The organism is Streptomyces sp. NPDC058198 (genome assembly GCF_042882605.1).
Lineage (GTDB): Bacteria > Actinomycetota > Actinomycetes > Streptomycetales > Streptomycetaceae > Streptomyces.
The window spans coordinates 1-57164 of the sequence record NZ_JBHVVP010000004.1; the positions used below are offsets into that span (position 1 = coordinate 1).

Genomic DNA, 57164 nt, shown 5'->3' on the forward strand with positions numbered 1-57164 from the left:
CCTTGCGGTAGGTCGGGGTATCAACATATCTGGCGTTGACTTTTGGCACGCTGTTGAGTTCTCAAGGAACGGACGCTTCCTTTGTACTCACCCTCTCGGGCTTTCCTCCGGGCTTCCCTTCGGTCTTGCGTTTCCGACTCTATCAGACTCTTTCGTGTCCGATTCCCCGTCGGAGCGGGGTTGTTGCCTTCCAGTTCTTCGCTTTCGCGTTTCCCTTTCCGGCGATTCCGACTCTACCAGATTCATTTGGCTGTTCTGCCTCAAGAATTCTGGTGGCCTTTGGATTGGCCTTTTGTCTTTCGACGGACGCGACATTATCAGAAACATTCGTGCCGATTCACATCGGCCTTCGTCCATCTGAGTGTCGAATCGAAGGGGCTCCACAGAAACTCGATTTCCGTCGGGAGCCGCGTAGATATTTACCACCGCACTCGGAGCTTGTCCAGCTTCGAGGCAACCGTTCAAATCTACCTCCCCACGCTGGCCGTGTCAACGGTCTTTGTGGGGCGAAGAGGAGACTAACAGGTCAGAGACGCGCTACGCACATCAGGCGGCGGTGGGAAGTTCGGCGCTCCGGTCCGCTTCCTCCACATCCCCTGTCTCGCCGGTCCGCACCGCTCGGCCGCCGAGGATGTAGACGTATGCCAGGAAGACCACTTCAGCGACGACGCCGATGGCGATGCGCGCCCACGTGGGCAGGCCGGACGGGGTCACGAAGCCTTCGATCACACCTGACACAAAGAGGACCAACGCCAGGCCCAGGGCCATGCCGAGCGCGGCCCGCCCCTGCTGGGCGAGGGCGGTACGACGGCTGTACGGACCCGGGTCGATGACCGTCCAGCCGAGCTTGAGGCCGGTACCGGCGGCGACGAACACCGCGGTCAGTTCGAGCAGACCGTGCGGAAGGATCAGGCCCAGGAAGGTGTCGAGGCGGCCGGCGGACGACATCAGCCCGATGCCGACACCCAGGTTGAGCACGTTGACGAAGAGGATCCAGATCACCGGGAGACAGAGGAAAGCGCCCAGGACGAGGCACATGGCGGCGGCCTGGGCGTTGTTCGTCCAGACCTGGGCCGCGAAGGACGCTGCCGGGTGGCTCGAGTAATACGTCTCGTACTCGCCACCGGGCCGGGTCATCTGGCGCAGCTCGTCGGGGGCCGCTATCGCGGACTGGACCTCGGGATGTACTCCGATCCACCAGCCGATGACCACGGCGAGGAGCGTGGAAAGGAGCGCGGTCGGTATCCACCAGCGCCGGGACCGGTAGACGGCCGCGGGAAAGCCCGCCGTCAGAAAGCGTGCGGCGTCGCGCCAGGTGGCGCGGCGGGTGCCGGTGACCGTGGCACGGGCGCGGGCCACGAGCTGGGTGAGGCGCGTGGTGACCAGGGGGTCGGGAGCGCTGGACTGGATCAGGGAGAGATGAGTGGCCGTGCGCTGATACAGGGCAACAAGTTCGTCCGCCTCGGTGCCGCTGAGGCGGCGCCCGCGGCGCAGGAGATGATCCAGGCGGTCCCACTCGGCGCGGTGGGCTGTCACGAAGACATCGAGATCCATGGTCGGCTGCTGCTCCAGGCACTGGGTCCGTACGGTCCGTACTACTGCGGCGCGCTGCGGGCCAGCTTGGCAGACTGAGCTTTCCAGGGGCAGGGAAGGTCGGCGAAGGGTGGGCACCGGTGAATGAGCTTGTGACGGGCGATGCGGTCGTACTGGGGCTGCGCCCGGCGAAGCTGCCGAGCCGGGCGCTGGCCATGGCGATCGACCTTGTGGCGGCCTGGGCCGCCTACCTTCTGGTGTCGCTCGGGATCGTCCTGGCGACGAGCTCACTGGACGATGCGGCGGTCATGGCGCTGTCCGTCGCGACGTTCCTGCTGGTGCTGGTGGGTGGTCCGATCGCGGTGGAGACCCTCAGCCATGGCCGTTCGCTGGGGAAGCTGGCCTGTGGTCTGCGGGTCGTACGGGACGACGGCGGGCCCATCCGGTTCCGGCACGCGCTCGTGCGCGGGGCGATGGGGGTGGTGGAGATCCTGATGAGCTTCGGGGTCGTCGCCTGTGTCGCGTCGCTGGTGTCGGCGCGGGGGCGGCGGATCGGGGATGTCTTCGCGGGGACTCTGGTCGTACGGGAGAGGGTTCCTGCCACCCGCATGGCGACGGTCCCGCCGCCTCCGCCCTGGCTCGTCGGGCGATTCGCGGAGCTGGATCTTTCCGCCGTGCCGGACGAGCTGTGGCTCGCGATACGCCAGTACCTGACGCGGATGGGGCAGCTCGACACGGGCGTGAGCTGGTCGATGGCGGAGCGGCTCGCGGGCGATCTGGCTATGCGTACGGGAGCGCCGGCGCCGCAGGGGGTGCCTGCCGCCGCGTACTTGGCTGCCGTGGTGAACGAGCGGCAGGCGAGGGATGCGCGACGGGCCTTCGGCGCCTCCGCGGCCCCGGGCCCCGTCCCCACTCCCACTCCCCCTCCCATCCCCGCCTCAACTCCCCCTGCGCCCGCGGCCGGACCGGCTGTCGGGTCGGCGGAGCAGACGCCGGGCGCCGGGTCGCCGTCGGGCACGGGGTTCGCCCCGCCGGCGTAGGCGTGGTCGTCGTCAGGTCAGGGTCGAGGGCGGGGTTTCGAGGTCTTCGAGTTCGATGCCGGGGGCGGACAGCACGACGTCGCCGGCGAGGTGAATCGCATGTTGTTCACCGGTGTCCAGGGCGCTGACCTGGTACTCGTCCACGGTCAGAGGTCCGTTGTCAGTGGGGTGCGCTTCACTGTTCACCAGGGCCCAGGACTGGTCGAGGGTGCGGGGGGCGAGCACTGGGTCCGTGAAGGCGACGAGGCGGACACGAGTGGCGGGGGAATCGGGGGTGAGGCGCAGAAGCCGGGCTGTTGCCACGAGGAACGCGGGGGATGTGCCGGTGAAGGCATGGGCGCGGACGTTGCCTTCGGTGGCGTGGGTGCCGGTGGGGTCGGTACGGACCCAGGTGACGCCGTCGAGGGCGGCGCCCCGGACCTGCCAGCTCGCGGCGTTCAGCTCGAGACGGATGGGCCGGCCGAGTTCGTCGAGGGCCAGATCGACGGAGCCGGCGTGGTCGCCGGAGGGAGTGGTGATCTGGGAGACGTAGCGCCAGCCGGAGGGACCTGGCGCGCAGTGGAAGTGTTCGTCACCGAGAGGGGTGTGGTCGTGCGGATCGTGCAGCGAATAACGGCCGCGGGGCATGGGGTCCTTCTGGTCTTGCGAGCGCTCGGCGACTGACACGGGACAGGCCCCCGACACGGGGGTGCGGGGGCCTGTCCGGTACCGCGGGTACCTGTCACTGGGGGCGCGTCAGTGGCCCGTCAGCCCGTCAGTGGGCCGAGAGTGGATCAGTAGCGGTAGTGGTCGGGCTTGTACGGGCCCGCGACGTCGACACCGATGTAGGCGGCCTGCTCCGGGCGGAGCGTCGTGAGCCTCACACCGAGCGCGTCGAGGTGGAGACGGGCCACCTTCTCGTCCAGGTGCTTGGGGAGCACGTAGACCTCCGTCGGGTACTCCTCCGGCTTGGTGAAGAGCTCGATCTGGGCCAGGGTCTGGTCCGCGAACGAGTTGGACATCACGAAGGACGGGTGGCCGGTCGCGTTGCCCAGGTTCAGCAGGCGGCCCTCGGAGAGGACGATGAGCGTCTTCCCGTCGGGGAAGGTCCAGGTGTGGACCTGCGGCTTGACCTCGTCCTTGACGATGCCGTCGATCTTGGCCAGGCCGGCCATGTCGATCTCGTTGTCGAAGTGACCGATGTTGCCGACGATCGCCTGGTGCTTCATCTTGGCCATGTCCGCGGCCATGATGATGTCCTTGTTGCCGGTCGTGGTGACGAAGATGTCAGCGATGCTGACGACGTCGTCGAGCGTGGCGACCTGGTAGCCGTCCATCGCCGCCTGGAGGGCGCAGATCGGGTCGATCTCGGTGATGATCACGCGGGCGCCCTGGCCGCGCAGGGACTCCGCACAGCCCTTGCCGACGTCGCCGTAGCCGAAGACGACCGCGACCTTGCCGCCGATCAGGACGTCGGTGGCGCGGTTGATGCCGTCGATCAGGGAGTGGCGGCAGCCGTACTTGTTGTCGAACTTGGACTTGGTGACCGCGTCGTTGACGTTGATCGCCGGGAACAGCAGGGTGCCGTCGCGGTGCATCTCGTACAGACGGTGGACACCGGTGGTGGTCTCTTCGGTGACGCCGCGGATCTCGGACGCCAGGCGGGTCCACTTCTGCGGGTTCTCGGAGAGGGTGCGGTTCAGGAGCTGGAGGATGTAGGCGTACTCCTCGCTGTCCGCGGTGGCCGGGTCGGGGGCCTTGCCGGCCTTCTCGAACTCGACGCCCTTGTGGACCAGGAGGGTGGCGTCACCGCCGTCGTCCAGGATCATGTTCGGGCCGCCGGTGGGCGTGTTCGGCCAGGTCAGAGCCTGCTCCGTGCACCACCAGTACTCCTCGAGCGTCTCGCCCTTCCAGGCGAAGACCGGGACGCCCTGGGGGTCGTCCGGGGTGCCGTTGGGGCCGACCGCGATGGCGGCGGCGGCGTGGTCCTGGGTGGAGAAGATGTTGCAGGACGCCCAGCGGACGTCGGCACCGAGAGCGGTCAGGGTCTCGATGAGGACGGCGGTCTGCACCGTCATGTGCAGGGAGCCGGTGACCCGGGCACCGGCGAGCGGCTGCGACGCCGCGTACTCCTTGCGGATCGACATCAGACCGGGCATCTCGTGCTCGGCGAGATTGATCTCCTTGCGGCCGAACTCGGCGAGCGAGAGGTCGGCGACCTTGAAGTCCTGTCGGTTGGCGACAGTCGTCATATCGAGCTGCTCCTCGTAAAGGGGGTCGAGGGTGGGTACGTACGGCTGGCTCTGCGGCGGCGGGCATACGAATGCCCGGGCGCTCGCGGCGCAGTCCGTCGGAGGCCCTCTCTCCCTCGGACGGTCCGCGCGGGCGGACCGCCCGACCGCCATCAGCAGCGACGTCTGGCTCTGGGCACGAATCTACACCGATCGACCCAGCGGCCCACAGTCGATCGAGAAAAGGGATCCATGGAAAGAGAGGCCTCAGCGCCGCTTCAGTGGTCGGCGTCCGGAGTCTCGCCGCCGGGGCTCTTGGCGGGGTTGGTGCCGGACGCGGCCGCCGACTCGCTGTAGATGTCCGGCTCCAGGTAGATCACCCGGGCGATCGGGACCGCCTCGCGGATCCGTGCCTCCGCCGCGTTGATCGCGTGGGCGACTTCGGTGGCCGTGTCGTCGTGCCGCACCGCGATCTTGGCCGCGACCAGCAGCTCCTCGGGGCCGAGGTGGAGCGTACGCATGTGGATGATGCCGGTGACCACGTCGCCGTCGACGAGCGCCGCCTTGATCTTCTGCACGTCCTCCACGCCTGCGGACTCACCCAGGAGCAGGGACTTCGTCTCGGCCGCCAGAACCAGCGCGATCAGGATGAGGAGGATGCCGATGCAGAGGGTGCCGATGCCGTCCCACACGCCGTCACCGGTGGCCAGGGACACGCTCACGCCACAGAGGGCGAGCACCAGACCGACCAGCGCGCCGAGGTCCTCCAGGAGTACAACGGGGAGCTCGGGGGCCTTGGAGCGGCGGATGAACTCCGTCCAGGAGCGGGTGCCACGGGTGAGGTTGGATTCCTTGATGGCCGTACGGAACGAGATCGACTCCGCGATGATCGCGAAGACGAGCACCCCGACCGGCCAGTACCAGGCCTCGATCGCGTGCGGGTGCTTGATCTTCTCGTAGCCCTCGTAGATGGCGAACATGCCACCGACCGAGAAGAGCACGATGGAGACGAGGAAGGCGTAGATATAGCGCTCGCGGCCGTAGCCGAAGGGGTGCTCCGGGGTCGCCTCGCGCTTCGCCTTCTTGCCGCCGAGGAGCAGCAGCCCCTGGTTCCCCGAGTCGGCGAGGGAGTGCACGCTCTCCGCGAGCATCGAGGACGAACCACTGAAGAGGAACGCCACGAACTTGGCTACTGCGATCGCGAGGTTGGCGCCGAGCGCCGCCACGATCGCCTTGGTTCCGCCTGACGCGCTCATGGGTGCGTTGTGTCCCTTCATCGGTACTGCGGCCCTGGCGCCGCGGTACGGCGGCACATTGTTGCAGCCGTGTGCGTGGCCGGTTGCTCAGGCCTTCACTGTTGCCCGGAAAACGGTGCCTGTACCGGACAGTTCGGCCTTCTCTCCCGCCGGGACGAAGACGGAGGTGCCGGGGGTCAGCGCGAAGTCGTTCGCGTAGGGCGTGCCGGCCGTGCAGAGCAGGATCTGCGGCACGGGGGCCGTGAGGTCGCGCGGCGCCCCACCTGCGGCCAGGGAGTAGCGGGACAGACGGAATTCATCGACAGGGGTGTCGTAGAGCTCCTCGCCCGAGGGGGACGCCTCCGGGCGCAGGACACCCGGCTCGGTCGCTTCGAAGCGCACGACACGGAGCAGTTCGGGGACGTCGACATGCTTGGGCGTGAGGCCGCAGCGCAGGACGTTGTCCGAGTTGGCCATGATCTCGACGCCGAGGCCGTTGAGATAGGCGTGCGGGACGCCGGCGCCGAGGAAGAGCGCCTCGCCGGGCTGCAGTTGCACGTAGTTGAGCAGCATGGCGGCGATGACGCCGGGATCGCCGGGGTAGTGGTGCGCGATCGACACGTACGGCGTGTAGTCGCCGCCGAGTCGCTCCGCGGCTGCGGCGGCCTCGGTGACGGTGGCGGCCATCTCGGCCGGGTCCGCGGCGAGGACGGCGGTCAGGACCTCGCGCAGCGCGGCCTCTTCGGGGTGGGCGTGGAGGAGGTCGACGTACGGCTTGAGCGAGTCGACGTCCAGCCGCGCCAGGAACTCGGCGGCCGCGTCCGGGGCGCGGAAGCCGCACAGGCCGTCGAAGGGCGTGAGCGCGCAGATCAGTTCGGGCTTGTGGTTGGCGTCCTTGTAGTTCCGGTGCGGGGCGTCGATCGGGACGGCCCGGTGCTCCTCGTCGGCGTAACCCTCCTTCGCCTGGGCGAGGTTCGGGTGGACCTGGAGGGAGAGCGGGGATCCCGCGGCGAGGAGCTTGAGGAGGAACGGCAGGCGGGGGCCGAACTTCCGGACCGCCGCCGCGCCGAGTTCCGCCTCGGGGGCGGCGTCGATGGCGGCGGAGAGTGCCTGCTCGCCGGCGCCGCGGTCGAGGCGGGACGGCGCCCCCGGGTGGGCGCCCATCCACATCTCGGCCTGGGGTTCGCCCGTGGGGGCGGTGCCGAGCAGTTCCGGGATGAGAGTCGTGGATCCCCAGGCGTAGGGGCGCACGGTATTGGCGAGGCGGTCCATGGGGTGAGCCTTCTGGTACGTGGTGACGTGCGGGTGACGTGCGGCCGCACCACGGGTGTTGCGGCGGTGGACGTGTGGTGCCGGGGCGGGTTCAGCTCATACGGGGGCGCCCCCGGCGAGGGCCAGGTAGAGGGTGGCGAAGTCGGTGACGGCGATCAGTTCGGCGAGGGCTTCGAGTTCGCTGCCCTCTTCGGGCTCCAGCTCGCTGATGGCCACGTCATGCCCGCCCGCGAGCTCCCGGGCGGCGGGGGCCGCGGTCAGTCCGCCGGCGGGCCGGTTCCTGAGCAGCACGATCCGGGCGCGCAGGGCCTGGCGCTCCTCGACCCGGTCACGGAAGAAGTCGTCGGCGGGACCGGCGCCGCCCGCGAAGTCGCCCGCGAGCAGCGCGCCGTGGGCCATCAGGGCTTCGGGGAGCTCGGCGGCGAGCGCGGGCCGGCCGGTGAGCTCGGCCAGTACGGCGGCGAAGCGGCGCCCGGCCGGGGCGGCGGCCGTGCCCTCCGTCCAGATCAGCGGGAGGCTGTCGGCGAGCTCGGCGGCGAGGGTCTTGGCCGGGTTGCTGTACGTCGCGATGGCCGGGCCGCAGCGTTCGGCGGCGCGGTCCAGCCGGTCGGCGACGCGCTGAAGCGTCTCGGTCGGCGCGGTGAGCAGGCCGGCGCGGTCGAGCAGCGCGAGCAGGGGGATGAGCAGGGACCAGAGGGCGCCGGGGCCGGCCACCAGCGTCCCTTCCCCTTCGTACTGCTCGTTGGGAGTCGTCGCCATGGGGACGACGAGACCGTGCGTACCGTCGACCGCCTCGCTCAGCTGGGACCGGCGCGGGGCGACGGTGACGACCGTGCAACCACGGCGGTACGCCTGCTCGGCGAGGAGCGCGAGGCCGGGTTCGCTGCCCTCGGTGGTGGCGATCAGCAGCAGGTCCACGGGGCCGACCCAGCCCGGTAGCGCCCAGCGCAGCGCGCCGGCGGCCGGGGCGACGCCGGTGGGGCGGATCCGGACCACGGGCGCGGCGGCTCCGGCGAGGGCGGCGATCAGCTCGGCGACGGCGGTCGCGGCGGCGCCGGAACCCGCGATCAGTACGGCGCGGGGGCGGCCCTCGGGGGTGAGCTCGGCGACGCCGGCCTCGGCGGTGTTCCGCAGCGCGGTACGCACCCGGGCGCCTGCCTCGGCGGCCCCACGCAGCAGCCCGAGCCGGTCGGCATGGGCCAGGGCGTCGGGAGCGTCGAGCAGCGACTCGTCGAGCATGGGGCCTCCTTACCCGGGGCGCCGCGCGGTTTTGCGCGGGGCGCCGTGCCTTTACGCGGGGCGCCGCGCCTCGTCGACGAGGAGGACGGGGATGTCGTCGCGTACCGGGTAGGCCAGGCCGCAGTCCTCGCTGGTGCAGATCAGCTCGGGGGTGTCGGCGGCGGTGCGGTCGCTGAGCGGCGCGTGGCAGGCCGGGCAGGCGAGGATCTCCAGGAGGCCGGCTTCGAGCGGCATGGGGGTGGTGTCCCTTCAAACAGACGGATCGAGCCCCGTCAGGGTAACGCCGTCCGGCGGGGGTGCGGGTACGGGTTGTCGCCGGGTGCGGGGTCGCCGTCCGGCGGGGGGTGCGGGTTGTCTTGGGCGGGGGCCGGTTCTCGGGTGCGGGTTGTCGCCGGGTGCCGGGCAGGGGTGGTGTCCTGGACTGCATGATTTACGGCGCGTGCGGACCGGATCCCGGGTGACACGTTGTCGAGCGCCACAAATCACGCTCTACGTCCTGGACACCACCCCTACCCGTCCCCCTCCACCACCCGCACAGACCCCCCGGCCCCAAGGCCCACGAGCCGCTTGGCGCGGGCCCACCGGCGGGAGGGGGTCGGGGGTGCAGGAGGTGCGTGACCGGACGTAAAGCGTGATTTGTGGCGCACGACGAGCCGCACCGTTCAACCGGCCCGCACAGCGCCGTAAATCATGCAGTCCGGACACGCACCTCCGGAACCCCCGGCACCCGCACCCCAACGAACAGCCCGCACCCCCAACCCCCGCCGGACGGCGCTACGCGCGGATGAGGGACAGGACCTCGTCCCGCGCCTTCCCCATCGTCGTCTCGTCCCGCGCCTCCACGTTCAGCCGCAGCAGCGGTTCCGTGTTGGACGGCCGGAGGTTGAACCACCAGTCCGCCGCCGTCACCGTCAAGCCGTCGAGCTCGTCGATCGTGACCCCGTCACGGTTCGCGAAGGCCTCCCGGACCGCGGCCATGCGGCCCGCCTGGTCGTCGACCGTGGAGTTGATCTCCCCGGAGTCCGCGTAGCGGTCGTACGAGGAGACCAGCTCGGACAGGGGGCCGTCCTGGCCGCCCAGCGCCGCCAGGACGTGGAGCGCGGCGAGCATGCCCGTATCCGCGTTCCAGAAGTCGCGGAAGTAGTAGTGCGCGGAGTGCTCGCCGCCGAACACCGCTCCCGTATTGGCCATCTCCTGCTTGATGAAGGAGTGGCCGACGCGGGTGCGGACCGGGGTGCCGCCGTGTTCCCTGACGACCTCGGGGACCGACCAGGATGTGATCAGGTTGTGGATGACCGTGCTGCCCGGGTGCTTGGCCAGTTCGCGCGCCGCCACCAGCGCGGTGATCGCCGACGGGGAGACGCCCTCGCCGCGCTCGTCGACGACGAAGCAGCGGTCCGCGTCGCCGTCGAAGGCCAGGCCCAGATCGGCGCCTTCGGCGCGGACGCGGGCCTGAAGGTCGACGATGTTCTTCGGGTCGAGGGGGTTGGCCTCGTGGTTCGGGAACGTACCGTCCAGCTCGAAGTACATCGGCACCACGTCGAGCGGCAGTCCTTCGAACACGGTCGGGACCGTGTGCCCGCCCATGCCGTTGCCCGCGTCCACGACGACCTTCAGCGGGCGGATCGTGGACAGGTCGACCAGGGACAGCAGGTATTCGGCGTAATCGGACAGGGTGTCACGCTGCATGATGTGCCCGGGCTTCGTCACCGAGGCCGGGGGGGCGTCCGCGAGCCAGCCCTCGACCAGGGCGCGGATCTCCGCCAGGCCCGTGTCCTGACCCACCGGCGCCGCGCCGGCCCGGCACATCTTGATGCCGTTGTACCGGGCCGGGTTGTGCGACGCCGTGAACATCGCGCCGGGCAGGTTCATGTCCCCCGACGCGTAGTACAGCTGGTCGGTGGAGCAGAGCCCGATGATCGTGGCGTCCGCGCCGCGCGAGACGGCGCCCCGGGCGAAGCTCGACGCGAGGCCGGGCGAGGAGGGCCGCATGTCATGGCCGATGACGATCGCCTCGGCTTCGGTGACTTCGACGAAGGCGGCGCCGAAAAGCTCCGCGAGTTGGTCGTCCAGCTGATCGGGGTACACCCCACGCACGTCGTACGCCTTCACGATCTGCGACAAATCGGCCACGGCCAACCCTCCAGAGCTTTCTGTCACTGCGGTCACTTCAAACTACCCGTACGGGTACCCGCTCGCAGTTAAGGAAGCATCCAGCCCAGCACCATCGTGCTCTGTCCCAGCACGATCAGACACATCACCAGCAAAAGCCCCAGACTCCACGGCAGCACCTTGCGCAGCAGGTCTCCCTCCTTGCCGGCGAGCCCGACCGCCGCGCAGGCGATCGTCAGATTCTGCGGGGAGATCATCTTGCCCAGCACTCCCCCGGAGCTGTTCGCCGCGGCCAGCAGCTCCGGCGAAAGACCGGACTGCTGCGCCGCCGTCACCTGGAGCGCGCCGAAGAGCGCGTTGGCCGAGGTGTCCGAGCCCGTGACCGCGACGCCGAACCACCCCAGGATCGGCGAGAGGAAGGCCAGTCCCGCACCCGCCGCCGCGACGAAGTGACCGATGGTGGCCGCCTGTCCGGAGAGATTCATGACGTACGCGAGGGCGAGGACCGAGATGACGGTGAGGATCGCGTACCGCAGTTCGTACACGGTCGCCGCCCACTCCCGGGCCGCGTCGCGCGCGCGAACGCCGAGCACGACGGCGGTGAACAGGCCCGCGAGCAGGACGAGCGTGCCGCCCGTCGCGACGAGCGGGAGGGAGAAGACATTGGCGCCGACCGGGTTGCCCTCCGCGTCGCCGACGTTGAGGAACGGCCAGTCGAAGAGCCGCGTCGCCCTCGCGAGCAGTTCCTTGACCGGCGGGATCTGCGCGAGGGAGAAGATCACCACGATCAGGGCGTACGGGGCGTAGGCGCGCAGCACTTCGCGGCGCGGGTCCTCCCGGTCCAGGTCCTCGCTCCGTACGCCGGTGAGTACCGCGGCGCGCACCGGTTCCGCCGCGGGCCTGCGCGCCGAGGGGATCGCCACCAGCGCCGCCGCTCCCGCCAGCGCCGCGCCGATGTCGGCGAGTTGGGCGGAGACGTAGTTGGAGGCGACGAACTGCGCGACGGCGAAGGCGACTCCGCACGCCAGCGCGGGCACCCAGGTCTCGCGGAGCCCCCGCCGGCCGTCGACGAGCAGGACCAGCACCAGCGGTACGACGAGTGCGAGCAGCGGCGTCTGCCGTCCGACCACCGAGGCGACGGTGTCCAGGGGCAGCCCGGTGACCTGTGCGAGTGTCACCACCGGCGTGCCCATGGCGCCGAAGGCCACGGGCGCGGTGTTGGCGACGAGCGCGACGACGGCGGCCTTGACCGGGTCGAAGCCGAGTGCCACCAGCATCACCGAGCAGATGGCGACCGGCGCCCCGAAGCCCGCGAGCGCTTCGAGCAGCGCGCCGAAGCAGAAGGCGATGACGAGCGCCTGGATACGGGGATCGTCCGAGAGGCGCCCGAAGGAGCGCCGCAGGATGTCGAAGTGATGGGTGCGTACCGTCATCCGGTACACCCAGAGGGCGTTGACGACGATCCACATGATCGGGAAGAGGCCGAAGAGCACGCCCTGCGCGCCGGCCGAGAGGGTCTGGCCCAGGGGCATGCCGAAGGTGAGCCAGCCGACCAGCACGGCGACGGCGAGTCCGATGAGCCCGGCAAGGTGGGCTTTCATACGGACGGCGCCGAGCAGGATCAGCACGGTGGCCAGGGGCAGCGCGGCGACAAGGGCGGAGAGGGCGAGCGAGTCGGCGACGGGTTCCAGTTGCTGTACGAACACGACAGTCCTCCGGATTCCGCGATACGGAAACTGATCTCTCAGTAGGTGGGAGGAAATGGTCGTGTCCGCGCCAAGCGAAGGTCAATGGCCCGCACAGGATCCGTACCGGAAATCCCCGTCAGGGAGAGCGGCGGCGGAAGAAAGGTTTCCGCGTCCAAAGGAAGCAGCGCTTGTCGCTCAGGAGCTACGGCTCAGGAGTCGGGAGAGCGCAGCACGCGCAGATGTCCCCGGCGCCCGACCTCGGCCGGATTCGCGCCGCGCGGCCCTTTACTGCCGCCCTCCGCAGCGCGCTCCTGGGGCCGGGCGGCTTCCCGCACGGCGTTGGCGAGCGCTTCAAGATCATCACCACTCGGGCGCGCGGGAGCCGAGCCGTCCGTCAGACGGACGACCTCCCAGCCGCGCGGAGCGGTCAGCCGCTCGCTGTGTTCCGCACACAGGTCGTAGCAATGAGGCTCGGCGTAGGTGGCGAGCGGGCCGAGGACCGCGGTCGAGTCGGCATAGACGTACGTCAGTGTCGCGACAGCAGGGCGGCCGCACGCGGTGCGCGAACAGCGACGTACAGGGCTCACGACGTTGGACGGTACCGCACTCTTGAGCGGGCCGCGACGACTCTCCACCAGGTCACTCCACCGTGTCGCGCCACGACATCCGGCCCGACATGGCCGGAAGCAACTGCCCTGACCTGCGGGGGAGGAGAAGTGACCGGGCGGCGACAGCCCGTGACGCGGTCACCACTTGGGGCAAAACCCGTCATTGAAGGCGAGATCGCCGATCGCGCAGATGTATGGAATCGAGCCCAAGCTTGGCCGGAATGCTCAATATGCGACATGCCGCCCGAGGGGGCGGCGGCCACGATCGTCGGGGCCCGGGAGGGCTACCCTGCGTGAGTGATGGACAGTCCTGTACCGCCCCGCCCGACCGAGCCACGGCCACGCCGCCGCGACCGCCACGGCCGCGGGATGCGTGGGCCCGTCGCCCCGCCCCAGGTGCCGCTCTCCGCCAGCCGCTCGGAGACCTTCCGTGATCTTGTACGGGACTCCGTGGACCGCCTCGAGCGACGCTGGCCACAACTGGCCGAGGTCGAGTTCCTGGTCATGGACGTGCCCAGCACACAGGACGAGTCCGTGCCGCTCGGCAGCTCGGTCCCCGCGAGCAAGGAGCACCCGGCGCGGATCCTCGTCTACCGCCGGCCCGTGGAGATCCGTACCAAGAGCCGCGACGATCGCGCGCTGCTGGTGCACGAGATCGTGGTCGAGCAGGTCGCGGAGCTGCTCGGCCTCGCACCCGAGTCCGTCGATCCGCGGTACGGACAGGAGTGACCGGACCCTGACCTGCCGGCCCGGACCTGACCCGGAGTGGGTCAGGGCCGGGCATGGACTAGTGCCGCGACCGGGAATGTTTGCCCGTCGAGGAGCGGCGGCCGGTGCGTGCGATCGCAAGGCGGCCGGAGGCCCTTGTAGCGGAGCTACTCGGGTCTTTGGCCAACGCGGCGAGCGTGCGTGCTGGGCGTCGCGACGGGGCAAACATTCCCGGGAGGGGCACTAGCCTCGGCCGCCGAGGATCGACAGGTCTTCCTTGGCCTTCGGCACGGACACCGTCCCCCGGTCGTCCGGCAGCGTCTGCACCGTGAACATCGGGACGCCGTCCTCCGGCAGGGCGAGCGTGCGCGCCGCGTGCACCGGACCACCCGACTCCGGCTCGATCGTCAGCGCGTACGAGCCCTTCAGCCCGTCCGGCACGGGCGGCGTGACGGCCAGGGTCGTACCGGCCTTGACGACGTACGTCTTCACCACCGGCTCACCCGCCTCGCTGCCCGCCGAGGCCGTGACCTTCACCTTCGCGGTCCCGCCCGGCGCGGTCAGCGAGAGTGTCGAGCCCTTGGCGCGGTTGTCGGCCGCGGTCGCCCGCGACCCGATCGGCCCGGTCGCCGGGATGAACGCGATCTCCTGCTTGGCACCCTTGCCGCGGACCACGCGCAGCGCCGCGACCACCGGGGTCGCGCGCCCGTCCTCGGCGGGGCTGAGCAGCAGCGAACCCGCCTCGCCCTTGGTGACGTCCGCCAGGTCGAGGGCCGCGGTCATCCCCGACTTGACGTGCAGGGTCTCCTGCCCGGCCGGGGTGATCGTGCCGTCGGCGCCGGCCAGCTGCACCTTCAGGTAGGCGTCGTCCGCACCGGGTGCGAACGCCACCAGACGTACGTCGGTCGCGTCCGCCGGGATGCCGGGCATGACCACGCGGCCCGCGGGATCGGCCGCGGCGGCCAGCCAGTCGCTCCCCGTCTTGTCGTCGGCGGCGCGCACCACGGCGCCGACCCGGCCGGTCCGGGTAGTGACGTGGACAGTCACATTGGCGGCGGCCTCGGTGGTCAGGGTCGAGAGCAGCACCGGGACGCTGGACCTGGCGGGCACCGGAATGCCCTCGCCGACCTCCGACTTGAGGGCGCCGTCCTTCCCGTACAGCTCGATGTCGGCGACGGCCGCCGTGTCGTCGGGGTTGGTGAGATGGACGTAGTCCTGCCGCGATTCCTCGGTACCGGCGCCCGGGAACCAGAAGCTGGTGTCGGGCGCGGTGCAGGCCGTGCCGAGCAGGCCGCGCGCGCCGCCCACGCTGACGGTGGTGGTCTGCTGGGTGGCCCAGCCGGGGGCGAACCGGCCGGTGGCGGTGCCGACGAGGGCGGGGGCCGCGGCGCCGCTCGCCTCGGCGGTGACAGGCTTGCCCGGCTCCTTCAGGGCGACGAACGCCTTGTCCTGCGCGGGATCCTTCTTGGCGTCCTTGGCCTTGTCGTCCTTCTTGGCGTCCTCGTCCTTCACCTTCTCGTCCGCCTTCTTGTCGTCGGCGGTGCCCGGATCGGCCAAGGTGAGGGTGGATTCCTTCAGTTCCGCGGAACCTGTCGTGTCGCCGCCACCTTTACCACCCGCCGGGGTGAACGAGGTGTACGTCGTCTCCGCGATGTCCGACGCGCTCGGCGCCGGGCAGAGCAGGCTGGAGCGCTCCACGGGCAGCCGCGCCGGAGCCTGGGCCGCCGCAGCGCCGGCGCCGTCCGGCGCGGTCAGCGCGGCGATCCCGGTGATGGCGGCGAGGGCGGTGGCGGCCGCGATGAGGGAGAGAGTCGTACGGTTCACTGGTTGCTGCTCCCGTCGGGGCGCGGACGCTGCTCGTTCTCGGTGCCGTCGGCGTAGGGCTGCTGTCCGTAGCCGTACGGGTCGTACTGCGACGGGTCGTACGGCACCTGGCCCTCCTGGTACTGGCCTTCCTGATACTGGCCGGCCGGGTACTGCTGATACGGCTGCTGGTACTGCCCTTCGCCGTACTGCGCGCCCTGGTACTGCCCGTCCGGGTACTGGTTCTGGGCGTACTCCGCGCCGGCGTACGTCGTGCCGTCCCAGTCGCCGTACGGCTGCTGCTGGGGCACCTGCTGCGGAGGCACCGCCTGCTGCTGGGGCACCGCCCCGTACGCCGTCTGCTGGTCACCCTCGGCGGACTGACCGTACGGATCCGGCGCGGGAGCCGCGGCGGGCATCGGCGGTACGGCCTCCTGCCGCTCGGGCTCGTACTGGCCGGACTCGTACTGGCCGGTCTCGTACTGGCCGGTCTCGTACTGGCCCTCGGCCTCCGCCGCCGCCCGCAGCCTGCGGGCCCGGCGTCCTTCTCCCTCGACCGGCTGCGCCGGAATCTCGACGTCCTCCTCGGGCAGGTCGTCGTCGATCTCGCGGCGGCGCCCCGGCAGGGCGAGCACCAGCAGCACGACGGCGAGCGCGCCCTGCACCCAGATCCACGCGGTGTGGGTGACCGGGCTCTCGTACGTGAGGTCCAGCCGTCCGCCCTCGGCGGGCAGTTCGAAGCCCTGGGCCCAGCCGTCGACGGTCTTCTTCGTCAGCGCCTTCCCGTCGAGGGTGGCCTGCCAGCCCTCGGCGGCCCGGTCCGCGATCCGCAGCACCCGCCCCGCGGCGCCCGCCGGGAGCTCCGTGTGCGCCTCGACGGGTGAGGAGGCGACGGCCAGCGACTCGCCCTCCCCCTTGCCGTCGACGATCGTGGCCCGCGAGATCTGACGGTCCACGCGCCACAGCGCGCTGCCGTCCAGCTGGCTCAGCCGGCTCAGGCCCGGGGTGGCGTCGAGGACGCGGCTCATCTCGCGCGGCGCCCCGTCCCGTACGAGTACGTAGCGGACCGCGAAACCGCTGAGCTGGTCGGTCTGGTCGGCGCCGGATCCCGCGACCAGATTCGCGACGACCTTGTCGAGCCGGGGGTCGCTGCCGCCCGCCTCGGTCAGCTCGGCGTCACCGAGCCGGCCGCCCGAGCCGCGGACCAGGGTGTACGAGACCTCGGCGGCGGAGCTGCCGCCGAGGACCAGGGTGCGCGGCTGGTCGCGGGTGACGCTCTCCTCGGCGACGAACGCCGGGACCTGGACCGGGTCGCGGCGCTCCAGCGGTCCCGCAGCTCCGCTGATCATCCAGCCGAAGGCGGCGAGCAGCGGGGCGACGGCCGCGGCGGCGGCGATGAGCGCGGCGACGGGCTGGCGCCAGCCGAAGCTCTGGGCGGCGACGCGCTCCCGGGCGCCGTCGGCGCCGAGCACGGCGGCCGCGATCAGCGCGAGCCCGTAGACGAGGGTGGCGGGTCCGGCCCAGCCGGAGTTGTTGGAGAGGACGGCGAAGATCAGCGCGACCAGGGCGACGGCCCAGGCGGCGCGGATCGCGAACTGCCGCTCGCCGCGCAGCAGGGCGGCCAGCGCGGCCAGGACGACCCCGATCAGCAGGATGCCGCCCGCGGTCCTGGGGCCGCCGGGGCTCATGCCGAGCAGATCGATCGCGGAGGCCGATCCCGTACCGAACTCCAGGCCGGCCTCCCGCAGGAAGGCGGCGGGATCGGTCAGCAGCGAGAGCGACCAGGGGGCCAGCAGCAGGACGGGGGTGCCGACGGCGGCCAGGACGCGCGGACCGTACGCGGCTATCTCGTCACGGCGCAGCGCGAGGACACCGAGCCCGGCCAGCAGCGCGAGCGGCCATACGACCGGGGTGAAGGCCATCGCGAAGGTCAGCAGGAAGGCGTATGCCCAGGTGGCACGCCAGCTGCCGCGGCCTTCGCCGCGCATCCCGTACGCGGCGACGGCCGCGCGGGCGATCAGCGGCAGCAGGACGGCCAGCACGGCGGTGCCGAGGCGTCCGGTGGCCAGCGCGCCGGTGGCAGCGGGCAGGAAGGCGTACGCGACGCTCGCCCAGGCCCGCAGCAGCCGCGACTCGACGAGGGGCCGTGAGGCGAAGTAGGCGGTGAGTCCGGCCAGCGGCACCGAGCAGACGAGCAGCAGGGTCAGCGCGAAGCCGGTGGAGCCGAGGAACAGCGCGGAAAGGGCGGCGAGTACGGCGAGATAGGGGGGCGCGGTCTGGGTGCCGCCCGTGCCGACGGGATGCCAGCCGTCCGCGTACCGGGACCACAGGTCGGAGACGTCCGCCGGCGCGGGCAGCAGGGCGCCGCCCGCGAGCGCGCCGCCGCCGAGCAGTCCGCGGCAGGCGACGAGGGAGACGACCAGGAGGATCGCGAAGAGGACGGGGCCGGGCTTGTGCGCGAGCTTCTTCAGCCGGGCGAACTGCTCGACCTCCATGAAGTCGGCGTCGTCACCGCCGGGGCCCGACTCGACGGCGCCGTGCCGTGAGCCGCCCGCGTCGGCGTCGGAGTCGCCGCCGAGGCTTCCGGCGATCTGCTCGACCGTGGCACGGATCGTCGCGCCGGGCGGCGGGAAGAGGGGGCGCAGCTCGGCCGGCTCGACCACTCCCTTGCCGCGCTGCCGCCGGGCGCTGATGATCTGTCCCGGCCGCAACAGGGTGCCGAAGAGTCCCATGACTTCGTCGACGGCCTGGCCAGGTGCCTTGCCCACCAGATAGGCGAGGGTGCGCAGCAGGGTGCCGAGGACGAGCCGGAGCAGTACGTAGGGGAGGACGGCGGCCCGTGCGTTGACGAGCATGGTGTAGACGGCGCCGGCCTTGTCGACGCGGTGCGGGTTGACGACGGAGCGGCCCGCGCAGTCGACCGTACGACGCTCGCGCGCGGCCGCCTCGGCGTGCCGCAGGACGGCGTCGGGGGCGATGAGCACCCGGTGTCCTGCGGCGTGGGCACGCCAGCACAGGTCGACGTCGTCGCGCATCAGCGGGAGTCTGCGGTCGAAGCCGCCCAGTTCGTCCCAGACGTCGCGGCGGATGAGCATGCCGGCGCTGGAGACGGAGAGGACGGTACGGACCTGGTCGTGCTGCCCCTGGTCCTGTTCGCGCCGGTCGAGCCCGGTCCAGCGGCGTCCGCTGTTGGCGATGGAGACGCCGACTTCGAGGAGCTGCTTGCGGTCGTACCAGCCGCGCAGCTTGGGGCCGACGATGGCGGCGTACTCGTCGGAGTCGGCGACGCGCAGCAGCTCGGCGAGGGCGTCGGGGGCGGGCGCGCAGTCGTCGTGGAGGAGCCAGAGCCACTGCACCGGTTCGCCGTGGGGCAGTTCCGGCATGTCGTACGCGTCGTCCCGCCAGGTCCGGTTCACCGGATCCCAGCCGCTCGGCCGCTTCAGATACGGCAGATCGTCGGGGGTGAGCACCCCGGCGGAGCGGGCGGCCTCGTCGACGGCCGTGCCGAAGCCGGACCGGCGCGCGAGATGCAGGACGCGGTCGGCGCCGAGCGACTCGGTGAGCAGCCGGGCGGAGTCGTCGGCGCTGCCGGTGTCGGCTGCCATGACGTTCTGTACGGGGCGTTCCTGGCCGAGCAGCCCGGCAAGGGCGTCGGGCAGCCATCGCGCACCGTCGTGCGAGACGAGTACTGCGGTCACGACGTGCCGCGGAAACTCGGGGGCGGTGGCGGGAACGAACGCGGCGGTGGTGGGGGACATTGAGGTAACGGGCCCTCCGGCCGGGGGGTCGCCCCGAAGGGGCGTTGGAGCGTCTTGGATGGGGGCCCACACTAACGGCTGGCAGCAGGACGGTCCGCCGCCTGCGGGGAACGCGCAGACTGCGGACCGTTCGTTACGTACGAGTTTGTGGCGATTCGTCAGGGGGTCCGGCCGGCCCCGGCGGTCGTCGACGGGTCGGTTGCCGCAGGGCGGCCGGAGCGCGTCGGGCGGCACCCGGAGCGCGGTCGGGTCGCGGTCGGACCGGGTCCGGAGCGCGTCGGACGACGGGTCAGATCGCGGCTTTCTTGAGCCGGCGGCGCTCACGCTCGGACAGCCCGCCCCAGATACCGAATCTCTCGTCGTTGGCGAGGGCGTACTCAAGGCATTCGGAGCGGACCTCACAGGCGAGGCAGACCTTCTTCGCCTCGCGGGTGGAGCCACCCTTCTCGGGGAAGAAGGACTCGGGATCGGTCTGGGCGCACAAGGCGCGCTCCTGCCAGCCGAGTTCCTCGTCCGCGTCCTCGACCAGCAGTTGCTGGAACAGCTCGGTCATGTGCGCCCCTCGTCTGTCTTTTGCGTCCCCGTGATGTGGCCGCTGTCGATTTCCGGCCGAACGACACGAGTGAAATTACAAGTGTGTGGCTCCGGGCCAGTCAAGCCGAGATCTGCTATTGGTCCCGGTATTCACTCTGCGGAACCAAGGCTATGCGGAAAGTGTTCAAATCACCAAAAACCTGACACATGCCACTGGCCTGCCCGCATCCACCCCCTCTCACCCGGAGAGACGTCACGAACCCCGACCTTGTTGCGGATCCGGCCACGGAAGCGATCCGGATCACAGTCTGGTCACGAGGGTGCGACGGTGTTTGCGAGCGCAGTCGCTGGCCCATGTCTCCGCAGTTGAAGGGGCACAAACCTTTCTCCGATCGCAGTAACCGGATGAGGTGAAACATTACCGCCAAATCGGGCATTGAGTTGACATCGACGAACGCATTCGTCACCTTTGGTTACATGCCAGCGATCCCCGCGCACACCGCGACCCACGTCCGTGGATTCCGCAGCGCTGTCCAGGCTCGCTGTTGCTGTTCCAGCTGTTTCTGTTGCAGCTGTTGATGCCCCCGGGCTCCAGCCACTGCGGCTAGCTCTCCCGTCGCCACGCCCGCGCTCCGCGGCACCTGCCGCGTTCCCGCACCGCTCCGCGACGTTCCCTGTGAACTGCTCTGTGACCTGCTCTGCGACACCCCCGCACGTCATTTCTGCCGAGGAACCACCGCACCCATGAACAGCGACAGCGACCTCCAGATCGCCGGCGACCTCCTTGAGGTCCAGCATCTCCTCCAGCCCGCCCGGGAGCACCCGGCCACCGTGGCCGAGTTCGCCGGGCTCGCCCGTACCCTCGCCGCCGACCGCGCGCAGTGGGCCCCGCTCGTCCGGTACGACGCCGTCAGCCGCTGGTACCACCGGCTGCGCACCGGCCCCGGCTACGAGGTCTGGCTGCTCTCCTGGGTGCCGGGCCAGGGCACCGGGTCGCACGACCACGGCCGCTCCTCGGGCGTACTGACCGTGCTCGCCGGTGAACTGACGGAGCGTACGGAGCGCGGCAGCCGCGCCCTCACGCCGGGCGCGCAGCGCGTCTTCGCGCCCGGTTATGTCCACGAGGTCATCAACGACGCGATCGAACCGGCCGTGAGCCTGCACATCTATTACCCGGGTCTGACCGAGATGCCGATGCACTCCGCCCGCTGCGCCCCGGCCGCCCAGGATGTCGTACCCGCCTGACAAACTGCACAGCATGCGCATTGTGGTTCTGGCCGGCGGTATCGGCGGCGCCCGCTTCCTCCGCGGCCTCAAGCAGGCCGCGCCGGACGCGGACGTCACGGTGATCGGCAACACCGGTGACGACATCCATCTGTTCGGGCTGAAGGTCTGCCCCGACCTCGACACGGTGATGTACACCCTCGGCGGTGGCATCAATGAAGAGCAGGGCTGGGGGCGTACGGACGAGACCTTCCAGGTCAAGGCGGAGCTCGCGGCCTACGGGGTGGGGCCCGAGTGGTTCGGCCTCGGCGACCGCGACTTCGCCACCCATATCGTCCGTACGCAAATGCTCGGCGCGGGCTACTCGCTGAGCGCCGTCACGGAGGCACTCTGCGCCCGCTGGAAGCCGGGCGTGCGGCTGCTGCCGATGTCCGACGACCGCATCGAGACCCATGTCGCGGTCGATGTGGACGGCGAGCGCAAGGCGGTGCACTTCCAGGAGTACTGGGTGAAGATGCGGGCGTCCGTCGACGCCCAGGCGGTCGTCCCGGTCGGCGCCGACCAGGCCAAGCCGGCGCCGGGAGTGCTGGATGCCATCGCCTCCTGCGACGTCATCCTCTTCCCGCCGTCCAACCCGGTGGTCAGCATCGGCACGATCCTGGCCGTCCCCGGTATCCGGGAAGCCATCGCCGAGGCGGGCGTGCCGGTCGTCGGCCTCTCCCCCATCGTCGGGGACGCCCCGGTGCGCGGAATGGCCGACAAGGTGCTCGCCGCGATCGGCGTGGAGTCGACGGCCGCGGCCGTCGCCCTGCACTACGGCTCCGGGCTGCTCGACGGCTGGCTCGTCGACACCGTGGACGCGGCCTCGGTGGCCGAGATCGAGGGAGCGGGGATCCGCACCCGGGCCGTCCCGCTGCTGATGACGGACGTGGATGCCACCGCCGAGATGGCCCGTGCGGCGCTGACGCTGGCCGAGGAGGTGCGGACGTGACGTCGTACCGAGTCCGCGCGCTGCCGGGACTGCCGGAGGTCCGCCCCGGCGACGACCTCGCGAAGCTGATCGCGGCCGCCGGGCCGGAGCTGTCGGACGGTGATGTCCTGCTCGTCACCTCGAAGATCGTCTCCAAGGCCGAGGGCCGGATCATCGAGGCGGCCGACCGCGAGGCGGCCATCGACGCGGAGACCGTACGGATAGTCGCGCGGCGCGGGCCCCTTCGGATCGTCGAGAACCGGCAGGGGCTGGTGATGGCGGCGGCCGGCGTGGACGCCTCCAACACCGCGCCGGGGACCGTGCTGCTGCTGCCCGAGGACCCGGACGCCTCGGCGCGGGCGATACGGGACGGCCTGCGGGACGCGCTCGGGGTGGACATCGGAGTGATCGTCACGGACACCTTCGGGCGGCCCTGGCGCAACGGTCTCACCGATGTCGCGATCGGCGCCGCCGGGGTGCGGGTCCTGGACGATCTGCGCGGCGGGACGGACGCCCACGGCAATCCGCTGAGCGCGACGGTCGTCGCCGTCGCCGATGAGCTGGCCGCCGCGGGCGACCTGGTGAAGGGCAAGGCCGAGGGCCTGCCGGTGGCCGTGGTGACCGGCCTGTCCCATCTCGTCGGCGACGCGGATGAGGGCGCCAGGGCGATGGTGCGGGTCGCGGCCGACGACATGTTCCGGCTCGGCACGTCCGAGGCGGTACGGGAAGCGGTCACCCAGCGGCGTACGGTCCGCGACTTCACCGACGGCGCGGTCGACCCGGGCTCGGTCCGCCGCGCGGTCGCGGCGGCGGTCACGGCCCCGGCCCCGCACCACACGACGCCGTGGCGCTTCGTTCTTCTGGAGTCTCCCGAGTCCCGCACGCGTCTTCTGGACGCGATGCGCGACGCCTGGATCGCGGACCTGCGCCGCGACGGCAAGTCGGAGGACTCCATCGCCAGACGCGTCCGCCGTGGTGACGTCCTGCGCAAGGCGCCGTATCTGGTCGTGCCCTGCCTGGTGATGGACGGCTCCCACTCGTACGGCGACGCCCGGCGCGACACCGCGGAGCGCGAGATGTTCGTGGTCGCCATGGGCGCGGGCGTCCAGAACTTCCTGGTGGCGCTTGCGGGTGAGCGGCTCGGCTCCGCGTGGGTCTCGTCGACGATGTTCTGCCGGGAGGTCGTCCGCGAGGTGCTGGACCTGCCGGCGGACTGGGATCCGATGGGCGCGGTGGCGGTGGGCCACGCGGCGGGCCCCCCGAAGGACCGGCCGGCCCGGGAGGGGTCGATGTTCATCGAGGTGCGCTGAGAGCCTGCCGGGTGGCCTTCGACCGGAGAGCGGACCCTACAGCTGGGCGATGTTCCTGATCGCCATGCGCGGTGCGCGGCGGGCCGGTGTGTGCCCGCTGAGGAGGATCAGCCGGGTCGCGCGATGGCGCTGGCCGGCGTACGGGGCGAGGAGTTCCAGCATCGCCGCGTCGTCCGCGTCCCGGTCGCCCGCGAGTGCGTGGCCGACGATGCCGGGAAGGTGGTAATCGCCGACGGTGACGGCGTCGGGGGCGCCGTTCGAGCGCTGGACGACCTCCGCCGAGGTCCACGGGCCGATGCCGGGGATCAGCTCCAGCCGGGCGGCAGCCTGTTCCGGGTCCATGGCGGCGGCCTCCTCCAGCCTGCGGGCCACCCGGACGGCGCGCAGGATCGTCGAGGACCGCTTGGCGTCGACGCCGGCCTTGTGCCACTCCCAGGACGGGATCATCGCCCAGGTCCTGGCGTCGGGCATGACGTACAGCCGCTCGCCGGCTCCTGGGCCGGGCGCGGGCTCCCCGTACGTCCGCACCAGGAGGCGCCAGGCGCGGTACGCCTCGACGGTGGTGACCTTCTGTTCGAGGATGGACGGAATCAGGGATTCCAGTACGAGTCCCGTGCGGCACAGGCGCAGCCCGGGGCGGCGGCGCTGGGCCGCGACGACGAGGCGGTGGCGGGGGACGAAGGCGTCGGGGTCGTCCGACTCGCCGAGCAGGTCGGGGAGTTGTTCCAGCATCCACTCCGCGCCCGCGCCCCACGCCTCGGCCTCCACGCCGCCGCCGCGCGCCACGACCCTGAGCGTGCCGGGCCCGGCGGGGGTCAGGCTGGTCCGCCAGACCGAGCCGTCCGGGGCGGCCCGGAAGGTCGGATCGCCGGGTCCGCGCCGCAGCGGCCCGAGGACGAGCCCGAGGTCGTAAGGACCGGTCGGCGTCCACCGTCGCCGGATCCCGTCCACGGGCTGGGCGGGACGGGGCGGGGGTACGGGCACGGGCGCCGCGTGCGACGGCGGCGCGGAGCGCGGACGGGGGGCGAAGCGGCCTGCCACGGGTGGGGTCCTCGGGGGTCGGGGTCACTCACGAGGGTAGGCGGTGGCCGCGGCGGAGCGTTGTCCCCCACCCCGCCCGGAAGCCGGGACCGGCCCCGGACCCCCTGGGAAGCGAGAGCGTGTCCGCTACTCGTCCGACGAGAACCTCACCGATCCCGGCGGGAGCGTCGCGTCGCACCAGACGCGGATGCCCTCCCGCAGTTCGTTGTCCGCTCCCACCACCGCGCCGTCGCCGATCACCGCCCCCGACAGGACCGCACGCGCACCCACCCGCGCACCCGCGCCGATCAGCGAGTCCGTGATCATCGCGCCCGGTTCCACGACCGCGCCGTCCAGCACCGTGCTACCCGCGATCCGGGCTCCCCCGCCGATCACCGCGCCCGCGCCCACCACCGTGCCGCCCGTGAGCTTGGCGTCGGGCGCCACGGACGCCGTCGGCAGGACCAGCCGCTCGCCGCAGCGGCCCGGTATCGCCGGGGACGGGGCGCGGCCCAGCACCAGGTCCGCCGAGCCGCGGACGAACGCCTGAGGCGTGCCCAGGTCCAGCCAGTATGTGGAGTCGACCATGCCCTGCAGATGCGCGCCGGCGGCCAGCAGATCCGGGAAGGTCTCCCGCTCCACCGAGACGGGGCGCCCCACCGGAATGGAGTCGATCACCGAACGGCGGAACACATACGCCCCCGCGTTGATCTGGTCCGTGACGATCTCCTCCGGCGTCTGCGGCTTCTCCAGGAACGCCGTCACCCGCCCGCTCTCGTCCGTCGGGACAAGGCCGAAGGCCCGTGGATCCTCGACCCGCGTCAGATGCAGCGAGACATCCGCCCCGGACGAGGCGTGCGTCCCGACGAGCGCCCGTATGTCGAGGCCGGTGAGGATGTCGCCGTTGAAGATCAGCACCGGTTCGTCGGGCCCGGAGCGCAGCAGGGAGGCGACATTGCGGATGGCACCGCCCGTCCCGAGCGGCTCCCGCTCGGTGACGTACTCCAGACTCAGCCCGAGTGACGAGCCGTCACCGAAGTGCGGCTCGAAGACCTCGGCGAGATACGACGTCGCGAGGATGACGTGCTCGACGCCCGCCGCACGGGCGCGGGCCAGCTGATGGGTGAGAAACGGGACGCCGGCCGCCGGCATCATCGGTTTCGGAGTGTGCACCGTGAGAGGCCGCAGCCTGGTGCCCTTGCCGCCGACCAGGAGGATCGCTTCTGTCACCGTGTCGTCTCTGCTTCCTGCTGGGGCCGGCGCTTCCGTACATCTGACGAACAGCCGTACACCTGACGGACATCCGTACATCCGTACGTGCGACCGGCCAGTCTATGCAGCCTTTTCGGTACCTCCCCGGTCATACGCCCTGCGAGCCGTACATTCCCCTAGTCATGCTGCCGATCAGCGGCCCTGGTAGGTGGCCGAGGACGTCCGGATGGGGCCGAGCTTCTCGTAGAGGCGGCTTCCTGGGCAGTCGGTGGCGAATCCGTCCCGATGCCCCGAGATGGCGTTGAGCCGGACCTCCGTGCCCTTCTGGTACTTGTTGCTCCCCCCGGACGTCAGCGCGACCTTCCCGCGCGGGTCGATTCCGTGGAGCCCGAGCTTCCACGCGGTGAGCTTGGCGATGGCGGTCGTGACGGCCGCCGGCGGATCCGTGCTGCTGTACGTTCCGAGGACGGCGATGCCCACGCTGTTCACGTTGAAACCGAGCGTGTGGGCGCCCATGACGGGCTCGGCCACGCCACCGGCCCTTCCCTCGTAGATGTTTCCGCACGTGTCGATGGCGAAGTTGTAGCCGAGGTCGCGCCAGCCACTGCTCTCTACGTGGTAGCGGTAGATACCGCGCAGGACGGAGGGCGCCTCCTCGCAGCTGTAGTTGTTTCCCGTCGCGCTGTGGTGGACGAAGGCCGCCCGGACGGTCGCGGTGTAGCCGAACTCCGTCTCGCGGAGCGTCTCGTCCGCCCCCCAGCCCTTGCGCGTGACGATGCGCGGGCGCCCTCCGATGTACGGCTTCGCGGAGCCGGTGAGACCGGCCTCCGTCTCCTTCTTCGACAGGGCCGGGATCTCGGTGGCGCCCATCTTCACAAGGTCCGCGTTCACCGCCCAGCTGGCGGTCTCCTCCAGGGTCAGCGGGACGGGAGGGTCGTCATCGCCTCCGCCCGCCGGTCCCTGCCCCGGATCCACCAGATCCAGGCGCAGCCCCTGGGGAAGCCCCTGGGGCAGTGGCGCGCGGGAGCGCCCGGCCGTGGCCGCCTCGCCGGTGCCCCGTACCCGGATCGCGACGCCGTCCGAGTCGCCGACCCAGAGTGGGGCTGTGGCGCCGCGCACGGTCACCGAGCCGCGCTCCTCGCTGCCGAGGTCGGCGCCGTGCTCCTGAGGGCGCGTCTCCAGATCCCGCCAGCCGGACCAGCTGTGCGTACCGGTCGCGCGGGTGCGGACCTGGACCGTTCCGCCGAGCTCGGCGGCGGCGTCGTCCCACACGGCACCGAGCAGCGAGAAGGGTCTGACAGCACGCTGGGCCGACCCCTGTTCCGTGGTGACACCGCCCGTCCGGTCCGCGCCGCCGCCGGTCAGCGGAATCGACTGGGTGGAGCCGGGCACGGCCGCCCCGTCGCGTGGGGCGCCCGGCCGCGGCTCCGCGTGCCGGGACACGGCCTGCGGAGGCGACGCCTGTGCGGCGGCGGCCACGCCCGACGGCAGCGCCAGCGGAAGGACCAGGGCGGCGGTGCACGCGACGCCGATCGAGGGTGCAAGGGAGGCACGCATGTGCCGATCCTGTGGGCGCCAGGCCGCCGCCGCCCGTGGGACGGCTGACGGCCCGCCGGTCCAACCGGTGTACCCCGTCACCGGTACGGCGGCGGCCGCGCGGACCCGCCGCGTACCCTTTCCCGGATGAACGCCAGCGACCGCACCCCCGCCGACCTGCTGCGATCCGCTCTCACCGCGGACCCGGCCCGCCCTTTGGTCACCTTCTACGACGATGCCACCGGCGAGCGCGTCGAATTGTCCGTGGCCACCTTCGCCAATTGGGTGTCCAAGACCGCGAATCTGCTCCAGGGCGATCTGGCCGCGGCGCCGGGCGACCGGCTCGCGCTGCTGCTGCCCGCGCACTGGCAGAGCGCGGTGTGGCTGCTCGCCTGCTCCTCGGTCGGCGTGACGGTCGAGATCGGCGGCGACCCGGCCGACGCCGATCTCGTGGTCAGCGGCCCCGACACGCTGGACGCGGCGCGCGCCTGCGGCGGCGAGCGGGTGGCGCTCGCGCTGCGGCCGCTCGGCGGCCGCTTTCCGCAGCCCCCGCAGGGCTTCGCCGATTACGCGGTCGAGGTGCCGGGCCAGGGCGACCGCTTCGCCCCGTACGCCCCGGTGGACCCGGACGCACCCGCGCTCAGCGTCGGCGGTACGGAACTGACCTCGGCCCAGCTTGTCGAACGGGCCCGCGCGGACGCCGGGGAGCGCGGCCTCGCGCCCGGCTCCCGGCTGCTGTCCGGTCTGGCGTACGACAGCTGGGAGGGGCTCTCGGCCGGACTGTTCGCGCCGCTCGTGGCGGGCGGGTCCGTAGTGCTCTGCCGCAACCTCGCGCAGCTGTCGCCGGAAGGGCTCACCAAGCGTGCCGAGAGCGAACGCGTGACCCACACCGCGGTTTGACGAGCGCCTGGCAGGCAACACGACCATCCGCCGAGACGCAGGTGTCCGGCGCACGGCGGGCAGGGCTCGCGGGGCCGGACGACAACCGCCTGCATGATCGGCGATAGGTGCCGTCCGGAGCACAACCAAGCACGGGGTTCGTCCGTCTACCCCAGCAACCGGCGGCCCAGTGCGCCGCCGACGCCTTGAAGGATGGACGCAGACGTGACCGACAGTGCTGGCACGCCGGCCGAGCAGGACAACCCGTCCGAGAACGAGCGGCCGGCCGACGCGCCCGGGGCTGACGACGACGGTGCGGCGGACGCCACGTCCGCGGGCTCGGACGAGCCCGCGGACGAACCGGCGAAGCCGGATGCCGAGCGGAACGGATCCGGGGAGACAACACCCGGATCCGAGGAGATACCGGACCCGCCCGAGACAACAGCAGCCGGGTCCGAGGAGATACCGGACCCGCCCGAAACGACCGCAGCCGAGTCCGAGGAGACAGCCGACCCGCCCGGGACAACAGCGGCCGACGGCCCGGAGGCCGCCGCCCCGGTCACGGCCCACGCGGACGCCGCCGCCGATGGCGCCGCCCCGCGCCCCCACCACAAGCGCCGCTGGCTGCGGTGGACCGCCCTCGGCACCTCCGTCGTCGTGCTCGCCGCCGCCGGAGCCGGCTGGTGGTTCTACAAGAAGCTCGACGGCAACATCACCACCGACACCACCGCCGCCGCCGAGCTGCGGACGTACGAGAAGGAACGCCCCACCCCCATCGCGCTCGACGCGAAGAACATCCTGCTGCTCGGCTCCGACAGCCGCTCCGGCGACAACGGCAAGTACGGCCGCGACGACGGCGGATCGCAGCGCTCCGACACCACGATCCTGCTGCATCTCGCGGCCGACCGGCAGAGCGCGACGGCCATCTCCATCCCGCGTGACCTGATGGTGGACATCCCCAGCTGCCTCAAGTCGGACGGCACCCGCAGCGGGGCACAGTTCGCGCAGTTCAACTGGGCCTTCGAGTTCGGCGGCGCCGCCTGCACGATCCGTACGATCGAGAAGCTCACCGGGATCCGGGTCGACCACCACATGGTGATCGACTTCAGTGGGTTCAAGGACATGGTGAACGCGGTGGACGGCGTCGAGGTCTGCCTCAAGGAGCCGGTCGACGACGAGCAGGCGCATCTCGAGCTGCCCGCGGGACGCACGAATCTCAACGGGGAGCAGGCCCTCGGGTTCGTACGCGCCCGCCACGGCATCGGTGACGGCAGCGACACCCAGCGCATGGACCGGCAGCAACGTTTCCTCGGCGCCCTGTTCAAGAAGGTGCAGAGCGACGGGGTGCTGCTCAACCCGACCCGGCTGTATCCGGTGCTGGACGCGGCGACGAAGTCCCTCACCACCGACCCGGGGCTGAGCTCCCTCAAAGATCTTTACGATCTGGCGCGTTCCATGCGGAGCGTACCGATAGAAAAGGTGCAATTCCTCACTGTGCCCCGGCAGCCGTACACCGCGGACCCGAATCGCGATGAACTCGTGCAGCCCGCGGCGAAGAACCTCTTCAAGAGGCTGAGCGAAGATGATCCCGTCACGGTCTCGCCGTCCGGTAAGTCCGAAAAGAGCGCGGACTCCGGGAAAAGTTCTGGCGACAAGGCCGGGGACGACAGCTCTTCGACCGAAGAGAAGTCGGGCGATTCGGACCAGAAGGGCCCCAGCCCGACCCCCACATTCACGGGCTCGAATGCCGCGGCGGGCATGTGCGAGTAAAGCAATACCCAAAGAGAACCCGGCAGTCTATGAAGATTGGGCGGATTGCCCGCTTGTAAGGAACGTGGAATGTGTCACGCGCGTCGCTAGACGCTGAACTGGGCGGATAGTGTGACGCGATCCGGTGCGTCCGGCCGCGAGGTCGCGCACTGCTGGATCGAAAGACCGAGCGCCTTCGGGGGAAGGCGCCTCGCGTGGCACCCGACGGAGGATTCAGGCAACCGTGGATGCGCATAGCCGTAAGGCGGACGAAATCGACCCCGCCGACCAGTGGGTCCTCAACCCGCAGACCGGTAATTACGAACTGCGACTGGACCACTCCGCAGGGCAGCCGCCCTCCCCCCGCCCGCGTGGCGCAGGCGCCGGAAGAGGCGCTCCGAGAAGTGACGCCCAAAGAGCGGATACGCCGCGAAACAGCGCTCCGCAAAAGGGTTCCCCGCGACCTTCCGGCGAAACGGGAGCGGAAAGCGGATCACGGTCGGGATCCGGCCCCCGCCGCGGCGCCGCCGCCGGGGCGCCGGGCACCGACGTACCGGTGCAGCGGGGCAGCCGCCGGGCCGGGAAGGGCGCGGCCGAGGCGCCGCCCGCCGCCGCGGGCCGCCGCAAGCGCAAGCCGAAGAAGTCGGGCAAGAAGAAGGCGCTGCTGTGGACCGGCGGTGTGTCGGCGTTCGTACTCGTCGGCGCCTCCGTCGGCGGGTATCTCGTCTATGACCACTTCAACGGCAACATCGCCACGATCGACGTCCAGGGCGCGGGCAGCGGCGGCTTCAAGAAGGACCAGGCCGTCAACATATTGGTGATCGGCACGGACAAGCGGACCGGCTCCGGCAACGAGGGCTACGGCGACAAGAACAGCGTCGGCCATGCCGACACGACGTTCCTGTTCCATGTCTCCAAGGACCGTACGAACGCGACGGCGCTGTCCATCCCGCGCGACCTGATCACCGACATCCCCGACTGCGAGACCAAGACGCCGGAGGGCGACAAGGTCATCCCGGGGACACAGGAGACGCGGTTCAACGAGAGCCTCGGCCAGTCCGAGCGCGACCCGGGCTGCACCATGCGTACGGTCAAGGAGCTCACCGGCCTCACGGTCGACCACTTCATGATGGCCGACTTCAACGCGGTCAAGACGATGTCCACGGCGGTCGGCGGGGTCGAGGTCTGTCTCGCCAAGGACATAGATGACAAGGACTCGCACCTCAAGCTCTCCAAGGGCATCCACACCGTCGAGGGCGAACAGGCGCTGGCGTTCGTCCGTACCCGGCACTCGGTGGGCTTCGGCGGTGACCTGAGCCGGATCGAGATCCAGCAGCAGTTCCTCAGCTCGATGATCCGGAAGATGAAGTCGAGCGACACCCTCACCAGCCCCAGCAAGCTCTGGAAGCTGGCGGAGGCCGCGACCAACGCGCTCACGGTCGACTCCCAGATCGGGACCATAGAGAAGCTCCGCGACCTCGCTACGGAGCTCGCCAAGGTGGACCCGAAGAACATCACCTTCGCGACCGTGCCGGTGGTCGACAACACGGACGGCGCGACCGTGCTGCTCAACGAGGCCAAGGCCAAGCCGTTGTTCGCGATGATGCGGAGCGACACCTCGCTCACCGAGGTGAAGCAGAAGGAGGCGGCCGCCAAGAGCGAGCAGGCGGCGCTCCTCAAGGGCCCCAAGGCAGACCCGGCCGATGTACGGGTCGACGTGTACAACGGCGGCGGTCCGCAGGGCTCCGCGCAGGAGACCCTGGCCTGGCTGCAGAACGACGAGGGCGTGCCGAAGTCCACCAACAAGGGCAATGCCCCGGCGGACGTGGCCAAGACGACCTTGGCATACGCGCCGAACCAGGCCGATCAGGCGCGCGCCCTCGCGGCCATGATGGGCCTGCCCGCGGAAGCGATGAAGCAGGGTACGGAGGACGCCGAGGGGCTTCAGGCCATGTCGCTGACCCTCGGGGCGGACTTCAAGGGCGCGGGAGTGCCCATCACCGGACCGGCGAAGGCGCCGGAGGGTGTGCAGAAGGTGGAAGCGGACAAGCAGGTCTGCGCCAAGTGACGCCGGAGCGCCGGCTCATACGGACGGCCTGACGAGGGGGGTCTGGTGGGTCAGAGCGGTGTGAGACGGGAGGGGACGCGGCAACGCGCCCCACAGGCCCGGGAGCTGGGCTGGGACGACAGCCTGTACGAGGGTGAGGGAGCGCGGCCGGAGAGCTCGGGCGACGACCGGGACGCGGGCGGCGAGGACGGTCACGGCAGGAGTGGGCGCCGCGGCGCCGCCGGCCGGCGGCGCGGCAGGCGCGGCGCCGGGCGAATACTCCGCTGGGCCGCCGCCGTGCTGTCCCTGCTGATACTCGGAACGGCCGGCGCCGGTTATCTGTACTACCGCCATCTCAACAGCAATATCCGCAGCGGCGAGCGCAGCAACGGCGCCGGCGGCCTCGACAAGCCCCAGGCCAACGCGGCCGGCCAGACCCCGCTGAACATTCTGCTGATCGGCTCCGACAGCCGTAACAAGCCGGAGAACGTCAAGCTCGGCGGCAGCAAGGACACCGTGGGCAACAAGCCGCTCGCGGATGTGCAGATGCTGCTCCACGTCTCCGCCGACCGGAAGAACGCCTCGGTCGTGAGCATCCCCCGTGACACCCGGGTCGACATCCCGGAGTGCAAGGACGCCAAGACCGGCGAGGTCTACCAGAAGACCAACGCGATCATCAACAAAACGCTGGGGCGCGGCGGCCCCGGCTGCACCCTGAGCACCTGGGAGAGCCTGACCGGGGTCTACATCGACCACTGGATGACGATCGACTTCTCCGGTGTGGTGCGGATGGCCGACGCGATCGGCGGCGTCGACGTGTGTGTGGAGGACAACATCTGGGACCGGGGAACGCCCCTCGCCCCCGGTGGCTCCGGTCTGAAGCTGACCAAGGGCACCCACCAGATCAAGGGCAAGCAGGCGCTCCAGTGGCTGCGCACCCGGCACGCGTTCGGAAGCGACCTCGGCCGGGCCAAGGCCCAGCACATGTACATGAACTCGATGATCCGCGAGCTCAAGTCGCAGAGTGCGTTCACCGACACCGGGCGGCTGACCGATCTGGCGGAGGCCGCGACCAAGTCGCTGGAGGTCTCCAAGGAGGTCGGTACGGTCAAGAAGCTGTTCGACCTGGCCATGCAGCTGAAGGACGTGCCGACGAACCGCATCACCATGACGACGATGCCGACGGTGCAGGACCCGCAGGACCAGAACCATCTGGTCGCCCAGGAGGCGGACGCCGACAAGCTGTGGGCGATGCTCCGCGACGATGTGGCCTTCGATTCGAACGGCGACAAGTCCACCGGCAAGAAGAAGCCGGCCGAGCGCGTCTCCAAGGACCCGGCCGCGGCGCCCGCCGAGACCGGGGTGATCGTGCGCAACGGCACCGGTGGCGAGCAGAGCCCGGTGCAGCGCCGCGCCGCTGACATCGCCGAGCAGCTCAACGGCAAGGGCTACGCGCTGGCCAAGGCCGACTCCCTGCCCAGTCCGCAGGAGAAGACCACGGTCAGCTTCCCCAGCGCGGATCTGGAGGGGGACGCGCAGGGCGTGGCCAAGGCTCTCGGGATTCCGCTGAGTTCGGTCAAGCTGTCGACGGACGTCTCGGGGGTCACGCTGGTCGTGGGCGCGGACTGGCGCACCGGCCCGTCGTACCCGCAGGAAGCCGCGCCCGAGGCAGGCTCCATCCCGGACACGGCGGACGCCCTCAACGGGGCGGAGAAGGACTGCATGCCCGTGTACGCGCCGTACCGCTTCTGAGTCCGGTTTCCTTACGCTAAAAACGCCGTGCAGAAAGACGGGAGCGCCGTCCGGTGAATCACCGGACGGCGCTCCCGCTGTGCGTGACCCCTACGCCTCGACCGGCGCCGCCGCGGGGCGGCGGCTCGCGATGACCTTCTTCGCGAGCGAGCGCGGACTCGTCAGGAAGCCGTACCCCCACGACATGTGCATCGTGGCCAGCGCCACCGGGATCTGGAGCCGCGCCGTGAGCGGCAGGCCCTTGCCCGCCGGGACCGACCCCGCGGCAATCGCCGCGAGATAGCCCGCGGGGACGAGGAAGCCCCAGGGTGTGAGCACCGCGCCGACGACGATGCCCGCGGCTATGGCGCAGACGGCCGTCGGCGGCGCGAGGTAGCGCAGGTTGATCGAGCCGGAGTGGTAGCGGGCGACGACATGACGCCAGCGGCCGTAGTCCTTGTACTGCTTGGCGAGCGCCCTGACCGAGGGCCGCGGCCGGTACTGGACGCGCAGCTCGGGGGAGAACCAGATCGCGCCGCCCGCCTCGCGGATACGGAAGTTCAGCTCCCAGTCCTGGGCGCGGATGAACTCCTCGTTGTAACCGCCCTGCTGTTCCAGCGCCTCACGCCGGAAGACACCCAGATACACGGTTTCGGCGGGCCCGGCCTGGCCTCCGGTGTGGAAGGCCGCGTTGCCGACGCCGATCTTCGAGGTCATGGCGGCGGCGACCGCGTTCTCCCAGTCGTTCTCGCCCTCGGCGTGCATGACGCCGCCGACGTTCTGCGCGCCGGTCTCCTCCAGGAGTCCGACGGCGGTCGCGATGTAGTTCGGCGAGAGCATGCCGTGGCCGTCGACCCGCACCACGATGGGGTGCTTGGACGCCTTGATCGCGGCGTTCAGCGCGGCCGGGGTGCGGCCGGTCGGGTTGGGGACGGTGTGGACGCGGGCGCGGCTGTCGGACGCGGTCTCCCGTACCAGCTCCGCGGCGATCTCGTCCGTACGGTCCGTCGAAGGCCCGAGCGCGATCACCACCTCCATCTCGCCCTCGTACTCCTGCTCCAGGATGTGCCGGACGGAGTTCCTCAGATGGCGTTCCTCATTGAGCACCGGCATGATCACGGAGACCGCGGGCGGCAGGGCAGGCATGTGGTCCTTCGGGGTCCTTCGGGGCCCGGGGACCGGCCTCGGCCAGGGCTTCACACGGACCATGGCCGGCCTTCGGGAGATGGCGGTTTGACCGCCACGTTACCGCGAACGGGGGACAGCGACGCGCGCCGCCCGGTTGCCGACCGGTGTCACTGATCGTATGGGCCTACTGCTCCTACGATCCCCCTGCCACCGTGGAGGTGTTCCCCGTGCCCACGCCGCCCCGCTCAGCCCGCCGCCCCTCCCGCCCCTCCCGCTATGCCCGTCCCTCCGGCTCCTCCCCCCTCTCCTCCCCGCCTCGCCGGCCGGCCGCCCGTACCGGGAAGCGCGCCGGACGCCGGGCGGCGGGGAACAGCCGGCCGCGCTGGGGGATGCGGATGGCGACGACCTTCTCCGTACTCGTCCTGGGGGCGGGCGGGATCGGCCACGCGGTGGTGACCAGCCTCAACACGGGGATCGGCCGGGTCGACGCGTTCAAGGACATGAAGAACCGGCCAGGCGCGGGCCACGGCCTGAACTTCCTGCTCGTCGGCACGGACGGCCGCGACAAGATCACGGATGACGAGCGGCAGAAGTACCGGCTCGGTGGCGCGCCCTGCCACTGCACCGACACGATCATGCTCGTCCATCTCTCGGAGGACGGGGACCGTGCCAGCGTCGTGAGCGTGCCGCGCGACAGCTACGCCGAGCTTCCCGAACACACCGACGGAACCACGGGCGAACACCACAAGCCCCACCCGGTGAAGCTCAACGCGGCGTACGCGGAGGGCGGGCCGAACCTGACGGTCAGGACCGTGGAGCAGATGACCGGCGTGAAGATCAGCCACTATCTGGAGGTCGACTTCGCCAGCTTCATGAAGACGGTGGACGCGCTGGGCGGGGTGGAGATCTGTACGCCCCGGGTGCTGCGGGACTCGTACACCGGCCTCGATCTGACGGCCGGCACCCACCAGCTGAACGGCGGCCAGGCGCTCCAGTACGTACGGTCCCGGCATCTCGACGGCGGCGCCGACCTCGGCAGGATGCAGCGCCAGCAGCGCTTCCTGGCCGCCCTGATCAGCCGGGCCACCAGCAGCGGAGTCCTGCTGAACCCGGTGAAGGTCAGGGACGTCACCTCGACCATGCTCAAGTCGGTCCGGGCCGACGCGGGCTTCGGTACGGAGCAGATGCTCGCCATGAACGAGGCGATGCGCGGCTTCTCCCCCTCCTCGTCGGAGTTCACGTCGGTGCCGGTCTCCGGTGACGGCAAACAGGTCGACGGGATCGGCGCCACGGTGAGGTGGGATCCGGTGAAGTCGAAGAAGCTCTTCCAGGCGCTGCGCGAGGACAAGCCGCTGACACCGGAGCGGCCGGCCGGCGCCCGGCCACCGCAGCAGCCGCAGAACGCGCGGGGCCCGGAGCCGGAGACGCGGAAGAAGGCCACACTGGTCGAGGTGAAGCCGCAGCAGATCCGGGTGCAGGTCTTCAACGGGACGCGTACGGACGGGCTCGGCAAGCGGGTCGACGACGCGCTGCGCGGCACCGGCTTCGTGACGACCCGCGCGCCTCTCAACTCCGACGGGGGCGATGTGCGGCGCACGGTCGTGATGTACGACCCGCGCTGGGACCGCTCGGCGAAGTCCCTGGCGGCCGCGCTGCCCGGCAGCGAGCTGCGCCCGGTGGAGCAGCAGGGCCCGACGCTCAAGGTGGTGGCGGGGACGGACTACCGGGCGGTGACGCCGGTACGGGCCGAGGAGGCCCCAAAGGGCCCGTTCGCCACGGTGACCGGCGACCAGGTCGTCTGTCCCTGAGCGGGGGCGGCCGGCCTAGTCGTCGATGCCGTCGGCCGCGCGCTTCTCCCGTAGCTCCTTGATCGCGCGCCGCCGGGCGAGCCGGTGCGTACGCCGGATCTGCGCCTCCTGGTAGCGCCGCCGGTCCCGTTCCGTCTCCGGGACGACCGGCGGGACGGCGCGCGGCTTGCCGTCCGCGTCGACGGCCGCGAAGACCAGATACGCGCTGCCGACCTGCGTCGCCGGGGTGGACTCGTTCCAGCGCTCGGCCAGCACTCGTACGCCGACCTCCATCGAGGACCGGCCCGTCCAGTTCACCTGCGCCTTCACATGCACCAGGTCGCCGACGCGCACCGGCTCCAGGAAGACCATCTCGTCCATGGAGGCGGTGACCGCGGGCCCACCGGAGTGCCGGCCCGCGACGGCCCCGGCCGCGTCGTCGACCAACTTCATGATCACGCCGCCGTGCACCGTACCGAGAAGGTTGGTGTCACTGCCGGTCATGATGTGGCTGAGCGTGGTCCTGGACGCGGAGGTGGGCTTGCCCGGAATCTCGGTCTCCGGACGGTGGGCCTGGTCTGTCATGCCGTCCACCTTATGCGCGGGTCCGGCACGCTTGTGCGAGGGTCCGGCACGGTCCGCATTGCATCAGGTTGGCAACAGGCCCGACCCGATTTCCCACCTGCCCTGTATGGCGCACCGGCGAGCCCTGCACACTGGTTCGTATGAATGACTGGCCCGATGGGCGGAACGGCGGCCGCGGCGAGAGCGGCGACCACTACGGGCGTGGCAGCGCGGGCTCGCAGCCCGAGGGCGCGCGCGTGATGCCGCATGTGCAGCCGCGCGGCGTCCCTCAGCAGTCGCGGGGATACGACCAGGGCTACGAGCCCGGGTACGACAGCGGCTACAACACGGGCCAGGTCTACGGCGGCCCGCCCGGCGGCGGCGGCCACAACGGCGGCCCCCCGCCCCCGCCGGGCGGCGCCCCCGGCCCCCGGTACGCCCCCGACTGGCGCCGCCGTATCAAGCTCGGCGCCCTGACGCTGGTCGTCGTGATCCTCGGGGTGTCCATAGGCACGTACTTCTGGGCGGACGGCAAGCTTCAGCGCGAGGTGGACCTCTCCAAGGTCATCGAGCGCCCGAAGACGGGCGACGGCACGAACTACCTGATCGTGGGCTCCGACAGCCGCGAGGGCATGTCCGCCGAGGAGAAGAAGAAGCTCCACACGGGCTCGGCCGACGGCAAGCGCACCGACTCGATGATGATCCTGCATGACGGCTCCAACGGCCCGACGCTGATATCCCTGCCGCGCGACTCCAATGTGACGATCCCCTCGTTCCGCGGCTCGCAGTCCGGCAAGCTCTTCCCGAACACGGGCCGCCAGACGAAGCTCAACGCGGCCTACGCGGAGGACGGCCCCGAGCTGCTCGTCCGTACCGTCGAGTACAACACCGGGCTGCACATCGACCACTACGTCGAGATCGGCTTCGCCGGCTTCGCCAATATCGTGGACGCGATCGGCGGGGTGGAGATCGACATCCCGAAGGCGTTCAAGGACAAGAACTCCGGCGCCGACTTCCAGGCAGGCAAGCAGACCCTGAACGGCGAGGAGTCCCTCGCCTTCGTACGCACCCGGTACGCCTTCGCCAACAGCGACCTGGACCGTACGAAGAACCAGCAGAAGTTCCTCGCGGCCCTGGCCTCCCAGACGGCCACCCCCGGCACGATCCTCAACCCCTTCAAGCTCTACCCGACCATGGGCGCGGGCCTGGACACCCTGATCGTGGACAAGGACATGTCCCTGTGGTCCCTGGGCCAGATGTTCTTCGCGATGAAGGGCGTCACGGGCGGCGACGGCAAGTCCATGAACATGCCGATCTCGGGCAGCGTGGGCGGCAACCTCGTCTGGGACAAGGCGAAGGTCAAGGAGCTGGTGAACCAGCTCAACAACGACGAAAAGGTCACGGTCTCCGACACCCGCTGACCAAGCGCCCGGGCGGAGACATCAGGCGGGCACCCCAACGGGTGCCCGCCTGACCTGCACGGATACCCCCTGTTGAAGGAGTCTCCCCAGGATTCCCCATGATCGTCGGGAACTCCACCCCGGTCAGGCCGTACCCGTGGGCTTCTCAGGCTCCCAGGCCCACGCCGGCCTTCTTGACGGCCCCGACTGCTGGGCGCGAGGGTCGTGCAACAAGTCGCAACATGCTCGACGCGGGAGAGGTAGCTATGTCTCTACTGTTCTTCGGCAAGGACCCCGACACGGACGAGGACCACTGCCCGACCGTGTGGGTGGACGACGAGAACGCTGACCTCGTCTTTCAGGGGTGGAAGGCGGACGACGTGACAGAGAAGAAGTGTCTGGAGGTCGGCCCGATCCCCGGCACCGAAGCCGTCATTCGGATTCCGGCTCGGATGGTGGCGCAGATCAGGAAGGCGTGCGATGCCGCAGAACGCTCAGCAGCCGAGCTTCGCTGAGTGCATCCGGGACACGGACGGCTCGGCGGTCCACCTGGAAATGCGCGACGACTACGGCGACAACGAGCGGTTCGCAGCATGGCGACGCGGCGACCGGATCGACTGGGACGACCGGTCGTCATGGTGGCGAGGGTTCCACGACCAGATCACCGAGGCGGTTGCGCGCGGCGTATCCATCCGCCGGATCAGAATCGTCAGCGAGCCGGTATCCGAATACATTCGTTGGGAGCACTACATGACCCGGGCCAACCTCGCCGCCGGCGAGCAGGTCCGATGGGTGCCCCGGCGTCTCGCTTCAGACCTCGTGCTCCCCTGCAACGATTACTGGCTCTTCGATGACCGGCTGGCGAGGGTGCACCACTTCGCCGGGGACGGTTCACTCGTCACGGACGAATTCACCTCGGAGTCAGACATCCTGAAATTGTTCGCCGCATCGTTCGAAACCGCGTGGGAGCGTGGCATCCCCCACGAGGAATACCAGGTCTGATCGTCCCCCATCAGTCAGCTCATGCCTTCGTCTCCCTTCTCCCGTGCCCAGGCCGCCCGCGAGTCCGTGGCCGGACGGCTCAAGGAACTACGCCTGGACGCCGACCTGACGATGCAAGGGCTGGCAGATCGGTGCGACTGGAACAAGGCGAAGACCTCGCGCATCGAGGCCGCCAGGACGGCCCCTTCAGATGCCGACATCCGAGCCTGGTGCGCGGCCTGCGACGCCGGGGAGCAAGCGGCTGACCTCATCGCCTCCTCGCGCTCCGCAGACTCGATGTACGTCGAGTGGCGACGAATGCAGCGCACCGGCTTGCGCAGGCTCCAACAAGCGAACGTCCCGCTGTACGAGCGCACGCAACTCTTCCGCGTGTACTGCGCCCGGGTCATGCCAGGTCTTCTCCAGACCCAGGGCTACGCCCACGCGCTCCTGTCACTCATCGCGGATTTCCGCAGCCTCCCGAACGATGTCGGCGAGGCCGCCGCGGCCCGCGTGGACCGGTCGCACATCATCCGTGACGGCCTTCACCGCATGGTCATGCTCATCGAGGAGGACGTTCTCACCCACCGCATCGGCGACGACGCCGTGATGGCCGACCAGCTTGGGTACCTGCTGACCGCGATGTCCTATCCGGCCGTCTCGCTCGGCGTCATCCCGCGATCCACGCCCCGCGTCATGTGGGGTCCTGAGACGTTCACGATGTTCGATGACAGGCGGGTCCACGTCGAGTTGCTGGCCGCGAAGGTCACCGTGACGACGCCGACGGAGGTGGAGGTGTACCAGAAGGCTTTCGCTCGGCTGGCCGAGATGGCCGTGTACGGCCCCCGAGCCCGGACCCTGATCAGCAGGGCGATCGACGCCCTCGACTAATTGCTCTGCAACAACCTGCAACAACCTGGACCAGCAACTTCGTTAGTTCGTAGCGTCGTTGTCATGACGGACGACGAAGCCCCAAGAAGATTGCAGCTCGCCGGTGGTGCACGTCTGGTCGGCGACCGTGTGGCGGTGAGAACCAAGATGTGCCGCCACTTCTGATGACCCGTCACGTCGTATCCCGCGATCAACAGGAAGCGAGTCCGAGATGGGTAAGAAGGGCGGAAGCCACTCCGGCAAGCCGGACACCTCCAGCAGTGACGGCCACCGGGACAAGCCGCCGGGCCCGACCCGACCGTACGAGCCCCCGCCGAAGAAGAAGTGAGGCCGGATGACGACACCGCAGCAGCTCCTTCAAAGCCTGCTCGGAAAGGGCGCGCTGCCGCTCGAATGGCAGGACGCCGTGGCGTCAGTGGACCGGGCCCTGTTCATCCCCGAGGTGATCGTGGGCGGTGACTTCGCCGAGGACCCGGAAGAGTGGTTGCGGATCGTCTACGCGGACGGTCCGGTCGTGACCCAAGTCAACGACGGGAAGCCCACGGCGGGCGACGCCTTCCGGCTGCATACGTCGTCCTCGTCCATGCCGTCGATCATGCTCGAAATGCTCGCCCTGCTGGATGTGCGGGACGGGCATCGGGTTCTGGAGATCGGCACCGGCACCGGTTACAACGCCGCATGGCTCTCCCACCGCCTGGGCGAGGCCAACGTGACCAGCGTGGAACTGGACGAGACGGTACTGACCCTGGCCAACGAGAACCTGAAACGGGCGGGGTTCCACCCGACGACGATTCTCGGCAACGGCCGCGACGGCCACCGTCGGGGCGCACCGTACGAGCGGATCATCTGCACCTGCACCATGCGGGACGTGCCGCAAGCGTGGTTGGAGCAGTGCCCGAACGGGCGGATCGTCACCCCGTGGGGCAGCAGCTTCTTCAGCGGTTCGTTCGCCACGCTGGATGTGGTGGACGGGAAAGCGCGGGGCACGTTCTCCGGCTGTCCGGCCTTCATGTGGGACCGCACCCATCGGGGCGGGGCCGGGCGCATCTCGGACCTGTACCACGCGGAGGAAGGGGAGAAGGGGACGACGGACATCGCGCCCCAGAACGTCATCCAGGACGATCAGGCGTTCTTCATCGGCCTGAGCGTCACCGATGCGTGGTTCCGGTGGTGCGACGCGGACGACGACAGCGGGGAGGCCACCTTGTGGTTCTTCTCTGACGACGGCACGTCGTGGGCGACCGTGGAGTACGTCCCTGACGCAGAGACGTACGAGGTGGAGCAGTACGGCCCGCGCTCACTGTGGGACGAGGTACGCAACGCGTTCCTGTCGTGGCACGACCTGGGGAAGCCGGAACGGTCCCGCTTCGGGCTGTCGGTGGATGGCAATGGCCAGTGGGTCTGGCTGGACGACCCCGCCGAGCGGGTCGAAGTCGGCTGACCCAGCTCATGGAGCAGGGTTACAGCACCCGGGAAGCGGCCCGGATCGTCGGCATCAACCTCCGCACGGGCTCGCGACTTGGGCCCGCTCTGGGGGGCTCAGACCAGCCACTTTCCTGCGCGCATCAGCGTTCGCCCGGGCATTTCGGGAACCGTCCCCCATGCCTGCAGGAATTCCGGAACGACCCGGAACCAGACATATGAGGGGTGGTCCTCCCGCGGATCCCAGCCGCCTTTCGCGGCAAAGGCGTCGCCCACCTCGGCCGGAAGTTCCTCTCGGGTCAGCATGCGTGCGATGCCGTGGACCAGGACCACGTCCCTGGTGTGGCCGAAGGAGAGGCGGACCCTCCCCGAGGCAGCCAGGTTGTGCCCAGTCGGGTTGGTGTCGCGGGTGGAGAGCCATACAGCCTCGCCATCCCACCAGAAGGCAAGTGGAACGAGGCACGGCTCGCCGGTGTCGTCGGCGGTGGCGACCCACACATCGTCGTCCCGGGCGAGCCGTTCCAGCGCCTCGCGCTTGCGCTGCTCCGGGCTGCGGGGACCGCTGGGACGAGAATCAACTGACGTCATGGAACGAGGCTATGGCTTGATCCTTTACGCCACATCCGTCAGCGGAACTAGGACGCAGGGATTAAGTCTCGTGGGCATAGCCAGTTGGGGACCAGGCTCACGACACACGGCCCACGATCGTCGCAACACACAGCGTGTTGCGACGATCGCTGGAATACGCCCAGTGCCGGGGGCCATGGTGTCGCTTAGGGAAGGTTTCGGGCCATCACTATGCGCTGGACCTGGTTCGTGCCTTCGTAGATCTGGGTGATCTTGGCGTCGCGCATCATGCGCTCCACCGGGTAGTCGCGGGTGTAGCCGTAGCCGCCGAGCAGCTGGACCGCGTCCGTGGTGATGTCCATGGCGGCGTCGGAGGCGAAGCACTTCGCCGCGGCGCCGAAGAAGGTCAGGTCCTCCTTGGCGCTGCCCGCGGAGACGCGCTCCGACCTGGCGGCCGCCGCGTAGGTGAGCTGGCGGGCGGCCTCCAGCTTCATCGCCATGTCGGCCAGCATGAACTGCACGCCCTGGAAGTCCGCGATCGGCTTGCCGAACTGCTTGCGCTCCTGGACATAGCCCTTGGCGTAGTCGAGCGCGCCCTGCGCGATGCCGAGCGCCTGGGCCGCGATCGTGATGCGGGTGTGGTCCAGGGTCTTCATCGCCGTGGCGAAGCCGGTGCCCTCCGCGCCGATCAGCCGGCCGGCGGGGATGCGGACGTTGTCGAGGTAGACCTCACGCGTCGGGGAGCCCTTGATGCCGAGCTTCTTCTCCGGGGCTCCGAAGGAGACGCCCTCGTCGCCCTTCTCGACGACGAACGCCGAGATGCCCTTGGTGCGCTTGTCGGGATCGGTGACGGCCATCACCGTGTAGTAGTCGGAGACGCCGGCGTTGGTGATCCAGCGCTTCACGCCGTTGAGGACGTAGTGGTCGCCGTCCCGTACCGCCTTGGTCTTCATACCGCCCGCGTCCGAGCCGGCGTCCGGCTCGGAGAGGCAGTACGAGAACATCGCGTCGCCCTTGGCCAGCGGGCCGAGGTACGCCTTCTTCAGGTCCTCGGAGCCGGCGAGGATCACGGGCAGCGAGCCGAGCTTGTTCACGGCCGGGATCAGGGAGGAGGAGGCGCAGACCCGCGCGACCTCTTCGATGACGATCACGGTGGCGAGGGCGTCGGCCCCGGCGCCGCCGTACTCCTCGGGGACATGGACGGCGTGCAGGTCGGAGGCGACCAGCGCGTCCATGGCCTCCTGCGGGAAGCGGGCCTCTTCGTCCACCGCGGCGGCGAATGGTGCGATCTTCGCCTCGGCGAGCGCTCGCACGGTCTCGCGGAGCATGTCGTGCTCTTCGGACGGGCGGTACAGGTCGAAATCAGCCGATCCGGCCACGGTCTTTCACTCCCCAAGATGCTAACTACCGTTAAGTAACACAATTTTAGGGGGCAGAGCCGCCGCAGGCATAGGTGAGTTTGCCGACAGCGGCCGGACACAGGGAGATGTGCCCCTGCGGAGCCCCCGTGACGCGCGGCTATGCTCGGGCCCGCACCCGCCCGCATCTCTCTGGAGCACCTCATGGCCCTCAAGATCACCGTGATCGGCACCGGCTACCTCGGCGCCACGCATGCCGCGGCCATGGCGGAGCTGGGCTTCGAGGTCCTCGGTCTGGATGTGGTCCCGGAGAAGATCGAGATGCTGTCCGCGGGCCGCGTCCCGATGTACGAACCCGGCCTGGAAGAACTGCTGCGCAAGCATGTCGCCGGGATCGAGGGGTCGAGCGGGCGGCTGCGGTTCACCATGGACTGGGCGGAGATCGCGGAGTTCGGCGATGTGCACTTCGTCTGCGTGAACACCCCGCAGAAGCACGGCGAGTACGCCTGCGACATGTCGTACGTCGACTCCGCGGTCGAGAGCCTCGCCAAGCATCTGGCCAGGCCCGCGCTGGTCGTCGGCAAGTCCACGGTGCCGGTGGGCAGCGCGGAGCGGCTCGCGGCCCGCATCGTCGAACTGGCCCCGGCGGGCGGCGAGGTGGAGCTCGCCTGGAACCCGGAGTTCCTGCGCGAGGGCTTCGCCGTACAGGACACGCTGCACCCGGACCGGATCGTGGTGGGCGTACGCAGCGAGCACGCCGAGCGGGTGCTGCGCGAGGTGTACGCGACGCCGGTCGGCGAGGGCTCGCCGTTCGTGGTCACGGACTTCCCGACCGCCGAGCTGGTGAAGACGTCCGCGAATTCCTTCCTGGCCACGAAGATCTCGTTCATCAACGCGATGGCGGAGGTCTGCGAGGCGGCAGGCGGCGATGTCGCCAAACTGGCCGAGGCGTTGGGGCACGACGAGCGGATCGGCAAGAAGTTCCTGCGCGCGGGGATCGGCTTCGGCGGGGGCTGTCTGCCGAAGGACATCCGGGCGTTCATGGCGCGCGCCGGCGAACTGGGCGCGGACCAGGCACTGACGTTCCTGCGCGAGGTCGACTCGATCAATATGCGGCGCCGCGGCCACATGGTCGAGCTGGCCCGCGAGGCCGTGGGCGGTGACTCGTCCTTCCTCGGGAAGCGGGTCGCGGTGCTGGGCGCGACCTTCAAGCCGGACTCCGACGACGTACGGGACTCCCCCGCGCTCAATGTCGCCGGGCAGATCCATCTCCAGGGCGGCCAGGTGACGGTGTACGACCCCAAGGGCATGGAGAACGCCAAGCGGCTCTTCCCGACCCTGGGTTACGCGGACTCCGCGGTGGCGGCGGTGCGCGGCGCGGACGTCGTCCTGCACCTGACGGAGTGGAGCGAGTTCCGCGAGCTGGACCCGGCGGTCCTGGGCGAGGCGGTGTCCCGCCGGCTGATCCTGGACGGCCGCAACGCGCTGGACCCGGAGCTGTGGCGCGCGGCGGGCTGGACGTACCGCGCGATGGGGCGCCCGCGGGCCTGACGACCCCTGCCCGCCGCTACTCCGCGGTCGTGCGGCGGGCGCGGTAGGTGCGCATTTTGGCGCGGGCGCCGCAGACCGACATCGAGCACCAGCGGCTCCGGCAGGCCGGGCTGCGGTCGTAGTACGCCCACTGGCAGTCTTCCGCCTCGCACGCCTTGAGACGTGACCAGGTGCCGTCGGCGGCAGCGGCCGCGATGGCCGCGGCGATACGGGACGTCAGCGCGTCCGGGTCGCCGGCGGGGCGGAGCGCGGCCGCGCCCCGGGCGTCGACCGTGACCCGTAGCGGGGCGTCGGCGAGCAGCCGGTCGAGATCGGCCGTCGAGCGGCCCGGCGGGCGGTGGCCCGCGTGGACGAGGCACACCGTGCGCAGCGCCTCGCGGAGTTCGCGGGCCGCCGGGGTGTCCCCTTCGGTGAGACCGAAGGCGGCGCGGCCGTCCGCCGTATCGAGGGTGTCGGCGCCCGTCTCGATGTCGAGCGTGTTCACCAGGGCCTCGATCAGGGCGAGCCCTCCCGGTGCGGGCGGCCTGTCATTCATGGTTGCGACGTTACCTCTTATACGGGAGCATGCAGTAACCGTTACCCCTTGAAGGGGTTTAGCAGTAACAGCCGAAGCGAGGAGAGAACGCCATGGCCATCGCCACTCTGGGCACCGTCGTCCTGGACTGTCCCGACCCGGTCGCGCTCGCGGGTTTCTACGCTCAGGTGCTGGGCGGTGAGGTCGAGGACGACGGCGACGGCTGGGTCGAGCTGACCGGCGCGCCCGGCACCACGCTCGCCTTCCAGGTCGCGCCCGGCTTCGTACCGCCGTCCTGGCCCGCGCCGGAAGGCTCGCAGCAGTTCCATCTGGACCTGAAGGTCGAGGACCTGGACACGGCGGAGAAGCAGGTGCTCGCACTGGGCGCGACGACCCTGGACACGGCGGACGCGTCCCGCACGTGGCGCGTCTACGCGGACCCGGCGGGCCACCCGTTCTGCCTCTGCGCCTGCTGATTCGCCGTCCGGCGGGGGGTACGGGTGCGGGTTGTCTTGGGCGGGGGCCGGTTGTTCGGGCGCGGGCCCACCGGCGGGAGGGGGTCGGGGGTGCAGGAGGTGCGTGACCGGACGTAAAGCGTGATTTGTGGCGCACACCGAGCCGCACCCGGGATCCGACCAGCACGGCGCCGTAAATCATGCAGTCCGGACACGCGCCTCCGGAACCCCCGGCACCCGCACCACGACGAACTGCCCCGCACCCCGCCACCACGCCAGACCGCGACTACACGCGCACCCCGTCCAGGTCCGTGATCCGTGCCTGCGAAGGACCCCGCTCGTCCCGTAGCCCCCGCGCCACCTCCTCCGCCGCACGCAGCACACGCACCGCGTTCTGCCACGTCAGCTTCGACAGGTCCGACGTGGACCACTTCCGGGACAGGAGTTCCGCGATCAGGTTCGGATAGCCCGCGACATCCTCCAGCCCCGTCGGCGTGAAGGCCGTGCCGTCGAAGTCGCCGCCGATGCCGATGTGGTCGACCCCGGCGATCTCGCGCATGTGGTCCAGATGGTCGGCCACCGTCGCCGCTGTCGCCATCGGGCGCGGGTTCGATGCCTCGAAGGCCTGGTGGATCTTCATCGCCTCGGGCGTGGTGTCGAGGGCGTGCAGGCCGTGCGCCCGCATGTTCTCGTCCGCCCTCGCCGTCCAGGCCACCGCCGCCGGGAGGATGAACTTCGGTACGAACGTGGCCATCGCGACCCCGCCGTTGTCGCGCAGCAGCGCCAGCACATCGTCCGGGATGTTGCGCGGGTGGTCACAGATCGCCCGCGCCGACGAGTGCGAGAAGATCACCGGCGCCTCGGTCACGGCGAGCGCGTCGTGCATCGTCGTGACGGCCACATGCGAGAGGTCGACCAGCATGCCGGTCCGGTTCATCTCGCGGACCACCTCGTGGCCGAAGGCCGAGAGGCCCCCGACGCCCGGGGCGTCCGTCGCCGAGTCCGCCCACGCGATGTTGTCGTTATGGGTCAGCGTCATATAGCGGACGCCCAGAGTATGGAGGGCCCGCAGCGTGGCGAGGGAGTTGTTGATGGAGTGGCCGCCCTCGGCCCCCATCAGCGAGGCGATCCTGCCCTGGCGGCGCGCGGTCTCCATGTCGTCCGCCGTGCTCGCGCGGGCCAGGTCCTGCGGGTAGCGGGCAAGCAGCCGGCCGACCACGTCGATCTGTTCCAGCGTCGCGCTCACCGCGTCGTCGCCGGCCATGTCGGACCGTACGAACACCGACCAGAACTGTCCGCCGACCCCGCCCCGCCGTAGCCGGGGGAGGTCCGTGTGCAGATGCGCCGACTGGTCGTCGGCGATGTCGAGCCGGTCCAGGTCGTAGCGGACCTGCTCACGCAGCGCCCACGGCAGGTCGTTGTGACCGTCGACCACGGGGAAGGTGGCCAGCAGCTCCCGCGCCTCGTCGAGGAAGTCCGTGGCGCCCGCGGCCGTCGAGCCCACGGCCGTCACTTCCCGAACCCGAAGTGCTCCGAGCCTTCGACCTTCGCGCGCAGCCGCTTGCCCTTCGCCGTGGCCTGGTCGTTCAGCTCCTGCTGGAATTCGCGGATCCGGGTCTGGAGGTCCGGGTCGTGGGCCGCGAGGATACGGGCCGCCAGCAGGCCCGCGTTCCGGGCGCCGCCGACCGAGACGGTGGCGACCGGCACACCGGCCGGCATCTGGACGATGGACAGCAGCGAGTCCATGCCGTCGAGGTACTTCAGGGGTACGGGAACGCCGATCACCGGCAGCGGTGTCACCGAGGCGAGCATGCCCGGCAGGTGGGCCGCCCCGCCCGCGCCCGCGATGATCGCCTTGAGCCCGCGCCCGGCCGCCTCCTCGCCGTACGCGATCATCTCGCGCGGCATCCGGTGCGCGGAGACGACGTCGACCTCGTACGGGATCTCGAACTCGTGGAGGGCCTGCGCGGCGGCCTCCATGACGGGCCAGTCGGAGTCCGAGCCCATCACGACGCCAACTACGGGGGAAGTCATTCGGTGATCGTTCCTCGGAGGTAGCCGGCGGCGTGGCGGGCGCGCTCCAGCACGTCGTCCAGGTCGTCGCCGTAGGTGTTGACATGACCCACCTTGCGGCCGGGCTTCACGTCCTTGCCATACATATGGATCTTCAGCTGGGGATCCCGGGCCATGCAGTGCAGATAGGCCGCATACATATCGGGATAGTCACCGCCGAGGACGTTGCACATGACCGTCCAGGTCGCGCGCGGGCGCGGATCGCCGAGCGGCAGATCGAGCACGGCGCGCACATGGTTGGCGAACTGCGAGGTGATCGCGCCGTCCTGGGTCCAGTGCCCGGAGTTGTGCGGACGCATCGCCAGTTCGTTCACAAGTATCCGGCCGTCGCGGGTCTCGAAGAGCTCCACCGCGAGATGGCCGACGACGCCCAGCTCGGCGGCGATACGGAGCGCGAGCTGCTGGGCCTCGCCCGCCACCTCCGGCGAGAGGCCGGGCGCGGGCGCGATGACCGTGTCGCAGACGCCGTCGACCTGCTGCGACTCGACGACGGGATAGGCGACGGCCTGGCCGTGCGGGGAGCGGACGATGTTGGCCGCCAGCTCCCGTACGAAGTCGACCTTCTCCTCGGCGAGGACGGGGACACCGGCCCGGAACGGCTGCTCGGCGTCCTCCTCGGACCGTACGAACCAGACGCCCTTGCCGTCGTAGCCGCCGCGCACCGTCTTGAGGATGACCGGGAACCCGCCCACCTCGGCCGCGAAGGCCACGGCGTCGGCCGGGTCTGCCACGATCCGGTGACGCGGGCAGGGGGCGCCCAGCTCGGTGAGCCTGGCGCGCATCACCCCCTTGTCCTGGGCGTGCACGAGCGCGTCCGGGCCCGGCCTGACGGGGATGCCGTCGGCCTCCAGGGCGCGCAGATGCTCGATCGGCACATGTTCGTGATCGAACGTGATCACATCGCAGCCGCGCGCGAAGTCACGCAGCGTGTCCAGATCGCGATAGTCGCCGATGACGACATCGTTCACCACCTGGGCCGCCGAGTCCTGCGGGGTGTCACTGAGGAGCTTGAATCTGAGGCCGAGGGGGATGCCCGCCTCGTGGGTCATACGGGCGAGCTGACCGCCGCCGACCATGCCGACTACCGGGAACGTCACGCTCCCAGGGTATCCGCCGCCCGGCGGGGCCCGGTCCGCCGCGCCCTGCCCCGTACCGCCGTCGCCCGGTGTCGCGGACCGTTACGCGCAGTCGCCCGGCCGGCCTCATGAGCCGGTCGTTAGCATGGCCCGGGTACTGACAACCGAGCGGACGGGGCTGAGCGGGCAGATGAGCGAACGGGGCGCACTCCGCGTGCGGCTGGACCGGCTCGTGCGCGAGGCGGCCAAGTTCGGCGCGGTGGGCGGCGCGGGGCTGCTGGTCAATCTCCTGGTCTTCAATGTCGTACGGCACACCACCGAGATCCCCGTGGTGCGGGCCAGCATCCTGGCCACCGTCGTCGCCATCGCCTTCAACTACGTGGGCTTCCGCTACTTCACCTACCGGGACCGCGACAAGAGCCGCCGCACCAAGGAGCTGACGCTCTTCCTGCTGTTCAGCGTGGTCGGCCTGGTGATCGAGAACGGTGTGCTCTACGCCGCGACCTACGGCTTCGGCTGGGACACCCGGCTGCAGAGCAATGTGTTCAAGTTCCTCGGCATCGGGATCGCGACGCTCTTCCGCTTCTGGTCCTACCGCACCTGGGTGTTCCGGGCGCTGCCCATCGGCGGCGCGGAGCCGTCCGACGCGGCGTTCCTGGAGCGGCGGCGGTCCAAGGACGACCTCATCCGCTGACGCGTACGCCGTCCTTCCGCAGGTCAGCGGACCGGCCGCTCCGGTTCCTTCGCCGGCGCCGTGCGGGTACGGGCCTCCCGGCTGAGGAAGAGGGCGAAGACCGCCGGCTGCTGCTGGAGCAGCTCCAGCCGGCCGCCGTCCGCCTCCGCCAGATCGCGGGCCACGGCAAGGCCGATCCCGGTGGAGTTGCGGCCGCTGATGGTCCGCTCGAAGATCCGCGCCCCGAGGTCCGCCGGTACGCCGGGGCCCTCGTCGGTCACCTCGATGACGGCCTGATTGCCCGTGACCCGGGTGCGCAGGGCGACCGTACCGCCGCCGTGCATCAGCGAGTTCTCGATCAGGGCGGCGAGTACCTGGGCGACCGCGCCCGGGGTGGCCACCGCCCGCATGCCGTGCCGTCCCGAGCAGACGATGGCCCGTCCCGCGCTGCGGTAGGCGGGGCGCCACTCCTCGATCTGCTGCTGGACGACCTCGTCGAGGTCGAAGGCGACGGCGGAGCCCGTGCGCGGGTCGCGGGCGTTGGTGAGCAGCCGCTCCACCACGTCGGTCAGCCGCTCCACCTGCGTCAGCGCGAACGTCGCCTCTTCCCTCACGGTGTCCAGATCGTCGGTGGCGGAGATCTCCTCCAGCCGCATGGACAGCGCGGTGAGCGGGGTACGGAGCTGATGCGAGGCGTCCGCGGCGAGCCGCCGCTCGGCGGTGAGCATCCGCGCGATCCGCTCGGCGCTGGCGTCGAGGACATCCGCGACCCGGTCCAGCTCGGGCACCGCGTACCGCTTGTGGCGGGGGCGCGGGTCACCGGAGCCGAGGCGTTCCGCGGCCTCCGCGAGATCGGTGAGCGGTGAGGCCAGCTTGTTGGCCTGACGCACCGCCAGCAGTACGGCGGCGATGACGGCGAGCAGCGCCACCATGCCGATGATCAGCAGGGTGCGGCCGACCTCACGGGTGACCGAGGAGCGGGCCTCCTCGACGGTGACGTTCTCGCCCTCCTCGCCGCTTTTGACGGCCCGGATGACGCTGCCGCTGGGGCGCTCACCGATCTCGATCGGGGACCGGCCCGGGATGTCGATCCGGGCGTACCGTTCGACGTCGACCTGCTTGGCCAGGACCTCGGAGGTGATGTTCTCGCCGCCGAGGAGGCGGCTGTCGACGATGCCCACCAGGCGCAGCGCCTCGGAGTCGACGCTCTCCTGCGCGCTGCTGCTGATGGTGCGGGTCTCGACGATGACGAGCGACACCCCGAACACGGCGATGACGACGAGCACCACGGCGAGCGTGGAGTTGATCAGGCGACGGCGCAAGGTGCCCTCCGGGCGGGATGACGCGACGTAGGCACTCCTGGTGGCCGCGAGGGCGTCAGCTCTTCTCGAAGCGGAAGCCGACGCCCCGGACCGTGGCGATGTAGCGCGGGTTGGCGGCGTCGTCGCCGAGCTTCTTGCGCAGCCAGGAGATATGCATGTCGAGGGTCTTGGTGGACGACCACCAGGTGGTGTCCCAGACCTCGCGCATCAGCTGGTCGCGGGTGACGACGCGGCCCGCGTCACGGACGAGGACCCGCAGCAGGTCGAACTCCTTGGCCGTGAGCTGGAGTTCCTCGTCGCCCATCCAGGCGCGGTGCGACTCGACGTCGATCCGCACGCCATGGGTGGCGGGGGCCGGGGAGGGGTCGGAGGCGCCGCGCCGCAGCAGCGCCCGTACCCGCGCCAGCAGTTCGGCGAGCCGGAACGGCTTGGTCACGTAGTCGTCGGCGCCGGCGTCCAGGCCGACCACGGTGTCCACCTCGTCGGCGCGGGCGGTCAGCACCAGGATCGGTACGGCGTGGCCCTCGGCGCGCAGCCGGCGGGCGACTTCGAGGCCGTCCATTCCCGGCAGGCCCAGGTCGAGTACGACCAGGTCGACCCCGCCCTGAAGTCCGGCGTCCAGCGCGGTCGGACCGTCTTGGCGGACCTCGACCTCGTAACCCTCCCGCCGCAGGGCGCGAGCCAGCGGCTCCGAGATGGAAGCGTCGTCCTCGGCGAGCAGTACACGGGTCATGGGGTGATGGTAGACCGCACGGGGCAGCCCTCGGGCAGGTCTCGGCGAGGCCATGGCATCTGGGGTGCAATTCGCTGAATTACCTTCGAATGCAGGCATTCACTTTCAGACCTACCTGCGATTCGCCTCTCATGCTCTTCCATATCCCACTGCGTCATGTCATAGGGTGTCGAGACGCCTGTAGTACTAATCGGGGATCTTTGCTCTGCTGAGCGCCGAAGGTCCCTTTTCCGCGCCGGCGCCGCGCCGGTACGGACCCCCTCTATCTGCTGCCATGCCGGGCGGTCGGCTGGGGGACGGGGGGAACGCCCTACGCGGGCGCCGCCAGCTCCGCCCAGACCGTCTTGCCCGCCGCGCCCGGCGTCCTGACGACGCCCCAGTCGAGACAGAGCCGCTGCACGATGAACATGCCGTGGCCGCCGGGCCGGCCCGCGCGGTGCGGGGTACGGGGCGCCGGCTGTCCGGAACCACGGTCCGTGACCTCCAGCCGCAGCACTTTGGAGCTGCACGAGACGCGCAGCCCTTCGGGGCCCTCGGCGTGCAGACAGGCGTTGGTGACCAGCTCGGAGACGACCAGCAGCACATCCTCCGCCGCCGCCCGCCGGTCCGCGGTCTCGGCGGGGAGCCATCCCCAGTCGTGGAGCGCCTGGCGGGTGAAGTCGCGCGCCAGCGGGACGACACCGCTCGCGCCGGACAGCGCGAGCGTCCGTACCCACCCGTCGGACGTCGCGGAAGGTGGTACCGCATCGTCCGGCTCGGGGCCGATGTCGCCCGGCTGAGGCTGCCGGGTGGTGCTCATCAGCGCTTCACCTCACCGATTCCCGATTCACCGATTTGCGATTTCATCAATACAGAGAGTGCGGGGTGCTGTGCGCCCTGCCGGGGGTCTTCTGCCCCTACGAATCGTGACAACACCCACCTCCCGGTACGGAAGTGCGGACGCGCGTAGCGAACGGAGCGCACGGGCCGGAAACCGGGGCCGCGGGCTCAGTCGGCGAGGGCGTCGTGGAGTGAGTCATGAACGGTGAAAACGGCGTCCGCCCCGGTGATCTCGAAGACTCTCGCCACGACGGGCAGCATGCCGGCCAAGTGGACCCCTCCCCCGGCGGCGTCCGCCTTGAGGCGGGCGCCGAGCAGCACATTGAGCCCGGTGGAATCACAGAACTCGAGCTCGGAGCAGTCGACCACCAGCCGCGCCCTGCCCTGTTCGAGCGCGTCGTCCAGAGGTACGCGCAACAGCTCGGCCGTGTGGTGATCCAACTCACCGGCCACTGTCACGACCTCGCTCCGGCCCTCGGTCCGAACCTCGACCTGAAGCCGGCCCCGGTTCGCGCTGCCGACCGTCTGGCGGTCCATGCCCGTCCCTCTTCGCCGTGTCGTACGCCGTTGTCAGATGGTGTGTCCCGAATGGCGTGTCTCGGCGTCATCACAGGTCGATGACGCCGGTCGAACATTACGCCTTTCACACGCCGACCGGTAGCCGAACTCCCCAACAATATGGACATACCGAACAATTAACACTTGCAACTGTCCCTGCCGACCGGGTAGGGCTAGTAACGACACAACCGACTCGGACGGCTTTGGAGGCGCCGCACACCGTAGCGACGCGTATTGGCTTCGGCAGCCATATGCCGAGAACGATGGAGGAGACCCATGTCACCCCGGCTCGACGAAACGCGTGCCCCGTACGCGCCGTCGACAATCCCGCCCACACCTTCCGAGGCCGACGTCACGCCGACGACCGGCATGGAGGGCCTGGAGGACCTGCCCGAGATCCCGCCCTTCGACGAGGTGGGCGCGCTGGATGCCCGGGCCTTGTCGAAGACGCTCTTCGCGCGACTGGAATCCCTCGAAGAGGGCACGCACGAGCACGCATACGTCCGCAACACCCTGGTCGAGCTGAACCTCGCCCTGGTGAAGTTCGCGGCCTCCCGGTTCCGCACCCGCAGCGAACCGATGGAGGACATCGTCCAGGTCGGCACGATCGGCCTGATCAAGGCCATCGACCGCTTCGAGCTGAGCCGCGGCGTCGAGTTCCCCACCTTCGCGATGCCGACCATCGTCGGCGAGATCAAGCGCTTCTTCCGCGACACGTCGTGGTCGGTGCGCGTCCCGCGCAGGCTCCAGGAGCTCCGCCTCGACCTCGCCAAAGCGGGCGACGAACTGTCCCAGCAGCTCGACCGCGCCCCCACCGTCGGCGAACTCGCCCACCGTCTCGGCCTCACCAACGACGAGGTCGTCGAGGGCATGGCCGCGAGCAACGCGTACACCGCCAGCTCGCTGGACGCGCAGCCCGAGGACGACGACAACGAGGGCGCGCTCTCGGACCGGATCGGCTACGAGGACCACGGACTCGAAGGCATCGAGTACGTCGAGTCGCTGAAGCCGCTGATCGCGTGCCTTCCGCAGCGGGACCGTAAAATTCTCTCCCTGCGCTTCGTCGCCAATATGACGCAGTCGGAGATCGGCGAGGAGCTCGGCATCTCGCAGATGCATGTGTCGCGGCTGCTCTCGCGCACCCTCACCAAGCTCAGGAAGGGTCTGACGCTGGAGGAGTGACCTCCCGGCGGCCGGTGGTGCCGCTGACGGACCGTTGCCGTAAGGGCCTGCCCCCAAGGGGCGGGCCCTTACGCGTTGTTGACCGAGCCGTCCGGTACGGACACATTGCCGTCACGCTCGCGCGTGGCGATGACGGCGGTGGTACGGGGCGGAGCCAGAAGCCGCCGGTCAAGGGCTGAACAACTACTGTCCGAAGCCGCCCGGTCGCTTATAGGATCACAAAGTTCATCGGAGGGCCCGTGGCGAACGCGGGCATCGGCCGCGCTGGAAGGAGAGTCCCTTGACCGCGTCACACCGGATGGATCCGACGGGCGGCTGTCCGCACGCCGCCAACGCCGCGCTGCTCGCGAAGGGGGCCGTGGCGGAGGTCCTGCTCCCCGGTGACGTACCGGCCGCTGTCGTGCTCGGGCACGAGGCGCTGAAGGAGTTCATCGGCCATCCGGATGTCGCCAAGAACGCGCGGCACTTCACCGCGCTCCAGGAGGGGCGAATTCCGGACGGCTGGCCGCTGAAGACCTTCGCCACCGTCCAGGGCATGGTCACCGCGGACGGCGACGACCACCGGCGGCTGCGCTCACTGGTGAGCAAGGCGTTCACGGTCCGCCGGGTGGAGGCGCTGCGGCCGGGGGTCGAACGGCTCACCGCCGAACTGCTGGACGGCCTGGCGACAGCCGCGGCGGAGAACGGCGGCGTCGCCGACCTGCGGGAGCATTTCGCGCTGCCGCTGCCGATGAGTGTCATCAGCGAACTGCTGGGCGTGAAGAAGGAGTTCAGGGACCGGCTGCATGTGCTGTCGACGCTGGTGGTGAGCACGGACATCGGCCCCGAGGAGGCGATGGCCGCGAACCGCGAGATGGTGGCGGTGCTGGGCGCGGTCGCGGCCTCCTGCAAGGAACATCCGGGCGAGGACCTCACCAGCGCGCTGATCGCCGCGCGCGAGGAGGACGGTGACCGGCTCAGCGAGGCCGAGCTCATCGGCACGATGCTCGTGATGATCATCGCGGGCCATGAGACCACCCTGAACCTGATCACCAACGCGGTCCGCGCGCTGTGCGCCCACCGCGGCCAACTGGACCTGCTCCGGGCGGGCGGGGCCGACTGGGCGGACGCGGTCGAGGAGACCCTGCGCTGGGACAGCCCGGTCAGCTACTTCCCGTTCCGGTACCCGACGCGTGATCTGACCGTGGACGGCACGGTGATCCCACAGGGCACCCCGGTCCTGGCCGGCTTCTCGGCGGCGGGCCGCGATCCCGCGGCCCACGGTCCTGACGCGGACCGCTTCGACCTCACCCGGCGCTCCGCCACCCGCCATCTCTCCCTGGGCCACGGCGCGCACTACTGCCTGGGCGCGCCGCTGGCCAGGATGGAGACGGCGATTGCGCTGAAGCAGCTGTTCGCCCGCTTCCCGGAGCTGACGCTCGCGGCGCCGGAGGCGGAACTCCCCCGCCAGCGCAGCTTTGTGGGCAACAGCGTCCAGAGACTGCCGGTACGGCTGGGGCAGCCGGCCGCCGGCCGGGCCTAGCGTGCCGGCCGCGCTTGGGGTGCCGGCCGCGCGTCGTGTACCGACCGCGCTTCGGGTGCCGGTGGCTCTTCGGGCGCCGGGGTCACAGGCGCAGTCCGACGACCAGGGCGAGCGTCACGCCCAGCGTGCAGACCGCGACGACGAACCAGGCCTGCTGTTTCGCTTCCGGGGTCACCGGTCACTCTCCGGTCGGGTCGGCAGGACGATCACCGGCGGAAGTCCGTGGCGGGCGATGAACAGCCGGGAGGGCGGGGCCGCGGGCGTAGGGCACTGAGGTCGCTCGGGCACCGTCGTACAGGTCGGGTCGTTCATGGTCGGTGTCGTCCTTCGCGTTCGTGCAAGTAGTCCATGAAGGTGCGGCACATACGCGCCAGAGCGCGCATGTGGACCCAGTGCGCCATGGCCCCGTCCCCGGGTCCGCAGTAGCTCAGGTCGTACCAGTCCTTCAGCGCGCCCTTGGCCCGTACGGTGTGCTCGGCCTCGGGAACCCGTTCGACGCTCGCGACCAGGCGCGCGCCGTGCGCGACGAGCCGGGCGGTGAGATCGGCGATCTCCTCCGGGGGCGGCATCATGCGGTGCGGCGCCAGTGCGCGGTCGGCGTCGAAAGCGACGGCATCATGGTCGAGGGCTTTGGTGTGCGCGTTTTCGCCTGTGCCACCGGCTCTGTGGTCTGTCACTGTGTTCACCCTGGCCCCCGTCTTCGTGCGATTCAGCATCCTCGAAGAGATAACCGCGTAATAGCTCTCCCCGAGTACCGTGGGGAGCAGGTCTGATGATGAAAGCCATGAACGCATGGGGGAGTTGAAGACATGGCGAGTAACTCACGCATACCCAATTCCGGACTGGCCGGCCTGCTCGAACAGGCGAAGTGGTCCCGTTCGCAGTTCGCCCAGATCATCAATCGCATGGGTGCCGAGGCCGGTCTCGAGCTTCGTTACGACCAGTCCGCGGTGTCCCACTGGGTCGCGGGCACTACACCGAAGGAGCAGGTCAGAGCGCTGATCCTGGAGGCGTTCGCACGCAAGCTCAAGCGCCCGGTGACCCATGCGGAAGCCGGCCTCCCGGTCGCGTCCTCCGTCCGTGGCGCTGCCGCGTCCGCCACCTCTTCGGGGGGCGACACGTTCGAAGAGCTGGTCGAGATGGGGCGGGCCGACATGGACCCGTCACGGC

At 70.2% G+C, this 57164-nt stretch carries 50 protein-coding genes (1 of these 50 running past the window's edge); 21 read left to right on the top strand and 29 right to left on the bottom strand.

The window, feature by feature from the left end; translation table 11 throughout:
- Positions 1 to 546: 546 nt before the first annotated feature.
- Positions 547 to 1554: a stage II sporulation protein M gene (locus ACFVWW_RS16115; RefSeq protein WP_384191943.1), complete on the bottom strand. Its 1008-nt coding sequence runs from the start codon at positions 1552 to 1554 to the stop codon at positions 547 to 549.
- Between the two features lie 119 nt (positions 1555 to 1673).
- On the opposite strand from ACFVWW_RS16115, the gene ACFVWW_RS16120 reads away from it, so the two are divergent.
- Complete coding sequence (locus ACFVWW_RS16120; protein ID WP_386879405.1) at positions 1674 to 2573, top strand: RDD family protein; 900 nt, start codon at positions 1674 to 1676, stop codon at positions 2571 to 2573.
- A gap of 12 nt (positions 2574 to 2585) precedes the next feature.
- On the opposite strand, the gene ACFVWW_RS16125 is transcribed toward ACFVWW_RS16120, so the two are convergent.
- The 9 genes from ACFVWW_RS16125 to ACFVWW_RS16165 all read right to left on the bottom strand — a co-directional run bounded on the left by ACFVWW_RS16125 (position 2586) and on the right by ACFVWW_RS16165 (position 12964).
- Positions 2586 to 3200: a hypothetical protein gene (locus ACFVWW_RS16125; RefSeq protein WP_386879406.1), complete on the bottom strand. Its 615-nt coding sequence runs from the start codon at positions 3198 to 3200 to the stop codon at positions 2586 to 2588.
- Between the two features lie 146 nt (positions 3201 to 3346).
- Positions 3347 to 4804 (bottom strand): adenosylhomocysteinase, encoded by a 1458-nt coding sequence (gene ahcY / locus ACFVWW_RS16130; protein WP_384191949.1) that lies wholly within the window; start codon positions 4802 to 4804, stop codon positions 3347 to 3349.
- Positions 4805 to 5061: 257 nt separating this feature from the next.
- Entirely contained in the window at positions 5062 to 6039 is a 978-nt protein-coding gene (locus ACFVWW_RS16135; protein ID WP_384191952.1) for a cation diffusion facilitator family transporter, read from the bottom strand.
- Positions 6040 to 6126: 87 nt separating this feature from the next.
- Entirely contained in the window at positions 6127 to 7290 is a 1164-nt protein-coding gene (gene manA, locus ACFVWW_RS16140; protein ID WP_386879407.1) for a mannose-6-phosphate isomerase, class I, read from the bottom strand.
- Positions 7291 to 7386: 96 nt separating this feature from the next.
- On the bottom strand, positions 7387 to 8529 hold the full coding sequence (locus tag ACFVWW_RS16145) for an SIS domain-containing protein (RefSeq protein WP_386879408.1): 1143 nt from the start codon (positions 8527 to 8529) through the stop codon (positions 7387 to 7389).
- Between the two features lie 51 nt (positions 8530 to 8580).
- Positions 8581 to 8763, bottom strand: a complete 183-nt coding sequence (locus ACFVWW_RS16150) for a Trm112 family protein (protein ID WP_384191961.1) — start codon at positions 8761 to 8763, stop codon at positions 8581 to 8583.
- A 540-nt stretch (positions 8764 to 9303) separates the two neighbouring features.
- A complete protein-coding gene (locus tag ACFVWW_RS16155) occupies positions 9304 to 10662 on the bottom strand; it encodes a phosphomannomutase/phosphoglucomutase (protein ID WP_386879409.1) in 1359 nt (452 codons plus the stop codon).
- A gap of 68 nt (positions 10663 to 10730) precedes the next feature.
- Positions 10731 to 12347 (bottom strand): L-lactate permease, encoded by a 1617-nt coding sequence (locus tag ACFVWW_RS16160; RefSeq protein ID WP_384191967.1) that lies wholly within the window; start codon positions 12345 to 12347, stop codon positions 10731 to 10733.
- 191 nt (positions 12348 to 12538) lie between these two features.
- The gene (locus ACFVWW_RS16165) at positions 12539 to 12964 is read right to left on the bottom strand and encodes a DUF3499 domain-containing protein (protein WP_384191969.1); all 426 of its coding nucleotides are present in this window, start codon (positions 12962 to 12964) and stop codon (positions 12539 to 12541) included.
- Positions 12965 to 13237: 273 nt separating this feature from the next.
- Here ACFVWW_RS16165 and ACFVWW_RS16170 point away from each other — a divergent pair, with 273 nt between their 5' ends.
- Positions 13238 to 13666 carry a metallopeptidase family protein gene (locus ACFVWW_RS16170; RefSeq protein WP_386879410.1) on the top strand — a complete coding sequence of 143 codons (429 nt, stop codon included), beginning with the start codon at positions 13238 to 13240 and terminating at the stop codon, positions 13664 to 13666.
- A 222-nt stretch (positions 13667 to 13888) separates the two neighbouring features.
- Here the strand turns inward: ACFVWW_RS16170 and ACFVWW_RS16175 are convergent, their stop codons facing one another.
- From ACFVWW_RS16175 to ACFVWW_RS16185, 3 genes are all read right to left on the bottom strand, one after another.
- Complete coding sequence (locus ACFVWW_RS16175) at positions 13889 to 15469, bottom strand: DUF5719 family protein (protein ID WP_386879411.1); 1581 nt, start codon at positions 15467 to 15469, stop codon at positions 13889 to 13891.
- Entirely contained in the window at positions 15466 to 19206 is a 3741-nt protein-coding gene (locus ACFVWW_RS16180) for a glycosyltransferase family 2 protein (RefSeq protein WP_386879412.1), read from the bottom strand. The genes ACFVWW_RS16175 and ACFVWW_RS16180 overlap by 4 nt, the downstream gene beginning before the upstream one ends.
- 289 nt (positions 19207 to 19495) lie before the next feature.
- Positions 19496 to 19759 (bottom strand): WhiB family transcriptional regulator, encoded by a 264-nt coding sequence (locus ACFVWW_RS16185; RefSeq protein WP_014046372.1) that lies wholly within the window; start codon positions 19757 to 19759, stop codon positions 19496 to 19498.
- Positions 19760 to 20484: 725 nt separating this feature from the next.
- Here ACFVWW_RS16185 and ACFVWW_RS16190 point away from each other — a divergent pair.
- The 3 genes from ACFVWW_RS16190 to ACFVWW_RS16200 are packed head-to-tail and all read left to right on the top strand — an operon-like array spanning position 20485 to position 23244.
- A complete protein-coding gene (locus ACFVWW_RS16190; protein WP_384191981.1) occupies positions 20485 to 20985 on the top strand; it encodes a cysteine dioxygenase in 501 nt (166 codons plus the stop codon).
- A 13-nt stretch (positions 20986 to 20998) separates the two neighbouring features.
- Positions 20999 to 21955 (top strand): 2-phospho-L-lactate transferase, encoded by a 957-nt coding sequence (gene cofD, locus ACFVWW_RS16195; RefSeq protein ID WP_384191984.1) that lies wholly within the window; start codon positions 20999 to 21001, stop codon positions 21953 to 21955.
- Positions 21952 to 23244: a coenzyme F420-0:L-glutamate ligase gene (locus ACFVWW_RS16200; protein WP_386879413.1), complete on the top strand. Its 1293-nt coding sequence runs from the start codon at positions 21952 to 21954 to the stop codon at positions 23242 to 23244. Before cofD ends, ACFVWW_RS16200 begins: the two co-directional genes overlap by 4 nt.
- Before the next feature lie 36 nt (positions 23245 to 23280).
- Here ACFVWW_RS16200 and ACFVWW_RS16205 read toward each other — a convergent pair whose 3' ends face one another.
- The 3 genes from ACFVWW_RS16205 to ACFVWW_RS16215 form a co-directional block, all read right to left on the bottom strand.
- The gene (locus ACFVWW_RS16205; protein ID WP_386879414.1) at positions 23281 to 24285 is read right to left on the bottom strand and encodes a DNA-3-methyladenine glycosylase family protein; all 1005 of its coding nucleotides are present in this window, start codon (positions 24283 to 24285) and stop codon (positions 23281 to 23283) included.
- A 126-nt stretch (positions 24286 to 24411) separates the two neighbouring features.
- Positions 24412 to 25494 (bottom strand): sugar phosphate nucleotidyltransferase, encoded by a 1083-nt coding sequence (locus ACFVWW_RS16210; RefSeq protein ID WP_386879415.1) that lies wholly within the window; start codon positions 25492 to 25494, stop codon positions 24412 to 24414.
- Positions 25495 to 25668: 174 nt separating this feature from the next.
- Complete coding sequence (locus ACFVWW_RS16215; protein WP_386879416.1) at positions 25669 to 27033, bottom strand: peptidoglycan recognition protein; 1365 nt, start codon at positions 27031 to 27033, stop codon at positions 25669 to 25671.
- Between the two features lie 126 nt (positions 27034 to 27159).
- Between ACFVWW_RS16215 and ACFVWW_RS16220 the strand changes: the two genes are divergently transcribed.
- The 4 genes from ACFVWW_RS16220 (at position 27160) to ACFVWW_RS16235 (ending at position 33439) form a co-directional block, all read left to right on the top strand.
- Positions 27160 to 27912 carry a TIGR03089 family protein gene (locus ACFVWW_RS16220; RefSeq protein WP_384191994.1) on the top strand — a complete coding sequence of 251 codons (753 nt, stop codon included), beginning with the start codon at positions 27160 to 27162 and terminating at the stop codon, positions 27910 to 27912.
- 204 nt (positions 27913 to 28116) lie between these two features.
- Positions 28117 to 29661, top strand: coding sequence for an LCP family protein (locus ACFVWW_RS16225; RefSeq protein ID WP_386879417.1), 1545 nt, complete (start codon positions 28117 to 28119; stop codon positions 29659 to 29661).
- 223 nt (positions 29662 to 29884) lie between these two features.
- Entirely contained in the window at positions 29885 to 31708 is a 1824-nt protein-coding gene (locus ACFVWW_RS16230; RefSeq protein ID WP_386879418.1) for an LCP family protein, read from the top strand.
- Positions 31709 to 31753: 45 nt separating this feature from the next.
- Complete coding sequence (locus ACFVWW_RS16235) at positions 31754 to 33439, top strand: LCP family protein (RefSeq protein ID WP_386879419.1); 1686 nt, start codon at positions 31754 to 31756, stop codon at positions 33437 to 33439.
- A gap of 90 nt (positions 33440 to 33529) precedes the next feature.
- On the opposite strand, the gene ACFVWW_RS16240 is transcribed toward ACFVWW_RS16235, so the two are convergent.
- Positions 33530 to 34564 carry a glycosyltransferase family 2 protein gene (locus tag ACFVWW_RS16240; protein ID WP_384187465.1) on the bottom strand — a complete coding sequence of 345 codons (1035 nt, stop codon included), beginning with the start codon at positions 34562 to 34564 and terminating at the stop codon, positions 33530 to 33532.
- Positions 34565 to 34935: 371 nt separating this feature from the next.
- On the opposite strand from ACFVWW_RS16240, the gene ACFVWW_RS16245 reads away from it, so the two are divergent.
- The gene (locus ACFVWW_RS16245) at positions 34936 to 36354 is read left to right on the top strand and encodes an LCP family protein (protein ID WP_384187488.1); all 1419 of its coding nucleotides are present in this window, start codon (positions 34936 to 34938) and stop codon (positions 36352 to 36354) included.
- A 15-nt stretch (positions 36355 to 36369) separates the two neighbouring features.
- On the opposite strand, the gene ACFVWW_RS16250 is transcribed toward ACFVWW_RS16245, so the two are convergent.
- Positions 36370 to 36918: an acyl-CoA thioesterase gene (locus ACFVWW_RS16250; RefSeq protein WP_384187463.1), complete on the bottom strand. Its 549-nt coding sequence runs from the start codon at positions 36916 to 36918 to the stop codon at positions 36370 to 36372.
- A gap of 140 nt (positions 36919 to 37058) precedes the next feature.
- Between ACFVWW_RS16250 and ACFVWW_RS16255 the strand changes: the two genes are divergently transcribed.
- The 5 genes from ACFVWW_RS16255 to ACFVWW_RS16275 all read left to right on the top strand — a co-directional run bounded on the left by ACFVWW_RS16255 (position 37059) and on the right by ACFVWW_RS16275 (position 41610).
- A complete protein-coding gene (locus tag ACFVWW_RS16255) occupies positions 37059 to 38318 on the top strand; it encodes an LCP family protein (RefSeq protein ID WP_386879420.1) in 1260 nt (419 codons plus the stop codon).
- Positions 38319 to 38539: 221 nt separating this feature from the next.
- Positions 38540 to 38812, top strand: coding sequence for a hypothetical protein (locus ACFVWW_RS16260; RefSeq protein WP_384187458.1), 273 nt, complete (start codon positions 38540 to 38542; stop codon positions 38810 to 38812).
- The gene (locus ACFVWW_RS16265) at positions 38778 to 39299 is read left to right on the top strand and encodes a DUF6879 family protein (protein ID WP_386879421.1); all 522 of its coding nucleotides are present in this window, start codon (positions 38778 to 38780) and stop codon (positions 39297 to 39299) included. Before ACFVWW_RS16260 ends, ACFVWW_RS16265 begins: the two co-directional genes overlap by 35 nt.
- Positions 39300 to 39320: 21 nt before the next feature.
- Positions 39321 to 40169 (top strand): helix-turn-helix domain-containing protein, encoded by an 849-nt coding sequence (locus tag ACFVWW_RS16270; protein ID WP_386879422.1) that lies wholly within the window; start codon positions 39321 to 39323, stop codon positions 40167 to 40169.
- Between the two features lie 334 nt (positions 40170 to 40503).
- On the top strand, positions 40504 to 41610 hold the full coding sequence (locus ACFVWW_RS16275; protein ID WP_386879423.1) for a methyltransferase domain-containing protein: 1107 nt from the start codon (positions 40504 to 40506) through the stop codon (positions 41608 to 41610).
- A gap of 98 nt (positions 41611 to 41708) precedes the next feature.
- Here the strand turns inward: ACFVWW_RS16275 and ACFVWW_RS16280 are convergent, their stop codons facing one another.
- Positions 41709 to 42179, bottom strand: a complete 471-nt coding sequence (locus ACFVWW_RS16280; protein ID WP_384336538.1) for a pyridoxamine 5'-phosphate oxidase family protein — start codon at positions 42177 to 42179, stop codon at positions 41709 to 41711.
- 185 nt (positions 42180 to 42364) lie between these two features.
- Positions 42365 to 43537: an acyl-CoA dehydrogenase family protein gene (locus ACFVWW_RS16285; protein WP_386879424.1), complete on the bottom strand. Its 1173-nt coding sequence runs from the start codon at positions 43535 to 43537 to the stop codon at positions 42365 to 42367.
- 183 nt (positions 43538 to 43720) lie between these two features.
- Here ACFVWW_RS16285 and ACFVWW_RS16290 point away from each other — a divergent pair, with 183 nt between their 5' ends.
- Positions 43721 to 45067 carry a UDP-glucose dehydrogenase family protein gene (locus ACFVWW_RS16290; RefSeq protein WP_384187443.1) on the top strand — a complete coding sequence of 449 codons (1347 nt, stop codon included), beginning with the start codon at positions 43721 to 43723 and terminating at the stop codon, positions 45065 to 45067.
- A gap of 16 nt (positions 45068 to 45083) precedes the next feature.
- Here the strand turns inward: ACFVWW_RS16290 and ACFVWW_RS16295 are convergent, their stop codons facing one another.
- Positions 45084 to 45602, bottom strand: a complete 519-nt coding sequence (locus ACFVWW_RS16295; protein WP_386879425.1) for a CGNR zinc finger domain-containing protein — start codon at positions 45600 to 45602, stop codon at positions 45084 to 45086.
- 92 nt (positions 45603 to 45694) lie between these two features.
- Here ACFVWW_RS16295 and ACFVWW_RS16300 point away from each other — a divergent pair, with 92 nt between their 5' ends.
- On the top strand, positions 45695 to 46057 hold the full coding sequence (locus ACFVWW_RS16300; protein ID WP_383914343.1) for a VOC family protein: 363 nt from the start codon (positions 45695 to 45697) through the stop codon (positions 46055 to 46057).
- Between the two features lie 265 nt (positions 46058 to 46322).
- Here the strand turns inward: ACFVWW_RS16300 and ACFVWW_RS16305 are convergent, their stop codons facing one another.
- Genes ACFVWW_RS16305 through ACFVWW_RS16315 form a run of 3 tightly spaced genes read right to left on the bottom strand, consistent with a single transcriptional unit; the run spans position 46323 to position 49206 of the window.
- A complete protein-coding gene (locus ACFVWW_RS16305; RefSeq protein ID WP_386879426.1) occupies positions 46323 to 47540 on the bottom strand; it encodes a dipeptidase in 1218 nt (405 codons plus the stop codon).
- A gap of 5 nt (positions 47541 to 47545) precedes the next feature.
- The gene (gene purE, locus ACFVWW_RS16310; protein WP_384187433.1) at positions 47546 to 48070 is read right to left on the bottom strand and encodes a 5-(carboxyamino)imidazole ribonucleotide mutase; all 525 of its coding nucleotides are present in this window, start codon (positions 48068 to 48070) and stop codon (positions 47546 to 47548) included.
- Positions 48067 to 49206, bottom strand: a complete 1140-nt coding sequence (locus ACFVWW_RS16315; RefSeq protein WP_384336544.1) for a 5-(carboxyamino)imidazole ribonucleotide synthase — start codon at positions 49204 to 49206, stop codon at positions 48067 to 48069. Before ACFVWW_RS16315 ends, purE begins: the two co-directional genes overlap by 4 nt.
- 169 nt (positions 49207 to 49375) lie before the next feature.
- On the opposite strand from ACFVWW_RS16315, the gene ACFVWW_RS16320 reads away from it, so the two are divergent.
- Positions 49376 to 49879: a GtrA family protein gene (locus ACFVWW_RS16320; protein ID WP_384187485.1), complete on the top strand. Its 504-nt coding sequence runs from the start codon at positions 49376 to 49378 to the stop codon at positions 49877 to 49879.
- A 23-nt stretch (positions 49880 to 49902) separates the two neighbouring features.
- Here ACFVWW_RS16320 and ACFVWW_RS16325 read toward each other — a convergent pair whose 3' ends face one another.
- The 4 genes from ACFVWW_RS16325 to ACFVWW_RS16340 form a co-directional block, all read right to left on the bottom strand.
- Entirely contained in the window at positions 49903 to 51180 is a 1278-nt protein-coding gene (locus ACFVWW_RS16325; protein WP_386879427.1) for an ATP-binding protein, read from the bottom strand.
- A gap of 55 nt (positions 51181 to 51235) precedes the next feature.
- Positions 51236 to 51913, bottom strand: a complete 678-nt coding sequence (locus ACFVWW_RS16330; protein WP_384187424.1) for a response regulator transcription factor — start codon at positions 51911 to 51913, stop codon at positions 51236 to 51238.
- 310 nt (positions 51914 to 52223) lie between these two features.
- Positions 52224 to 52712 (bottom strand): ATP-binding protein, encoded by a 489-nt coding sequence (locus ACFVWW_RS16335; RefSeq protein WP_386879428.1) that lies wholly within the window; start codon positions 52710 to 52712, stop codon positions 52224 to 52226.
- 188 nt (positions 52713 to 52900) lie between these two features.
- On the bottom strand, positions 52901 to 53269 hold the full coding sequence (locus ACFVWW_RS16340) for an STAS domain-containing protein (RefSeq protein ID WP_384187419.1): 369 nt from the start codon (positions 53267 to 53269) through the stop codon (positions 52901 to 52903).
- Positions 53270 to 53566: 297 nt separating this feature from the next.
- On the opposite strand from ACFVWW_RS16340, the gene ACFVWW_RS16345 reads away from it, so the two are divergent.
- On the top strand, positions 53567 to 54472 hold the full coding sequence (locus ACFVWW_RS16345; RefSeq protein WP_386879429.1) for an RNA polymerase sigma factor SigF: 906 nt from the start codon (positions 53567 to 53569) through the stop codon (positions 54470 to 54472).
- A gap of 298 nt (positions 54473 to 54770) precedes the next feature.
- Complete coding sequence (locus ACFVWW_RS16350) at positions 54771 to 55994, top strand: cytochrome P450 (protein WP_386879439.1); 1224 nt, start codon at positions 54771 to 54773, stop codon at positions 55992 to 55994.
- Positions 55995 to 56302: 308 nt separating this feature from the next.
- Here ACFVWW_RS16350 and ACFVWW_RS16355 read toward each other — a convergent pair whose 3' ends face one another.
- A complete protein-coding gene (locus tag ACFVWW_RS16355) occupies positions 56303 to 56671 on the bottom strand; it encodes a DUF6415 family natural product biosynthesis protein (protein ID WP_384187413.1) in 369 nt (122 codons plus the stop codon).
- 132 nt (positions 56672 to 56803) lie between these two features.
- Here ACFVWW_RS16355 and ACFVWW_RS16360 point away from each other — a divergent pair, with 132 nt between their 5' ends.
- Positions 56804 to 57164 carry the 5' portion of a hypothetical protein gene (locus ACFVWW_RS16360; RefSeq protein WP_386879430.1) on the top strand. Its footprint extends 1010 nt past the window's final position, so the window shows 361 of its 1371 coding nt (coding positions 1–361); its start codon is at positions 56804 to 56806; its stop codon lies beyond the right edge, outside the window.

Coding starts and splice junctions, on each gene's coding strand:
- ACFVWW_RS16115 (WP_384191943.1), bottom strand. CDS start 1,554: ATGGATCTCGATGTCTTCGTGACAGCCCACCGCGCCGAGTGGGACCGC.
- ACFVWW_RS16125 (WP_386879406.1), bottom strand. CDS start 3,200: ATGCCCCGCGGCCGTTATTCGCTGCACGATCCGCACGACCACACCCCT.
- ahcY (WP_384191949.1), bottom strand. CDS start 4,804: ATGACGACTGTCGCCAACCGACAGGACTTCAAGGTCGCCGACCTCTCG.
- ACFVWW_RS16135 (WP_384191952.1), bottom strand. CDS start 6,039: ATGAGCGCGTCAGGCGGAACCAAGGCGATCGTGGCGGCGCTCGGCGCC.
- manA (WP_386879407.1), bottom strand. CDS start 7,290: ATGGACCGCCTCGCCAATACCGTGCGCCCCTACGCCTGGGGATCCACG.
- ACFVWW_RS16145 (WP_386879408.1), bottom strand. CDS start 8,529: ATGCTCGACGAGTCGCTGCTCGACGCTCCCGACGCCCTGGCCCATGCC.
- ACFVWW_RS16150 (WP_384191961.1), bottom strand. CDS start 8,763: ATGCCGCTCGAAGCCGGCCTCCTGGAGATCCTCGCCTGCCCGGCCTGC.
- ACFVWW_RS16170 (WP_386879410.1), top strand. CDS start 13,238: ATGGACAGTCCTGTACCGCCCCGCCCGACCGAGCCACGGCCACGCCGC.
- ACFVWW_RS16180 (WP_386879412.1), bottom strand. CDS start 19,206: ATGTCCCCCACCACCGCCGCGTTCGTTCCCGCCACCGCCCCCGAGTTT.
- ACFVWW_RS16185 (WP_014046372.1), bottom strand. CDS start 19,759: ATGACCGAGCTGTTCCAGCAACTGCTGGTCGAGGACGCGGACGAGGAA.
- ACFVWW_RS16190 (WP_384191981.1), top strand. CDS start 20,485: ATGAACAGCGACAGCGACCTCCAGATCGCCGGCGACCTCCTTGAGGTC.
- cofD (WP_384191984.1), top strand. CDS start 20,999: ATGCGCATTGTGGTTCTGGCCGGCGGTATCGGCGGCGCCCGCTTCCTC.
- ACFVWW_RS16215 (WP_386879416.1), bottom strand. CDS start 27,033: ATGCGTGCCTCCCTTGCACCCTCGATCGGCGTCGCGTGCACCGCCGCC.
- ACFVWW_RS16220 (WP_384191994.1), top strand. CDS start 27,160: ATGAACGCCAGCGACCGCACCCCCGCCGACCTGCTGCGATCCGCTCTC.
- ACFVWW_RS16240 (WP_384187465.1), bottom strand. CDS start 34,564: ATGCCTGCCCTGCCGCCCGCGGTCTCCGTGATCATGCCGGTGCTCAAT.
- ACFVWW_RS16245 (WP_384187488.1), top strand. CDS start 34,936: ATGCGGATGGCGACGACCTTCTCCGTACTCGTCCTGGGGGCGGGCGGG.
- ACFVWW_RS16250 (WP_384187463.1), bottom strand. CDS start 36,918: ATGACAGACCAGGCCCACCGTCCGGAGACCGAGATTCCGGGCAAGCCC.
- ACFVWW_RS16255 (WP_386879420.1), top strand. CDS start 37,059: ATGAATGACTGGCCCGATGGGCGGAACGGCGGCCGCGGCGAGAGCGGC.
- ACFVWW_RS16260 (WP_384187458.1), top strand. CDS start 38,540: ATGCTCGACGCGGGAGAGGTAGCTATGTCTCTACTGTTCTTCGGCAAG.
- ACFVWW_RS16265 (WP_386879421.1), top strand. CDS start 38,778: ATGCCGCAGAACGCTCAGCAGCCGAGCTTCGCTGAGTGCATCCGGGAC.
- ACFVWW_RS16270 (WP_386879422.1), top strand. CDS start 39,321: ATGCCTTCGTCTCCCTTCTCCCGTGCCCAGGCCGCCCGCGAGTCCGTG.
- ACFVWW_RS16275 (WP_386879423.1), top strand. CDS start 40,504: ATGACGACACCGCAGCAGCTCCTTCAAAGCCTGCTCGGAAAGGGCGCG.
- ACFVWW_RS16280 (WP_384336538.1), bottom strand. CDS start 42,179: ATGACGTCAGTTGATTCTCGTCCCAGCGGTCCCCGCAGCCCGGAGCAG.
- ACFVWW_RS16290 (WP_384187443.1), top strand. CDS start 43,721: ATGGCCCTCAAGATCACCGTGATCGGCACCGGCTACCTCGGCGCCACG.
- ACFVWW_RS16295 (WP_386879425.1), bottom strand. CDS start 45,602: ATGAATGACAGGCCGCCCGCACCGGGAGGGCTCGCCCTGATCGAGGCC.
- ACFVWW_RS16300 (WP_383914343.1), top strand. CDS start 45,695: ATGGCCATCGCCACTCTGGGCACCGTCGTCCTGGACTGTCCCGACCCG.
- purE (WP_384187433.1), bottom strand. CDS start 48,070: ATGACTTCCCCCGTAGTTGGCGTCGTGATGGGCTCGGACTCCGACTGG.
- ACFVWW_RS16320 (WP_384187485.1), top strand. CDS start 49,376: ATGAGCGAACGGGGCGCACTCCGCGTGCGGCTGGACCGGCTCGTGCGC.
- ACFVWW_RS16330 (WP_384187424.1), bottom strand. CDS start 51,913: ATGACCCGTGTACTGCTCGCCGAGGACGACGCTTCCATCTCGGAGCCG.
- ACFVWW_RS16335 (WP_386879428.1), bottom strand. CDS start 52,712: ATGAGCACCACCCGGCAGCCTCAGCCGGGCGACATCGGCCCCGAGCCG.
- ACFVWW_RS16340 (WP_384187419.1), bottom strand. CDS start 53,269: ATGGACCGCCAGACGGTCGGCAGCGCGAACCGGGGCCGGCTTCAGGTC.
- ACFVWW_RS16345 (WP_386879429.1), top strand. CDS start 53,567: ATGTCACCCCGGCTCGACGAAACGCGTGCCCCGTACGCGCCGTCGACA.
- ACFVWW_RS16350 (WP_386879439.1), top strand. CDS start 54,771: ATGGATCCGACGGGCGGCTGTCCGCACGCCGCCAACGCCGCGCTGCTC.